Raw genomic sequence first — 57,671 nt, 5'->3', positions numbered from 1 at the left:
AGCATGCAATTGGGCGTGATGTCGGCAGGCTATGAGCCGGTCAAAACCGAATGTAACTTTATGGTCAACATGGCCCACTCCAATGCAGGCCATGGCCGAATGCCAGTACTGCTCGCCCAGAACTGGGGCGGTGACAGTTACGACGTCACTATGGGTAATGCACTGGGCCCGAACCTGCCATTTCGCTATCTGAACTTAGGCGTTCACAGTAATGGTCAGGGCCATTTAACCAAAGACAACCGTAACCATTTGCCGTTCCAGGAAAACCCCTTCACCGTGTATAAAATGGTGTTTGGCGGCGCCCAGGGCAGCAACAGTAAAACGCCCATCATGAATGCGCATATGTCGGCAGCCAACGCGATTAAAAACAGACTCGCAGGCTACGAAATACAGCGCATGAATGATCATCTGGATGCCATTGCAGACACCCAGCGACGTTTGGATGAGCTCTCTGGCGGCACCTCCTGTGGCATTGCCCCCGATGACACTGAGTTCCCATTGACCTTTGATACCTTCAGTCAGCAGGCCAGGCTGCAAGCAGACATTGCCGTAGCAGCCTTGCAATGTAACCTGACCAGCTCAGTATCACTGGCCTTTGGTAACCACCAGTCTGAGTTCCGTATTCCTGAGCTGAACTTCCAGGGACATTATCACAACGCCATCCACGGTGGCAGTAACGGCCAGCCAAACTACCCGTACTACACCGAAATGCGCAGCCACCTGGGCAGCCTGAGCGCCTATTTGATCCAAAAACTCAAAGCTGCCGGCATCTTAGACAGCACAGTGGTATTAGAAACCACCGACATGGGCCATGCAGACAAACACTCTGCCAACCCCTGCGCCTATCTGATCGCCGGCGGCGGCGCCCGCATCAACCGAGGCGTAGTCAGCGACATCGGTTCTGGCTACAACCAGCACGATGTGCTGCACACCGCAGCTAAAGCGTGTGGCGTAGACCTTGGGTTTGGTAAGGAAATTCCGGGGGTGATTGTTTAAGTGAGCATTAATTAGCAGAAAGCCTGTGACTAAGAGAGCGCTTTAGCTGGCGCTTTCTTGATCACAACTCCCCTTCTCATTTCTTAAGAAATATGCTTCAAACCTCTGAGCCTTTCATCACTTGATGTGATTACTCAAGCGAGTATCCAGCATTAAGAAAACCATTCAATTCTGGCTAACCCACGCCAATCAGCGTAGGTATTACCATAATACAATTGATATTAGATACTAGGCACAGACTGGCTAGGCTATTCAAATAGCCAATATTATTCATGGCATTAGGTTGTAGCAAGGTATAGGGGAGCAAAATTGACCTCTGATAAAAATGGACGTAAATTATGCCGATCAACACCACCAAGGACCGACACACTATGGCACGCGATGACAACAAGACCGTATTAGAAGGCCAGGCCGCAATTGACCTTTGGCTTCAAGGTAAAGAGGCTTGGAATACTTGGGTAGAAGAGAACCCAATTGCAGATGTGAGCTTTGTGGGGGCAAACTTCGCAAAGTATGGTGAAGTGTCGTTCTCAGGATACAGGTTTCCAAAAGGACGCGTTAACTTCGCTGGTGCCCACTTTGGTGACGGTCATGTTATCTTCGCTTATGTTAACTTTGGTGAGGGTGACGTTAACTTCAACGGAGCCGAATTTGGTATGGGTCACGTTAACTTCTCAAGTGCCCACTTTGGTGAGGGTCACGTTAACTTCTTAGATGCCCACTTTGGTGAGGGTCCCGTTACCTTCGCTCATGCACAGTTTGGTGAGGGTCACGTTTTCTTCTCTGATGCCCGATTTGGTGAAGGCCACGTTAACTTCTATAATACCCGATTTGGTGAGGGTCACGTTTTCTTTGATCGAGTCTACTTTGGAGAAGGTCATATTGGCTTCTCTGATACCCATTTTGGTGAGGGCAATGTTATCTTCGCTCGCGCCCACTTTGGTGAAGGCAACGTTAGCTTCACTGGTGCCCACTTTGGTGAGGGTCACGTTGGCTTCGCTGGTGCCCGATTTGGTGGAGGTGATGTCAGCTTCTTTGATACACATTTTGGTGAAGGGCACGTTGACTTCAACTCTATAAAATTATCAGGTCAATTCAATTTTTCAGATGTCGCAAGAACGGAGCAGATTAAATCCCTGTCTTTCAAGTTTGCGACTTTTGACGGCCCCGTTAGCCTAGATGGAGATAATTTCAATTGCGTACCTGACTTCACCAACACCAAACTTTCACATCAACTCAGCTTGAGCCACTTTACTGTTAAAACAAAGGTTGCAGATTACAGTAAGCTCATTCTTAAAATACTGATTGTAATTCAGAAAATTTGGTTTGGTTCTCCACTCCATTACTCTAGAACCAAGAGCACTCTTAAGCGTTCTAATAAGCTCTCAAAAAGATTTCCTTGGTTAAGCAAAACCGCTGCCGCCGACAAGAAGGACATAGATCGCATCCGACGTTTGAAAGAGCTGGCGGAGACGAACAAGCATCATAAACTCGCTTTAGATTTACATGTCGAAGAAATGAAATGTAGTAGATGGATAGAAACCCCGTGGCACCAATTACTCACTGAGTTTCTATTTCAAAAACTTGGCGATTACGGGCGGAGTATATTCAGGCCCACACTATCACTTGTCTTACTTTGGCTGACATGTGCACCAATATATGCCTATTCATCTGACAAGAAAGATATTACATACGATGCGCTGTTATTTTCTTTCTCACAGATGTTCTCCATAATACCCAGCTCAAAAGATGCTCGCTCAGAATCATCAGCTGCATTGTATGGGACTTTGGTTAATGACGAGCTGGTTGTCGACATACCTCACGCAGTGTTTGCTGTAGCAGGATTTCAATCTCTCGCATCAATAGCACTGGTCTTTCTGATTGGCCTGGCACTACGCAATAGATTTAGAATATAGGGAGCGTGCCGTTGACTGGCTTGTTATAACCCGGCTATATCGTAACCAGAGTCGAAAAACCTTTGCACCATTTTGTTTTTATACTGTGTGCTTTCTCCCCAATCAAACTCAATGTAATTCAACTCTGATCCCAGAGCTTCCTTTGGAACTAGAAACTCAATATTACGTCTTATTAGAGAAGCTATTAGATACTCATATGGGGTAGTATCTTCGTTGTAATTCACCGCAAACAGCCCCCAGCACTGATTGATTAAGGGATCTATAACTTTGTAAATGAAATTTGCTGATTCTAAGGCGCAATCTTTACCCCTAGGGTCTGCAAAGTGCTGTATGCAATTGCGCAAATTACCAAAGCTCTTAAACGACTCAAGGTTGTTAATCTTGATTCCAGTAGTAGCCCATAACCGTTCAGGTAAGTCAGAATACTGAATAGTTTTAGCTTTCTCGACTAAATGTTCAAAACTCAATGTATCGGACTTCACTTGTGTCGAGCGAGGAAGTTGTTCAAATATTAACAGAGGGTGCTCCTGCGCAATTCGAGCTTTAATTAGGATTTCAGCTGCGTGAGCAGCCTGGAGCACTGATAGCTGCGCCCATTTATCGTTTTCAAAACTATAGTAATTGGCGTGCCAGTTAGCATGAGCCAACGCACCTAACCCTAGTTCTAGCATATTTTCAGGGGCATTGTTTAATTCTGGATTCATAACTTTCCCATAGGGTTATAACGCTTGCCTAACCGGCGCGAAATAGCAGGCTAAAATTAGCGACGAAGGAACGAAAGCCTGCTATTTTGTGTCCTTTGGTTAAATCATTTGTTAGCTTGGGAGCTGAATTCTGCGAATTGCATCAGCTATGTCTCGGCGATTAACAAATTCGAACGTTTCATGATCGATGTCGACTTGATAATCCAGTGCACCACATAGCATATTGATCCTACCATAGCCTGGAGCACGAACTATGGAGTTACTCTTGCCTTGGATCTCATGTTTAGCCAGGTTCATACGGATTGAGCTAGTCATATCGTATAAAGGCTTGAGAGCACTCTCGAATGCGTCCAATTTATCAATTGCGGATGGTTCATCTCTGACCCACTCAATATGACGCCCGCGCATATATGCAGCTAAGTTGTGCTCATCTTTTTGAACCTTGGCTAACATTTGATTTAATGCACCATTGTCTTTCCACTTTCGCAATTGACGTATTCGCTGCTTCCATGTCCTCATTAACTCATACAATGCAAAGATCCACATTTGAGACTGAGCAGATGTGAACATAACCATATCTGTTGGAGTCTTTTCAATTTCGATATATGTGTTTAGCAGATCATACTCGCAATCTGTTATATACATATCAACCATTCCAATGTTCATGCCTTGCATGTTTAAGTAAGTATCATCAAACAAAGGTAATGAATGGAAAATATGATAGATTCTTGAAAAATCGATTTCTGAATGGGATTCATATTCTTCGTACATACTAGATCCTTTTCGTACAAGCTATCATCCTAATTGACGTGCTTGTTAGAGCTTTCTTCATCTGAAATACCGTTTTCAGCTCTAATTCGCTTATGCCTCAGCTTTAAAGCAACTTGCATCACAGTCATTACCAACATTACTGAAAACATTATCAAAATCATCGGAAAAATCGATTCGGCAACTTTTCCAAATAGGCTTGAAGATTCAAAACTAGTTTGCAAGAAAGACAGCATAGTCGCCAAAGCTGCAATAGTTCCCAATGTGAGAGAGAGCAATGATGTCATTTTCTCTTTGTATTCAACTCGCGCCACAAACAATTCGCGATCTTCTGATAGAGTCTCAAGTTCTGATGTTCTCTCTGGAATAAGGGTCTTTAGAGACTCGCAATAATCCTTTTTTGCAGTTGACGAAATAAAGCTAGAATCCATTATTTCTTTTATAAGTTCTTCGACAATTTCAGTTATTCCGTGTAGACGATTTGGTTCTATTTTGTATTTACGTGCAGTGGCATTCTTGAGGGCTTCAATCACTTCAACTGTGGGCAGGCTGGCCTCAGATATTTCCGGCCGAATAGCATATAGAATCTCTCGATTTGCTGAAGAAATATTAATGGCAAGTTCACGCAAATCCTTTTTGGAAAAAAGGGTTCGTGTAAGCCAAGCAACAATAAGGCCACTTAAAACTCCACCCCCGATGCCTACAACCCATCCATTGTTTAATAATTCTTCCATACTCTCCTCGTGGAGCTCTAACAGTTTATTCTACCCCATCATGTCGAAACATGAACTGACATAACGGCCTGTATTACATGGCCTCATGGTCCCACGGAGTAAAGTCAAAGTAAACAACATGTTGCGAATATCAAAGTCGCAGCCATGTGAAATTTGGACAAATTGGGGCGTAATAAAGTTATTGGACAACAGCCTAGGCACTGTCTATAAATCCAGCAGATTTTTACTTGGACCCCCTCTAAATTGGTGCGCATCAGGAAACTGCTGTGCTGTAAGTAAATAGATTCAGGCTCGCAGACGTCCAGGATGACGGTAGGGTTTGTGAGTTCGACAGCAACGAATCACCTCTGTGCCGCACGTTAGTAGATCCCGGCTCGCAGGCGTCCGGGATGACGGAGGGGTTTGTAAGTTCGACTGCAAAGGGAAACCGCTGTGCCGCACATTAGTAGCTCCCGGCTCGCAGACGCCCAGGATGACGGCAGGTTTTGTGAATTCGACAACCACTTTGCCCGGACACCCACCCCAATTTTTGGTAACTCTCCTAAAGCTGAAACCAACCCGGTACTCGCCTGTAATCACAAACTAACAAAAATTGTCCATAATAAATAAAAAGTTTGTTAGATTGCTCTAAGGCACGCAGTTACAGGCTGACGTAAAGGCACAGCCAGTGCCCGCTCGTAGCAATGCTAAACAAAGCACTTTGTGCCGTTAGCGAAAATATTAAACACTAAAGGAAGCTCTATGAAAGCGTTATTACCAGTTCTACTTGTTTTGTTCCCTGTATTGGCAAATGCGGCGGATATCAACTGTAAAGGCAAAGTCACTTGGGTAATGGATTATCCCCATCAATGTAGTGGCAACACTGCATTCAGGACAAGCGCCTCTAATGGCAAGTGGATTTGTCCGCCGTCGGACAAAGGTAACGCCATTGTTTTGGCAGCACTCGCGGCAGGTAAAAGCATAGAAGTTTACATTGATGATAAAAATGGCTCCATTAGCTGTTCGTCACTTCCTGATTATGTGAGCGCCAGATACATAATCATTAACCCCTAAATTCTGACAAGTGACAGCGGGGTTTGTGAGCTCAACTGCAACGGAAGCCACTGTGCCGCATCTTGGTAGATCCCTGCTCGCAAGCGTCCGGGATGGCGATGGAGTTTATGAGTTCTGCTACAGCGCGGGTATTGCCGTGCCGCATTTTGGAAGCTCCCTGCTCGCAAGCGTCGGGGATGGCGATGGGGCTTGTGAGGTTAGCTGCAGCGGAGTACCACTCAAGGGTTGTGGTGAATAACGATTGCTCCCCCGCCATACATTCAAAAATCAAAAGTGAGCCGTTTCAAGTAGGAGTTACATCAACTTTTAGATGAATGTCCACATAGCTTATGTGCACACTGTAGGCTTTAATTTCGGTAACTTACGCTTAATCTGCTTTCACTGAAGTGACTTTAAAACAGCTATGTTTAATAAAGCATAGCTGTTTTAAGCGCTAGACTCTATCGACAATCACTGTGATAGGCTTCTCGAGGAAAGGACATATTGAATGAGCTGTCATAAAAGTACCACTCTGCCTTACCATCATTGTGGCGAGCGAAGAAGCTATCTATGCGGTCGTCACTGTTTTCTATTAATTCAGTCACGCGCTCCAACGCTCCGCCTGAGCGGCAATTCGTATACCAAGCGTATTGAGTACCCGAACCATTTGTTAGTTTATACTTCCAATAAAGCCTGTTCTTCACTGAAATAAAATCTGTTATCTTACTCTTAGCAATCGCATTATTTACAATACCTTGAGTAATTTGATTACCATCACAATAATAATAATAACCCAAGCCTGCACTACTTAGTATGCAACCATGCTTAACAGTAAAGCTTACTCGGCCATCACTATTTGTAATACAGTTTTGCCCATTTTGATCACATACTTCTATTTCGATTGTTTGACGACCACTCACGGTGTTTGGTCCTCGAATGTCTCTGGTCGTAGTTAAACCACGTCGATATGCCCTTTTTGGTTCACCTGTCGGCTTAGTAACATATAAGTTGTATGTTGGATTTGGGTATTTACTGGAGAGGTAGTAGTTTGACCAGTCTATCGTCACGGTATCATTTAGGTCGACTTGCGACGGTGTTGCAGTAACATAATCAGATGCCAAAGAAGCTGCACTAAATAGCGGCAATACTAAGATTGTAGATAACAGCCTTGCTTTTCTTAACATAAAATATTCCTTTTTATTTAGAAGCGGTCATTATAGGGAAAAACTGTAATATGTAAATATTATTACACAATATATACAGCAACTTATGTTCATTTCACTGCTAACAGCCTTGCCTGGGAAAATATGCAACCTACCCCAAATGGGATGCCCCAGGATACAGCTGTGCCGTACGTTGGCATATCCCGGCTCGCAAGCGTCCGGGATGACCGAGGTGGATGCCGTTTTGAGAAAAAGTTCTAGTTTTGAAGTAGAAGTTCGGCCATGTCAGGTTTGACTGCCAGGTCGGAACTCATTCATACACTGTTTCGCTTTGGTTTTATTTCTACCTGATTAAAGATATACGGTGCATTTACGCACCATTACACCCCAAAACCCAATTGCTGTACTTTACTCAAAACCTGCTGATAGCGAATGTCTGTGCAGCTGCCAAACCCGGCGCGTTGTCTGAATTTGGAAGAGGTTGCCAAAGGCGAGGTCATGCCGGTTAGGAATCGAGTCAGTATTGCCAGGCTTGGCGTAACGCCAATTTGGGTCAAATGCTGTTTTAGCGCACTTAGGTCGCTTCGTAATGTGTCGTCCGAGGGAAATTCTGTCTGCTTAGACTGGGTTAATTGTGCAACCTGGCCTCGGCACGCTGAGCAGTGTCCGCATTGCTCTGGGGCATTTTCATCGTCAAAATAGCGCGCTAAGTTGTAACTCAAACACGTATTTAACTCAAAAAAGCGCAGCATGGCAGCGATGCGTTTAACCTCGGCTTGCTCCTTATCTAAAAAGTAGTCGGCAAGTTCTTTGGCCAGATTTGGCTCTGCCAGCTTGGTTTCGTCTACCTGATAAACCTGCATCATGCGCTTTGACTCAAGCTCAATGTGCCCTTGCTCATGCAAGTAGTCCAGTGCCGCTACAATTCGATTTCTGTCGTGCCCTAGTTGCACTAAGGCTTGAATATCAACGGTGCCCCACACTTTCTTAAATTGCGTATTGGCAATTACCTGCTGGATAAATTGCTGACGGTTCGCATCAAACATACTGATAACTTCTTGCTCTGTGCGTAACCACTTGAATCTAAAGTCGGCGTAAAAGGCGTATTTGGCCTCAATTACGCCTTTGAGTTCGAGCTGCACCAACAAGGTTTTCAATGCCAGCAATCGGATATTGCTGACTTTAGAGGCGCTGAGCTCCTGCATTTCCCATAACCCCTGCTGTTGCTGCGACAGAATTTCATCAATCAGTGCCTGAATGCTGGCTTGCTCTGGGGTGTCGGCGTAAACAAAGTTCTCAAGCGTCGCAACGCCATCTAAGTTAGCCAGGGTAATGCACTCAGAAAATTGCCCGTCGCGCCCTGCACGGCCTATCTCCTGACTGTAATTCTCTATCGATTTTGGCAGGTCGTAGTGCACCACAAACCGAATATCGGATTTGTCTATGCCCATACCAAAGGCAATCGTGGCAACAATCACTTGTTTGTGATTGTTCATGAAATCGTTTTGGATACTCTGACGAAGGCTGTCATCCAGCCCGGCATGATAGGCAGCGGCATTTACGCCCGCTGCCTGCAATTGCTTAGCCACCTGCTCAGCCTGTTGTTGCAGCGTGACATACACAATGCCTGCGCCAGCTTGTTGCTTTAAATAGCCAATCAGTGCCTGCACTTTTTGCTCTTCCGGATAGGCATACACACTTAAATCCAGGTTGGCGCGATAAAAGCCCGTTTGCACGATATGCTCGGGTTTTATATCAAACCGGTCCGCCATATCGCGCTTTACTTTTTTGGTCGCTGTGGCGGTGAGCAGCAGCACCAGTGGGATGTTTAACTCATTGCGATAGTCGGGTAACTTAAGATAATCGGGCCTGAAATTGTGACCCCATTCAGAGATACAGTGCGCTTCATCAACCACCAGCATAGAAACAGGCACTTGCTTGATGAATTCTCTGAAACGTTCGTTCTTAAATCGCTCAACCGAGATCATCAGCACTTTAATGCTGCCATTTCTGACATTTTGCATCACAGACTGACTTTGCTCTCGAGTTAACGTTGAATCTAAACTGGCCGCATTGATATTTTTGCTGTGTAAAAACTCCAGCTGATCTTTCATGAGCGCCAGCAGAGGCGAAATAACTAAGGTTAAATTGGGGAGCTGCAAGGCCGTCAGCTGATAACACAAAGATTTACCAGAGCCGGTTGGGAAAATTGCGAGGCTAGAGTGACCGTTAACCAGCTGTGTGACAGTTTGTTCCTGGCCAGGTCTGAATGCTGAAAAGCCAAAGCGCTGCGATAAGGTCTGGTGGATCACCGATTCGTTCATGATGCAAAATTCCGTGTTAACAACTGTCGTGTAAGATAACACAATACTGATCTCCAGTAATACCTAACCAGTTTGACGGGTTGGATAGCAACTGAGTTACGGCGGGGTTGGTAGGGTTCGCGACTAAAAGGAACCACAGTATTGCTGGCCAGTAGATCCCGGCTCGCAAGCGTCCGAGATGACAGTGGGGTGTGTATGTTCGGATGCAACGGGGCACCACTGTGCCACACGTTGGTAAATCCCAGTTCACAGACATTCAGAAGACAGGAGTGGATATCCAACTCCCTAACCTCTGTGCTCATACCTCTTAAGCATAACCTCTGTCATTAAAAAATACTCTGTGATTGACTCTTGCTCTCCATATACAATTTGCTTTTCGACCTTTGAAAACGGAAACATAATAAAATCAGGACGAATTTCAAGCGCGGGACCCCCTTCGATTATTACCCAAGTACCACCATATTTCCTTAATAGAGCCTCACCTAAATATGAACCCAAAGTATCGACCAAAGTAAGGTCCTGATTACGATTAATAAATCCATCCAACCATTTAACAGATCTTTCAGAGTAATCAAATTCAAAATCTACTAACTTTGACATGGAAGAAACAACAAGCTTTGCATTCTCTTTGAGTTTAAACTCCAATTCTGAATTCATAGCCTCAGGGACAAGCTCAACGCTACTGGTTGATTGCACACCAGACGTCTGACAGCCTAAGATAGGCAAAATTAAAATAAACAATAATAGAATCTTCGACATTTCTTATTCCAAATAATAAAAATCTAGGCACGTATACGTATTAGAATTCAACACCGCGCAAGCGCCTTACTTAACTAATGCAGTGTTAGCAAGCTTTGCCAGACCCCTCCATAAATTCAGGCTTGTAGAGCAAAGGTGCTAAGCTGCCCCTATGGTTTTTTTAATGTGCAATGCTCGCGGTTATAGAGTCGATCCATATACTCATTGATGTTCGGAAAGTCATCCAGCAACTTTTGCTCTTGTCCCCAGCACAAGGTGTATGCAAGTACGATATCTGTAACCGAGAATTGGTCGTCAACCAGGTAGTCGTGCCGGGAAAAGTGCTTTTCTAACGCTGTGGCCGCTTTTTTATACAGCATGTTATTTTGCGGGACAATTTCCCGAACGTGCTGCTCTGCTGGTAAAACAAAATCCATTGAGTTGATCTCGGTTGACTGTACAAAAGGCTCCAGCTCACTCAATGTAAAACAAACCCATTGGTTATGCAGGTTTCTCAACCAACTTGAAGGCGCTGCTATCAACTTCTTATCTGGCACTAGATCGGCTATCGCCGTGACAATGGCCGCTGACTCAAAAAGAGGCTGTCCATTGATTAATACCGCGGGTAACTTGCCCAATGGGTGAATGTTTAATAGCTCCGTAGACTTAAATATCTCTACTCCGTATTGCACAGACTCGAATGTTAGCCCTGCCTCAAGCAATGCCCAGCGTACCCGGGCAGACCTTGTCGGGCCTAGTTCAAACAATTTGATACTAATCTCTTCAACCATAATCGCTAGTTAGTTTATTTATCCGAAGTTGTAATGATTTTGCTGCTTACTACTTACGACCTTACAGCAGGGTACCTGGTAGCATATCCATAATAAAAACAAATGGCTAAGTGTTTACTACAAAGTGGTTTGTCAGGTACTTGACCAGAAGGAACTTCTGCATTGCAGGTTAGCCGCTCCCTGCTCGCAAGCGTCCGGATGACAGTGGAGTTTGTTACGTTCAGCTCAACAAAGAGCTCGGACCCTTACGAATCAATTCACTATCAATAAACGTAAAGCCGCTTTTTATCCAAGCTCTACAGTGGGCTTATGCGTAACAAGAACCATATTAAAAGCAAGCACTCACAAACAACACCTCATGTAATCTGAGCAACACAGATCATGCATACCTGCCGAACGTTATTTTTGTGTAATAGGATGTAATAAAATTTGGGAAACCTTGCTGATACACTCAAAGACTGTTGAAAAATTAATCTACCGATAATTTTACACAGCAAGGAAAGTAAACCATGAGTAAGCAAGACCCCATTGCGCAATTACAAGTTGAAATTGCGCAACTTCAATCAGCATTTGAAGATCTGAACAAACACTGTTCTGAAACCAATACCCACGGCGCCATATTACGCTGCGCCTCATGCATCCCTCAGCAGCTTAACTGCACAGACAAGCCAACTAACCCGCAACAGCCGAATTTTGTGCCAGATTTTAATGTGCCGCTCATTGCAGCCGGTGGTGGCGATCAAAACTGTGAGATCCTTGAAAAGCTCGGGCCATTGGCCGGGTTAATTGGGACCTGGGTTAGCACACGATACGGGGGATTTAATGTTATGCCGATCCCGCAAGATAATGCCCCGAATGGCTTCATCTTAAAAAATATCCCCTACTACGAGGTCATGACCTTTAGCGCGATTCAGGGCAAAGTGGCTAACCGGGCGGGTAATTACGAGCAAGATGCCTACACCATTTTTTATTCGCAACGGGTATTTTTTGCCGATGGCCCGCAAAAAGATGAGCTCGTCCATGCTGAAAATGGCAGCTGGTTACATCAGGTGATTGCACCTCAGGGGCAAGGTACCCTGAACAAGAAACCCTGGGTGCCGGATACCCCCGATCCGCTCCCGGTGCAAGCACCGGACCTGACTATTGTAAAACAAGTGTCTGTACCGCATGGAAATTCAATTTTGGCTATTGGAGGGCACGATTGCTTCAAAGGTGCGCCCAGCATTCCTGTTGCCAACGCCCTGCCCACGGCTGGCGGTGCAAGCTTTAAAGTCCCTTATGGTCCTGATATTCCTGAAAACCCCAATGTGAACCCCAACATTGTGCTGCAGGTTGCTTTAGACAGTCTTTACCAGCAAGGCATAGGCGTAATCGACACCACAGTGCTGGATGTCGATACGCAAGCCGACGGCAATATCGCCAACACGCCCTTTATGCAAACGCACTCCAATGTGCCTCGTTTCAAAACCACTATGTGGTTAGAGCGACTATCCAATGGCCAGAATATGCTGCAGTACAGTCAGGATATTACGCTGGACTTTAGTTTAATAAACGGCAAAGACCCCAGCAAACGAAGCCGTTACATGTTTCCACACATAACGGCCAACACCCTGTTTAAAGTGCAATAAGTTCCCTATTGCAATGTGATGAATGTGTCTTTTAAAGACATGCTGTTTGCCACTTATGACATGTGCGGCAAGCAACAAACCTAGGTTGTTTTTGGTACTCGATACCAAATAACACAGTAAACTTAACTTAAGGAAAGTATGATGAGCGAACAAGCTATCAAAGAACTTCAGTTACAGGTAACTGAGCTCACCTCAAAAGTCAAAGCACTAGAAGCACGCTGTAACCCGTCTGGCATTGCCGACTGTGCTGTATGTTACTACTGCACACCTTGTGCTCCATGTGCCGCACCAACAATCCTGTGTGTCCCGTGCACTACCACACTATGTGCAACCTGTGCTCCTGTTGGTACTAGCTATCAGCCGCTGGGCCCACCTACCCCCTGTGTAGCCTGCATACAATGTGAGACGACCCATAAGTGTGTAACCTGTGAGCCAGTTACTAACTGTGTCACTTGCTATCCCTGCATTGTTAATTTCTGTGCGCTCTGTCAACCGGGCCAGACTCTGCAATGTCAGCAATGTGCACCTGTCACTCAATGTGATACTTGCTACCCTTGTATTGTTAACTTCTGTCAGCAATGCGCTCCAATCACGCAATGCGTCTACTGCTATCCATGTACCGTTACCCTCTGTCAACAATGTGAGTCTGTCACTAAGTGTGATACTTGCTATCCATGTATTGTGACTTTCTGTGTTATGTGCCAGCCGGGTCAAAACGGGCAATGCCAGCTATGTGCCACCAGAAAGTGCGAAACCTGTTATCCGTGCATCGTTAACTTCTGCCAGCAGTGCCAGCCGGTTACCAAGTGTGACACCTGTTACCCATGCACTGTGAATTTCTGCGCTTTGTGTCAAACGGAACAAAAGGCACATTGCCAGCAGTGTGCACACATCACCAAATGTGATACCTGCTACCCCTGTGTGGTGAACTTCTGTGCGCAGTGTTATCAGTGTGCGTCTCAATGTGTGCAATGCGCTCAACAGTGTCTTCAATGCACTTATCATTGTGCTCAGTGCACCCAACAATGTGTGCAGTGTGCTCATCAATGTCTTCAATGCACCCACCAGTGTTTGCAGTGTACCCATCAATGCGTTCAGTGTACCCAGCAGTGTTTGCAGTGTACTTATCAATGCGTTCAGTGCACCCATCAGTGTGTGCAGGGTTACCAATGCGTAACATGCACACCATGCAGCACCGGCGGCTAGCACGCAGTTATTGACACTCCCCGCTTTGTGCGAGGAGTGTCTTAAGAAATTGGATGTTTAATTTATGAAAAAGCTAAGATTGACCCCGGCTGCGAGCATTAATCCCAACAGCAATGGTGTGTTATTAAGTTCAGATTTGGGAGACTTCCAGATTCACGGTCGCGATACCTCCGACTTTGTTGAAAAAATCCTGCCATTGCTTAAGGGAGAGCTGACACAGGCTGAAATTTGCACCCGTTTACCTGAATATGGGGATGCAAGTATTGAGGCCGTGCTGCAACTGCTCAGCCAGTATGGTTTGTTGGAAGAAGTCTCTGAACAACTTGAATTTCAACCGCCCGGTTTAGTACAAACCCGCTTTTTACGCCCCTGGCAGCAAGCAAGCCAACAACCACACAGCCAGGACCAGGTATACTCTCTTGATCCCTGCCGGGTACTCGTTATCGGCCTTGAACCCTGGGCTGTCACGCTACTGGAAGAGCTGGGTACTGCGGGTGTCGGCCATGTTCATTTATTAGATAAAGAAAATATCACCAACGACGATTTAACATGCCACCGCTTTCTCACGCCACAAGACATTGGTAAACCCAGAGCACAGGTCTTTACAGCGGCACTGCAACAGCGCAACCCCTGGATGCAGATCAGCCACTCTGAGCTCACCTGCGATAACCCCCAGTTAGGCAGCCCATCAAATGACTGGGATTTGGCCATAGTCACGTTAAGTAAAGATGCCCACTTTTGGTCGCATAAAGTCTCTGAATATGTGCATCAGCACACGATTAAAACACTTTATGGCCACCTCGACGGCCTGGAGAGCTGGATAGGTCCGGTGGTCAATTTAGATGACACCACCTCAGGCTCATGCTGGAACTGCTTAAGACTCAGAAAGCTGGGCACAGAACAACACGGTGAGCTTGCACATGAATTAGAAAAAAGCCATAAAAAGAATCGTGACGGCCGTGCCCGCAGTATGCTTACACCTATGTCTGCCATCACGGGCCAACAGCTTGCCATGGAGGCATTAAAAATCCTCTGGGGCTATAGCGAAAGCGAACTGGTATCGCGTGTCATGGTACAAAACCTGGTTACGCACCAGGCAGAAAAACATGCCATTATTCCTATTCCCTGGTGTGATGTTTGTGGTTTTGATCATAGCGATATGAATACCCACGCGTTATCCATGCATCGAGATACCCACTCTGCCACTAACCCGCTAAATCAACTCCAGGATGTTGAGCAATTTAAATCGCTATTTGAAGGCTGGGTCGATCCCCTCACAGGGATCGTCCGCCAGCTCACGGGACATGCGCCACATTTACCTGACTTCCCGATCACAGCATCTGCCGGGGTATCCTCGTTTACGGAGGGCGAATTTGACCCAAGAGCCTCAGGTCAGGTTGGCTCAGGTAAAGGATTAGATACTATTTCAGCGCATATTAGTGCCGTCGGTGAGGCTCTGGAGCGCTACTCGGCGGCCAGATACCGATTGAGTGATTGCAAATATGCCTCAATTAGCCAGTTAAACGGTGACTATGTCGATCCGGATACCTTAGTGTTGTATTCCAATAAACAATACAGCACGCCTAATTTCCCGTTTCACAAATGGCACAGAAAACAAAAAATACACTGGTGCCGCGGCAACTGGCTGGCAACCAAAGAGCCTGTATGGGTACCGGCATTGGTCAGCTATTTTAACTTTGCCTGCCCTTATAAAGAGCAGTTTAGTCAGGTGTCATCAAATGGGCTCGCGGCTGGCCAAAACAACGATGATGCTGAACTCAGAGCCTGTTATGAACTCATAGAACGCGACGCTATGATGCTCACCTGGTATGCACAGCAGCCCTGCGAACGTCTCAGTTACGAGGCACTAAACCAGGGCAAAATGCGCGTTATGATTGAAGAGTTAACTGAGCTGGGCATTGAGCTCGAATGCTACTTACTGGATGTGGGATTACACGTGCCAACGGTCGTGTGTTTAGCGCTGGGAGATGGCTATCGCACCCCCGCAGTCTCAGTGGCCCTGGCCACGCACGGAGATATCAAAGTTGCCATGCGCAAAGCATTGCTGGAACAAGGCCATGTAATGCCTTATCTGTGCCAATTGATGCGCTCTGGACAGGCAATTCCTCAGCAAATCAGTGATGTAACAAGTCTGGAAGATCACGCGGCCTATTATTTTAGTAAAAGCAAACTCGCGGCCTTTGACTTTATGCGCCGACCCATCAGCGAGGCGAAAACGCTGGAAGACTGGCCGTATGAGGTGATCACACACGTCGGCCAGCTTAAGCAACGCCTGGATACAGCTGGGGTCGAAGTCGCCATTGTGGATGTTACCTCACCAGATATGGCACTCAGCCCGTTCAGGGTTGCGCGTGCTATTGGTGTCAACATGCAACCCATTCACTTTGGTGAGCAATTTAAACGGGTAGACAACCCAAGGCTGCGCAAATTGTTGCAAGGGCGGCCGGTTAACCAAGAGCCACATCCAATTGCTTAGAAAAGGATAATATTATGAAAGTACTCGTTTGTGGTACCCACTATGGTTCCACGTATATTCGCGCTTTAACTCAGTTTCCACAAGACAGCTTCACCTGTGTGGGTGTCCTGTCAAAAGGCAGTGAACATTCTCAACAGATCGCACACCAACTGGGTGTGCCCTATTACACTGATGTCAGTGCAGTTCCGGCTGACTCTATTGATATCGCATGTGTCGCAGTATCGGGCGATGCGGGTCAAGCCATTGTCTTATCTTTGCTAAAGCAAGGCGTTTCTGTGTTGTGTGAGCACCCCGTTGATCAGGCGTTTGTACAAAAAGCACTGGCACTAGCCGAGCAGCACCAGGTGTATTTTCACGTCAACGGGCACTTTGCCGACCTCTACGCTCCTCAGGCATTTTTACAATCCATCCTGAACGCGTATCAGCAAGGGTTTGGTTGTATGCACTATGCCATGGGTGCCAATTTAAGAACGCTTTATTCAGCGCTGGATCTGTTAGGCCGTGCATTGGGTGGGTTTGAAGGACTCGAGGTCATCAAATACAACGGTGAGCCAATGGCGTTTCAGCCTGTCATGCTCAAAACCGACAGCCTTACTGTCTCTGTCTTATGCCAGAACTTTTCGTCTGCTGAAGATGACGGCAGCGCTACTTTTTTAAACCATCAGTGCTCTGCGCTATTTCCGCATGGTACTTTAACACTCAGCGAAACCACAGGCCCGTTAAGCTGGTTTCCTTCAAGCCAAAGCCTGCCGAGTGAAACATGGCGAACCTATATGCCTGTTGAGCTTGTCCCCATGGACAAACAGCAATTAATGACCCACAGAGATCAGTGTAACCTCAACGCCATTGCGGCATTGGCAGCCACAATACAAGGCGAAACACAGCCGCTATATCAGCAGCCAGATTATTTATCAGCATTAAGCGGGTTATGGCAGGCAGTATTAATGGAATTACAGCCCCAGGCCAAAGACGACTGCGCTGCATAACAGTCAATGTGCTTTCCACCGGGTATAGTTTGTACCCGCTGGAAAGACAAAAAGTGTTGTATTTTAACGTAGAACATACCCGAAAAGTATAGGTGGATATCCACACTGTATCTTCCTTGTAGTACCCTTTGTTATCAGTTTTGGGTGGGTCTCAACAAAATGGCATTCAATGTTGGCTTTACTTCGCCATTGTCAGCATTGATATGACACATCGTTTTTGTGAGGGAAAATAAAGGTCGTGCGCATTAAGGAACACTTTTACCGGCTTTCCCATTGCAAATGCGGCAAGCGCAGCAGAAACAAGGTGTGTATCACTTTTCCTTATTGCAGCAACACCTGTATTGCAATCGGCCGACTCAAAGCCGCCTTCAATTTGTAATTGGACTACATCCGGATGGCTTGACATATTTGCACCAGCAAAGGCAATCGAAGTGATTTTGCCCTCATTAGCCGCAAAAACGCTGGATGAAAGGGCACTTAAAAATAAGCCTAACACTATTTTATTTTTCATAATTTCCTCAGATATGGAGTGGTCGAACAGACTTGGCTTTGACATGTATGCAATGCGCGCTGTTCATTGTTTGATCAGTTCGCTGCCAAAATATCGTATTCTGTTAACATCCTGGTTGCTTTACTGGAGTAGCTTTTGATGAACAAGCTGTACGCGCTTTGATTCCTAACGCAACTTATTTCTGTCAGCGTTCTCTTTTACCTTTATTAGAACCAATTTATTACTATTATACAAGCACCTATGGCGCAATCAGGCGATTCATAGCAAGAGTTTTTGGTGCTTTTGGTTAACAGTTCCCGGCTCGCACGCGTCCGCGATAATGGCGCTGCATGTGATAACAGCCCTGCTTTCAACCCTTTATTTTCAATCCCAGTTTTGTGAAAAACTTCATGTAATTTGTCCATGAAACGGCCCTGACGTCGAGGATCGGTCCTTTTCTCACCTCAAAACGAAGCCAGGTGTATTTCTACCTGACAACTTTAGAGTTTAAACTCTTTTCTTCACACTTCTTGCACTTTTCACGCCTATATTTGCCGCGGTTGCTCGTACAGGGTGCGTAAATAGCGCCCTGGTTAAGGACCAGCATCACACTAAAAGGAGAGGATTTTTACTATGAAACCAAGCAATACACTGGCGCTGTTGTTGGCAGGTGCGGTAGCAACATCTTGCCTATCATTTGCAGTAAGCGCCGCAATAGAAACCGATGATGAGAAAGTCACCCGACTGGATCTGCAAGGGCAGATAGACAACTTTGCGCCATTTTCTAAAACCTTGTGGGCCGGGGCGCACAATGCCTATGCCTCACATGCCTGGAGCAAAGGTACCTATACCGACGTCAATCAATACTATTCACCCAAAAGTCTGCTTAAGCGCGGCATTCGGGTAATGGAGTTTGATATCTATCCGGAAGGCACCTTTGATTCAACCCCTATGCTGTGTCACAACTCACTGGAAAATAAGGCTATTTGCTCCAGCTTTCACGCTAAGTTGTCGGAAGGGTTAGACGACATAAAAGACTTTCTGAAAGACAACCCGGACGAGGTTGTTTTACTGAAGATCGAATCATACAAGCATAACGACCATAAAAACTGGCACAACAAAATTGGCGAACGTCTGGAAAAAGACATCGGCGACTATCTGCTGATGCCGTCGGACTGGGGCTATGCCGATAAGAGCTGCGCATCCTTGCCAGTGTCGCACCTCACCAAACGCGACATTTTGGCTGCGGGTAAGCAGCTGGTTGCCGTAGTGCAAACCCCCAGAGATCACAGCAATTTGTGCTCCTATCACAGCAGCGGTAGCTACTCCAAGTTCTGGAACACCGTGTTTATCGGCGTAGATGCCTTTGATGCCAATGGTAACCTGCAAAGCAATCAGCCATTTTGTCAAAACGGCAGCAATGAGTGTGTAAATGGCGACCAAACCGCGCATTACCTAGCCAACAATATGACAGTGATCATTGATGGCGCGACTCAGCTCAACCCGGATGGCCCGAGCTCAAGTAAAACCGGTAGCAATGTGATCAGCAAGTGGGCTAACAAAGGCGCACAAATTCTCGAACTGGCGCTGGTCGAAGCCAATAACACCAGTGCTGCCAGCGGCTATGGTGCCAATGAGGTCCAGATTGAGGACTTTATCTGGTCGTGGAAATCAAACCGACCCAATGGCTCTGGTGACTGTGCGAGTCTCGAAAGCGACGCTGCAATTGTCGACAAAGCCTGCTCCACTTATCAGTACCATGCTTGTGTGGATGACAACCGCAACTGGCAGCTGACCACCAGCAAAGGCAGCTGGGACATGGGCTTTGCGAACTGTCAGAGCCTGGGCGGCAGCTATCAGTTTGCGATGCCATTCAACGCCTATGAACATGTTCAGCTACAAAACGCCATCGGTAACAGTTCAGAGCACCATTGGGTGAACTATTACAAGGCATTCGACTCTTTCTGGTTGTCTAACTCTGCTGAATATATCGACTGGCAGTACGTGAAAAACAACGCGGTGGGCTCGACCAGTAAAGGCGACGCCTTCAACGATATTGCTTTATTAAAGCGTAAAGCTCTGGTGGGCGGCACCTTTAACCTCAGCTCAGTACGGGTTCGCTCAAACAATCGGGTGGATGGGTTTCAGGCTTGTTACGAGACCAAACAAAGCCTGTCACATGCTAGTGTGGGCACATCCGAGTTGTGTGTTACTTACGGTGGCAGCGGCGGTAGCTGGGGCAATAAACTGACCTTTGATACCAGCAAAGGCGAGCATCTGAAGAGTCTGCAGATCTGTAAAGACGATGGCAAATATGGCTACGATACCGTGTACTACCTGAAGCTGACTTCCAGCAATGGCAATTCGGTGAAAGGGGGGGCAGCCTCTGGCAGTTGTACAACCTACTCAGCCAGTGCCAGCCAGCAATTGTTTGCCTTTCATGGCACCGAGAATAAAGAACTGAATTCACTGGGTGTTTACCGTATCGCCAGTTCACAGGTCAACGGCGGCCTCTATGCAACAGGCTGGCTTGACCGCGATGACCCGGCCAGTGGTGATAACGAGCTGTTCAGCTCACACCAGTCTGCGGGCAACATTGCAGCCAGTTGCAGCACCAATGATGTTGCAGGCGTCGTTGCGCGAGTCAAAGGCAGCAAGCTGGACTCAAGCCTGAGCGGGCAAAACCTGGTCAACAACAGCTCTGGCTTTGCCTGCTGGAACTCCAGCAATGGCGGGAACAGCAGTTACACCACCTGCGAAGACTATGAAGTGAGATACTTTTTTACCAAGGCCAGTTGTTTGCCTTAAACTGAAAAGTAAATTCAACGTTTTTTTTCACTATATTAGAGCTGACTTATTCCTATTTGCCTTTTCTTTTAGTCAATATAGACAATCAGCTCTTTCATCAAAGGCTTTTGACCTTCCTACAACATTTATAGGTTTTCAAAACCAGTCAAGAGGTTACATCACATTATAAATATTAACTTTCAATGAAGTAAATCCGCGCATCATTGAAGTCCAAATGTTGTTAATTGCTGAGGATTAGATATTCTCGAAACTAACAAGCAATGCAACCTATCGACTGAGCTCAAACTCTTTCTACTGATGCAAAGAACAATAATTGAAGATCTATTGACTATTATAGCAGTGAATATTAGATTAAAAATGTGTAAATTTTAGTAACGAGGAAACCATGCCAGCAAGAATACTTTACGATGGTAGGGAAAGTTGGGACGAAACGGTCAAAGGGATGATTCGTTGGCGAGGGATTGTCTTTGGCACATTTAGCAGCATAATTATTCCAGCTTTGTTAATTTTCATCTCTACAACAGGAGCTCCGTGGTGGACAGATTCCCTAACATGGGAAACCGCTAAAGATGCAATATTCAATGGAGCTATAACCTCACTAGCAATTGGGTCAATTTGTTTCTTCGGCTTACTTTATCTAAGAAAGAGAACTATCAGATCATTAAATGTAAAATACCTATCGCATCAAGTTTCTCATAAAGTAAGAGACTGGCACACTCGATTGAACAAAAATCCAGATGATGTTTCGTTGAGTGGTGCATTAAATGATATCTGCAATACTGTACAAGAGCTATTTAAGGAACTAATACCACAAAAAGACATCCAAGTAATTACACGCATCATATCGGAAAAAGATGGAGAGCTATACTACACAACAGTGTCCAGAACAGGAGGCCTAAGCCCTTCAAGAGCAAAAACCTCTGAACCTATTTCTGCAAATTCTGGATTAGCTCGCTACCTTAGAGAGCGCTCTGGAGGAAAAGGGGCAATTATTTGTAGTGATATTGATAAATCAATCCAATTTAATATACTAACAAATACGCAAAACCACATAACTTATCCTCAAGAAATAAAAAACTTAATGGCTGTTGGACTAAATGCATGGGATGGAACAGATGAAAACATGCTAGGTATACTATTTCTAACATCTAAGAACATAAATGTATTCGGACCCAAGCACATTGATTGTTTAGGCGGGGTTGCAGATATAATTGCAGGGCTAGTATCTTCAATTATAATTAAGAAAGGCAATATAAGTGAGTGATCCTATATGAGACTATTTTCTTTTTCTAGAGCAAAGCCAGAATCTTTTATCACAAATATAGATGATATAGTACCCATTCAAAAAAATAGATCGGTGTCCCTCGAGTTTGCCAAAGCATCAACTAAAGTTATTAAGAAGGAGCAATCACGATCGTTAAGGCGTGGAAAAAAGTTATTGTACAAAAAGCCAATTGACTCTATATCCAAGAGTACAAAGTAACTTTAAAAGACAAAATCTCTGAAGTTTCCTGCTTGGCTATTCACTTTCTTGTATCGACAACGTCATGGTCGACGACAGGGTTTCCTGCGGCCCCACCTTAGCCGCACCGCCGATAATATGGAGTTGCTCGTTTAACGAGACAGAGCCATGTCCGTGACGTGGCTGAGGCAAGTCCGGCAGCGCCTGCCACTGATTGGTCTGCGGATCGTACGCCCAAACCTCATCGAAGGCTTTACCTGCCTGCCAGTTACCTTTCGGGCCAAACACCTCGCCGCCCGACACTATGATTTTGCCATCCAGAACACTGGCCGACAAACCGCCGGAAGCCACCGGCAGCGGCGCAATAGGCGTCCAGGTTTCAGCTTTTGTATCATACACTTCCGCGTAACTCAGATTAGCACCATCCTGGCCTGATGTACGTCCACCAATAACATAGATCTTATGACCAATGACTGCACTGGCAGCAGAATTTCTGACCAGGCTCGCTGATTTCAGCTTTCGCCAGTAGGAGTTGTTAATAAGCACATAGTGGGCGTCGGTATCGACATTTTTACCAGTCTCTCTAGAAACCGTTTTACCGCCAATCACATGAATATTCTTACCGACATTGGCATACACAGATTCAGCCAATGGAATAGGCAGCGACGGGCCGGTGCGCCACACTTGTAGATTACCATCCAGGCGGAATACAGAGCTTTGAATTTCCCAGGCGCTGCCTTTAGCGCCCGTAAAGCCACCGATACCATAAATGAAGTGCCGATTACTAACCATACCAAGGTGGTGACGTGGCGCAGGTAAGGACGGTGCTTTTGTCCAGAATTCTTTTGCCGGGTTAAGTAGAAAGACGTCTGTGCTTGGACCTAGCCCCGAAAAGGACGGAGAGTCAGAGGGTGTGAATCCGCCCCCAACAAAAATACGCTCATTAAATACAGCAGGATATACTTCTTGCAGTGCCATGGGTAAGTCTGGACCTGCTGTCCAGTTGTAGGCCTGGCTTGGTGTGTTGCTCTGGGTGGCCTGAAGTGAACCCGATAGCAGCAGACATAGGATACTTGCTGATAAATGTCGCATTCTTGCTCCTTAAAACTCTGTGATCTGGTTATACGTTGTTGTAATAGCACAAGATCAGATATTGTGCCGTCATCTGACGTACTGTTACCGTAAAATATTACCGACATCAACAAAAAGCCGTTGTATGCACTGCCCAAAGAGTCAGACTGTGGATTTGCGCTGACACTCAGTGAACAGGTCCCGTTTAACCAAATCAAAAATTACATAAAATTATCATATGTAATCTCACGTAATAACATTAAGCAGGTACTGCACTACATTCTCTGGCGACAATACTGTCAATTGAGGGAATGAACATGAGCAAGAAAACGCTAACGAATGAAGTGGGTGCTCCTATTCGTCAGGATAGTGCCAGCATTACTGTCGGTAAAGAGGGGCCACTTACTTTTGACAATATCCATTTATTCCAGAAGCTCTCGCATTTTTCTCGCGAGCGCACACCTGAACGGGTACTCCATGCCAGAGGCACCGGAGTTTTTGGTACCTTTAAACTAGACAACGATCAAAGCGCAATTACACACGCAAAGTTCTTAAACGGAACAGGCAAAGAAACCAAAGTCTTTGTCCGCTTTTCAACGATATTCGGTGGGATTGACTCAAGCGACTACGAGCGGGATCTACGTGGGTTTGCCGTAAAGTTTTACACCGAAGACGGTAACTACGATTTATTAATGCTGAGCTCACCAGTATTTACGGTGCGCGATCCATTAAAACTACCGGATTTTGCTCACTCAGAAAGAAAAAACCCAAAAACCAATCTACCCAGTCCGCAAAGCAAACTGGAGTTTGTCAGCAAGCAGCCACAAACCCTCTCTGCATTTACCTTTGTTAACTCTGACCGAGGCATACCTGCGTCTTATGCCAATATGAACGGCTTCAGTATTAACGCCTTTGTATTCTATAACAAAGCGGGTCAACGCTGTTTTGGTAAGTACAAATTCCAGACTCAGCAGGGAATTAAAAACCTGATCGGGACTGAAATCGCAAGCGCTGATCCCAATGGCGCACAAAAGAAAATGGTTGAAAGCATTGAAAACGGCGACTTTCCTAAATATACCGTCATGCTACAAACCATGACAGAAGCGCAAATTGAGCAGTTTGAACAGCGCTTTGGTTACAACCCATTTGATGCAACAACAACCTGGCCAGAAGATGTTTACCCGTATGAAAGAATTGGCGAATTGACGCTCAATGAAAACGTCTCAAATAACTTTGCCGAAAATGAACAGTCAGCATTTAACCCAGCCAACTTTGTGCCAGGTATAGGCTTGTCACCTGATCGCGTGTTGCAAGGGCGCATGTTCATTTATAATTTAACGCAACAACATCGGGTTGGCACGAATGTTAATCAGTTAGATGTCAACAAACCACGCTGCCCGGCAGGCTTTCACGACTATCAACGTGACGGCAATATGGCCCTAGGTGATAATCAGGGCAGTGGTCCGAACTTTTTCCCCAATGGCGATCCTAACGCCCCACAGCCAGCGCCCTCTGCGCAAGACCCTTATATCATCGCTGGAAGTGATGTAGCCGTAGATAACTACGATACAATCAATGACGACAACTATTCTGAACCCAGAAAGTTGTTTCTGGCCATGGCTGATGATGAGCAGAAGCGTCTTGCGGTAAACATCGCTGACGCATTAAAAGGTGCCAACGACGATACGATTACCGATGCGATTCTGACCGACCTGAGTAATATTGATGACAAGTATTTAAGTCTGGTTCAGCAAGCGCTGGAGTCCGACGATATTTATCGATATCTTCCTCAGGGCTCATATCGCCTCACTTCACAAAATGCCACAGTAGAATTGCAGTGTGAAGCGAGCGATGCAGATGGAGTGGTACGCGAGGTGTCGACTTCTATTGAGCACCTCATTGGCGGGCTGCGTTACGAGCATAGCCAACTATTACCGGAACCCGCAGACGAGCCTTATGATGGTTTTATTCCAACTGGCAGCTATCGTGAACACTGTACTAATATCCGTCTGATATTGACGGCAAGCTGTCAAAAGGAAGATAAAAGCTGGCAGGTGTCTAAGCTGGATATCACTAACCTGCTCTATCCATCAAGCATCGAAAATATAGACGGGGTGCTGACAATTCGCTAATTGGTCAGGTTTGAAGAAACGCCGTTAACGGGGCCGCGCTGAATGTACACATTGCGACAGTCAGCCTGGCCCTTTTTTATCTAAATCAAGCCAAAAGTTCCTTACGCACGATTTCAGCGCCGGCACTAAGTGCATTCAGTTTGCCCCGGGCAATGTCACGGGCAAGCGGTGCCATACCACAGTTGGTGCAGGGGTAGAGCTTATCGGCATCCACATATCTCAGTGCTTCTCTAAGTGTTGCTGCGACTTCCTCAGGCGTTTCTATGGTATCCGTTGCCACATCAATGGCTCCCACCATGACTTTTTTGCCTCGAACCAGGGATAATAACTCAACAGGCACCCGCGAGTTGTGGCACTCCAGCGAGATAATGTCTATGTTCGACTTTTGCAGCTTAGGAAATACTTCCTCGTACTGACGCCACTCTGAACCCAACGTTTTTTTCCAGTCAGTGTTGGCTTTAATACCGTAGCCATAGCAAATGTGTACCGCAGTTTCGCACTTAAGGCCTTCGATGGCCCGCTCCAAACAGGCAATGCCCCAGTCATTCACTTCATCAAAGAAGACATTAAAAGCCGGTTCATCAAACTGGATAATGTCGACACCGGCCGCTTCCAACTCTTTAGCTTCCTGATTCAATACCTTGGCGAACTCCCAGGCCAGCTTTTCGCGGCTCTTATAGTGAGCGTCGTATAAGGTATCCACCATGGTCATCGGACCGGGCAGTGCCCATTTGATAGGTTGATTGGTCTGCTGGCGTAAAAACCGAGCATCCTCAACAAAGACCGGCTTTTGACGACTGATCGGTCCAACCACAGTGGGTACACTGGCATCATAGCGGTCGCGAATTTTAACTGTTTTACGGTTTTCGAAATCCACACCGTCGAGGTGCTCAATAAAGGTGGTCACAAAGTGCTGACGGGTTTGCTCGCCATCGCTGACAATATCAATCCCTGCCAGTTGCTGCTCCAGCAACGACACTCGCAGTGCATCTTGTTTGCCGTCAACGAGCGCCTGATCTTCAAGTTTCCAGGGAGACCACAACACCTCAGGCTGTGCCAGCCATGAAGGTTTAGGTAAGCTACCAGCGGTGGACGTAGGTAAAAGTGTTTTCATAATATTTGCCGTTTATTCTCGTTAACTATCAGGCGTAGTTCGCCGACCACTGCTCAAGCACACTTTGGTAAGGTTTAATAAAGTGCTCATGGGCAAATTTACCCTGCTCCACCGCCAGTCTGCTGCGCTCCTCACGGTCATAAACGATTTGCGTCAGAGAATGGTCCTGGTTTTTCAGATTTGGCTGATAGCGCTGACCGGCAACCGCATTGGCGTTATAAATCTCAGGGCGATAGATCTTCTGAAACGTTTCCATGGTGCTGATAGTGCTGATCAACTCCAGGTTAGTGTAGTCATTCAACAGATCGCCAAAGAAGTAGAATGCCAGCGGGGCAACACTATTTGGCGGCATAAAGTAGCGTACTTGCAGGCCCATTTTCTTAAAGTATTGTTCGGTCAACGAGGACTCATTAGGCTCATATTCATAGCCCAGCACCGGATGGTGATTTTCAGTTCTTTGGTAGATTTTGCTGTCTGACACGCTCAGGCAGATAACCGGCAGTTTTTTAAAGTTTTGTTTATAGGCGCTTGAATTCACGAAATGTTTGAACAGTTTGCCGTGCAACTCACCAAAGCCTTCAGGAATGCTAAACTGTGACTTACCTTTGTTGTGGTCCAGCAGTACCACACTGAAATCATAGTCTCGTACATACGATGAGAAGTTATTGCCGACTATACCTTCGATGCGATCACCGGTTTTGTGATCGATGATGTTGGTTTTTAGCACTTCAATCGATGGGAAAGCCTCTTTGTTACCCGCCACGTCGATATCGACCGAGATGATTTCCAGCTCAATGGCATAGCGGTCACCGTTGGGGTTATCCCAGTTAGCCAGCGCATTGAAACGATTGTCTATCATCTTTAGTGCATTACGCAGGTTGGCCTGGCGGCTTTCCCCTCTGGCCAGGTTAGCAAAGTTAGTGGTGATCCGTGTGCTGTCTGACGGATGGTAGTTTTCATCAAAAATGATGCTTTTAACTGTAAAAGTAAACTCGTTATTCATGGCGTTCTGGTATCCAATATTCTGTGATTAACCCAAATGTACAATGTGCTCTTCCCGGTGCAGCGCATGCACTTAGCCATCGTTAAGCTAGCCTGGCGTTTGGAGCAATTACATTGTTACCCGGACAAGCACTTGAAGAAAAACGGTTTAATTTCACCTAAAACTTGAGTTGTATTCATGGTTGTTGCGAGACTCTGGCATTTTGCAGGGGGCTCATAGAAAAATGGCAACCAAAACGCCTAGAAATAAAAACATCTAGCCATCCAGATGCTTAAATTGAATTTACTTCATGTAAAACGTGAGGAATATTCAAAGCTTATCTGAAAAGCCACAGACATTATCTTGATATACTCGCTCAGAACGTGGCGAACCGGTTACCAACAGACGAACCGTCGATATGCTCGCCACCCGTCTAACCCCATATAATATAATGAGAAAAACGGAATGAGTGACTTGTTGTTATTGATAGCATGCTGCGCCTTATTAGGCAGCGGTGTTGGTTTTCTGGCCGGGCTCCTTGGCATTGGTGGAGGGCTGGTTATTGTCCCGGTCCTGAGCAGTATTTTGCTGTATTTTGCGGTCCTGCCTGCGGAGCAGGTGATAGTTGCCGCCATCGCTACCTCTTTGGCCTCTATTCTGTTTACCTCAACTTCATCAGCCATCGCCCACCATAAAAATGGCAATGTGCCCTGGGAACTTGCCCCCTGGATTATGACCGGGGTTGCGCTGGGTGCGCTGATCAGTGGTTTTTTAGCCGCCATGTTGCCCGAGCAAATCGTGCGCTGGGTCTTCGCCGTCAGTGTGGTCTTGATCGCTCTCAAAATGTTTTTTGGCAGTAACAAATCCGCTTCAGACGAGCGTAGCATGCCAAATAAAGGACTGTTAACGGGGTTTACAACCATCACAGGCGGGCTCTCAGCTATGATTGGTATCGGTGGCGGTGCACTGCTGGTGCCCCTGCTGACGTTTTTCTCTATTGATATGAAAAAAGCCATTGGCTGTGCCTCAGCCTGCGGTATCGTGATTGCTCTATTTGGTTCTGTAGGTTACATCACATCGGGCAGTGCACAGTTTGCCTTGTCAGATGGGTTTGCCGGGTTTGTGTATTTACCCGCCCTATTGGGCATCGTATGTACCTCGTGGTTTACCGCGCCGCTGGGGGCCAAGTCTGTGCAGCATTTGCCCGTTCCGACTATCAAGAAGCTATTCGCGGGCTTGCTGGTCTTGGTGGCTGGGAACATGATTGCCTTTTAGCCCAGGACAACAGGCAGCTGCTTGGCTGCCTGCAATTTTCTCACCTATTCAAATCAGAAAGGATTGATAGAACAAGGCCTGTCAGAGTATATGTAGCAAGGATTTTCGATGGTTTTGCTCGACATAGTGATAGAGTAGTCACCCGATAAATCAACATACAAAGATGCGCCTTCAATTTTTGTTGCTGATGAACTTAACCTGATGTATTGCCCAGCGGCTAAGCTCTTAAGTCTGTCCTTCACCGATACGCCCAGTTGACCAAATCTGTCGTCAGGAATCGCTTTGTCGAGTGAGAACAAAGAAGCACTCCAGCCATCGGTTTTGGTATTAAGATAACCATGGATTTTGCTGCTAATAATACCTTCAACTTTGTTATTAATGTAATTGCTGAGCAAAGGTACGCTAATACCAAAAATCCGGGAGTCGACATCAATGTTTAGATTAATCGGATTCACGTTAAGACCATAAGCCTGGCCTGTGACAAAGTCATACTTTGCCGTGACGACAATATTTTGCGCCGAAACACGCGCATATGCTTTCGCAATGAAAGACGGCACATTCTTGATGGTGTATTTTGCTTTGGCGTTAAACCCAAAACCGTTAACGTTTGCCAGGATCTCTCCATTACCATTTGCCGAGAGTTTAGTAGAGAGGTTCCCAGTCAAGTCCGTATTGGTATATCTGTGCTCTACCAAACCGGTGGCGTTGTTTCGCAGCTCCTGATCCAGCTTAGTATGCAACTCGCTCTTCAACTGGTTGCGCATCGCAACCTGTTTTGACAGAACACGGTAAACGGAATTATGTAAATCAGGCGACACCCGCACACATTTCGTTGAGTTACCCGCTTTGATCCAGACCCTTTGAACGGTCTCATATTGTACATAGCGGTCCATGTTCAGACCAATCATTAAGTCATCACATTCACCAGGCATAGATGCCTGCGCATTTGCAGCAAACAAACCACTCAATACCAAAGGTAAAACGAACTTAGTAACTTTCACACATTTCTCCTTAATTGTTTAATTGCAGTACAAGTTCACACAAACGGTACAATGTTAACGCGAAATTAACCAGTTAAATTGAGGTTACATTTAAATAATTTTTTTGTGACTGTAAAGCCAGCGGTACACTAATGGGTTTTCTGCAACTTTGCCATTGTATTTCCTTACACATGATTCAAAGCCAAACATATGAACTATTTCCATAACAATATCTTGCTCTCATTGAGGGATAAATAGATTAGGCAATCACTGCCAACATCATCTAACTTGTTTCACTAAAAAGCACATTGCAATTATTCTCATACGCGACACAGAATGAAACAACACAGTAATCATTCAAAAAGACTGACTAAACATGTTGATCAATATTGTGAATATCAAAGAGACAACTTGCACATGAGGTGACTTTGCCGGATGAGTAGCGTTTAAAGGGTAGCAAAGCAATACCTTAACGAGTTGATTGAACGGACTATCAGACATGACTCACCGCATTACCAGCTCCCTTATCTGCCAACATGTACTTCTTTGGACATTGTTTTGGCATTTAGCCATCGGTTTCATCAGGTGATATGGCAACTCAGGTATTTGTTGAGTTGCCATATATTCGCCCGACTATCAGAAATCGGGGAACAGGTTACACGCTGTATCGGCGTATATATAACAGGGGTTTTGGAATACCTTGTTACTCATACTGATGGAAAAGTCGCCGGACAGGTCAACATAGAACGACGCACCATCCATCTTTTGTACAGAAGAAGACATCTTGATGTACTTACCTGGCAGCAAGCTGGTCAGTCTGTTTTTCACAGACACGCCCAATGAACCAAATTTGTCATCCGGAATTGCCTTGTCCAGTGAGAACATAGCCTTACTCCAGCCGTTGGTCTTTGAATTCAGGTAGTCTTCAATCTTGTCGCGGATCACGCCTTCAACTCGGCTATTGATGAAATTACTCAGTACAGGAACACTGATACCAAAGATCCTGGAATCAACATCCACATCTAAATGGAGCGGATCAACTTTAAGGTCATAGGCCTCACCTTTCACAAAGTCATATTTTGCGTTAACAGAAATACGCTCAACCTTAACCGTTGCGTACGCGCTCGCAATCATTGAAGGGACATTTTTCAGGGTATATTTTGCTTTGGCGTAAAACCCGAAGCCATTCACATTGGCGAGGATCTCACCATTGTGATTGGCCGTCAGGGTTGTAGACAGGCCACCTTTTAGTTCAAAGTTGGTGTATCTGTGTCTGAGCGAGCTGTTAATGCCATTTTTCAACTCCTCATCCAGCTTAGTTCTGAGTTCCGTCTCCAACTGGTTGCGCAGTGAGCGCTGTCGGGCAAGTACATCATAAACAGGATTGTGAAGATCTGGCGACATGCGCACGCACTTTGACTGACTACCAGCACTGATCCAGAGTCTTTGTACTTCTTCTGATTCATGATAGCGGTTCATTTGAGAAGTGATCATAAAATCATCACACTCTCCGGGCGCTGATGCCTTGGCATCAGTTACATAAGAGGCAGCAAGGCTACTAACGAGTAGAGGTAAAACGAACTTAACGACTTTCACTGTCATTCTCCTTATATCATTTGTGATTTGAGTTCGAAGAAATGGTACACAGCGAAAAATCGCGCAACAATTGAAAACAGGGACAAAAAAGCTCAAGTTTCATCAAGAAACATAAAATTAGCCATATCTTGTAACAGATTTTGCTTTCTTGTCACCGCATTTAAGCTTAACCCTATGATTTATAATAATAGAAAAAGAAAATGTGAGACACTGCTGCATAGCGAAATAAATGCAGCAGCCAACCCTCAATTGTAATCTATGCCCCTTGAAATCCGTTAAAACACCGAAGCAGTAGGCTGCTTTGCTGTCAGGGTAAAGCGCTGCGTTAACCCTAGGCGCTTATATTTAGCACGCATGGCTAGCTGCTTTTCGTTGTTTTTGCCGTACAAGCCATTGTGAAATCGCAGCCCTTGCTTGTGATCAACGCCAACAAATTTGCCCATCACCACGATTTGATCAATTTCGCCCTGGTCGCCATGGTGTGCGGTTTGAGGTGACAGCATTAAACCTTCGATGTGCTTTTGGGTCTCTCCCTGGGTCATAAAAACCTGCGCCTGGATGGCTTTAAACAGCGTATTGTGAGCCTGTTTAAACTCCTCGACGGACAAATGGCCATTCTTATCGGTATCCGCCTTTGGAAAACTCAATGGGTCGATGGCCACCACCAGATAGGCACCTGACTCGTCAAAGTTCAGTGTGCCCTGCTCGGCCACCATTAAATGTGCATGGGCTGCGCTGCTGAGTGAAAGGCCAGCGGCCATCAGTAACCCTGTGATGAAATTGTGCATGCTTAAACCTCCGGTGACTACAGCTGACCTTTGACACAACGCTGAAAATACGGGTAAGTATCGGTGGCATAGTAATGATAGATCCCCTGAGGGAACTCAGGTGTTACGCCATAACGGCCATTACATTCATCCAGATCGCCACTGCCTGCAACGTATTCCCAATCCTGTGCAAACGTCCCTAAGGCGTAAACTGATGTGGCTGGCCGACTACTGCTGACGTTTTGTACCAGCTGATAACTGCCCGTCATCACCTTTAACGCCGACCCAGCGTCTTGTGCATCGCTGTAACCGTAGCGGGCATAAATGGGAAAGCCGTCAGCCGCCCAGCCAATCAGGGTCATACTGGACTCTGAACCACCACGCATCGCAATAAACCCTTCCGGCATTCCGTGATAATGATATGAACCATTAGGCTGAACATGGGCATTGTTATCATCGGTGCCAAAGTCAAAGCTCGTCTGACCAAGCGCTTCTATGTGCCAGTTGCCTGTGTTACCAACCAAGCTACAACTATTGCCCGAGTCGTCACAGGAACCCGCAGTATTCGCATCAATCTTAACGCCATTCAACACATAACCCGTTGCCCCTCTCGGCCCTCCCAGTGTTGATACCGTGTCAGTCTGTTCAGGGGTAAGGGTATAACTGATGGACACCGCCGTTTCACTGATAGTATTGGGGTTCCCCGGGTTGGGAAAAGTGCCTGTCTGATGATCAGGAATGCCGTTCGCAGTGAGTTGCCGGGTGGTGCCTGTGCAACTCCAGTCAGCATTACTGGTCATTTGCACCGACGCAGAGTCATTAAACTCATTATAAAAGTAATCACACAGTACCCCATCGGTCGACCCCGCCGTTAGCGCGGATCCTGTGTCTGTATTCAATTCGGGATCTTCTGACACTGAATTATCAGAGCCGGTGTCATTGTCACTCGTATTATCTGTCGTACTATCGCTCACTGTTACTGAGCCAGAACTGCTGCCACTGACCTCACCGCTTGGTGAACTCGACTGCGCCTGAGTACTGTTATCATCCCCAGATCCTGAGCCACCGCATGCGGACAACACCAACACTGATACCCACACTGCCAACAACGACCTTTTATGCACTGTATTCATACTAATCACTCCCACAGAGCTGAACACCTGATAGCCTTGCTGCTATCTCTGATCTCACTATATGAGTGGATTGTGCAAACACCGCGCAAAGAAAGTGCAAATACTGTGCAAGGTAAAAATACTGCACTGCCAACCAGAAGCCGATTCACCAAAGCAACAACGAGAGCCCAGAAGATGAGAAGTTGTACTTAACCCCTATATCTGAATGTTTCGCTCAGTGTCGCATATCGAGTAGTTGTTTCACCTGATATTTCCATCACTTCCTCTGAGCGTTGGCGCTACCACCTACTTAAACTCTCAATAAATGAAAAGTGACTAATCAACTAAATAGGTACTATTATGCCAAACGAAAAAATCAGATCTATCAAGCAAAATACCTGGTTACATGCCGGCGGAGGTCCCTCAGCAGGGGGCGTGTGTTATGGAATGTGTAACTATATTGAGTCCAAAGATGGCCCCTGGTTTCAGGCCAACAACTATGAAAACGCCGTAAAAAATGCCAGAGATTTCACAGCCATCACAGCAATGATGAATTTCGCAAAAAGTCAGCAAGTGCGTAATTCTCCTTTTCACATCAGTGACGGCATTGAAAATGGCGAACTGGCGTTCAATCGGTTATATCGCATGACAATATGGGTTGGAAAGACGAGTGTACCCAAGCCAAAGCGAGCAAGAAACCATGAGTTAATCGTATGTACCGGGTCAAATCACGACGAGATAGTCTATTTCGACCCTAACTTTGGTTTCTTTCACCCGAGCGAAGCAGGGAAAAACAACAGAGAAGCATTAGAGTACTGTATTGCCCGCATGTATGCCGACAATAACAGCGATGTTGATCTGTTTGGATACACAAACATTAGGGCCCTGAACAAAAAATCTCCACAGGGGTACCCAGCAGGATAAGCACCGATTCAATCAGAGCAGTTGATATTACTGTAGTACTTTAATAGCGTCATAACCAATCAGGTGAATGATAAACGGGAGCCTCATTCATGAGGCTCCCATCTTGTACACGATGAATTTAATATCGGGTTTGCAGAGCACCAGCCAGCACCGACCTTTGAGCTGGTAAAATCACACTTATCACCCCAACATAGCAAAACATGCAGTAAGACAAAATGTTAGAGTAACTTCTCCATGAACAGTAACGACTGGCCATGATATTCACCCCGATCAAACTGATTATATCCCTGCTTTTGATAAATATGGATCCCGCGGGCATTTTCACTAAACACATCCAGCCAAATACGTTTACGTCCAAGCACGTCGATGCAGTATTGTTCCATGCTGCTCATTGCATGTTGACCAATCCCACGGCCTTTTTCACTAACCACAATTCTGCGAAACTCGACACTGGAAGTACCATCCAGAGAAAGAATGATAAAGCCAACCAGAACTTGGCTCTGGTAAATAGATAAATAAATTACCTGGGCTTGTGCCATCGCGGCAAGGTGTTGCTCTGCGCTATAGGGAAGAATAAAACCTGCGGTATCACTCGCACTTTCCATCTCCACAAAACGCTCAACCTCTACAATTTTTGATTCTTTTAATTCGATCACTAGACTTGCCTTAAAATGACCCCATACCTGAGTCTCTATCTGTTTGTATATTCACGGACAGCGGGTTTAACCGCTGTCAGCTACTTTAACAGGATAAGACTCAACTGTACCAGGCGTTATGCAGACGTTTCCTGGCTGTGTGGAGACCACGAAATGCACTGTATTTGCGGCACCCAGATATACCCTTGCTTGTCGCAGCCATAGGTCATCCCCTTGGCACTAATCTGGTACAGCCCGGCAATATACAAACAAAATATGGCATCCAGTGCGTCTTCATTACTTTTAAGCGCTTGCCCGCTCAACGAGTCAATATGGGCCTCAGTCAAAATATAGGAGAACCGCTCTGGTATCTGGAGTGCCAAAACCTTTGAGGAAGCGAGCTGTGCAATTAAACTGGCCAACGCAATCTGACCAGCTTTTCGCGTGGTCACATCCCCTTTTTTATAAAGCAGCCTTTCGGGTAACTCAAAACACTCAATCATCGCAGGGTGCGGATAACACTCAATTTGCCATTGTGAGTCAGCCAAATGCCCAAACCCAAGTTCCTGTAATGCCATAGAGAGTACAACACTTGACGCATCGGGATATAAGGTGGTGTTTGAGGTATGACAAGACGCTTTTCGCGAGCCATAGTCCCTGCTAAGTTGCTTTTCACACTCCCGCTGGCCAGTCTGATTTTCAATGATCAACGGCGCATCAATCGCTATGCCAGTAAGCGAAGGTTCGTTCGCGATGAACGCCATTACATCAGTGATCCCAAACAGTGTGGACTCCAAGGCTTCCAGAGACAATACACCTCGCTCCAATTGTCCGATTGCCGCCGCGGATGGATTCTTTTCACTATGCCAGGCCAGATCGAGTCCCATCAACTTCATGATATTCTCCTTTGCACTTTGTTATTTTTATTAGCCATGTTTTACCTGTTTTACCGTACCTCGGTGGCCAGTTTTAGTAAATGTGCACTGAAGTTCAGGCCACGCCGCTTTGCATCCGTCAGGTTAACGCGAAAACTGAGATTATTGGCATCGGCTATCAGGCCTATCATGGCCCCCTGACGAAACCCTTCGCTGGTATCGGCCACCACTAACACCGGAGACTGTTCCAGATCTTCCAGCCAGTATTGGGTTTGTTGGCGGTTTTGCTGGCTTAAAAACAGAATATCGCATTGCGATACTTGCGCATTGTCGGGCAACTCAATGACTTCCGTGTCATCATCCACTTCCTGCTCGTGCAGCAAAGAATTAATGGCCTTAAAGAGATCGGGGTTTCCGACCACACAAAAGCTCAGTTTATCGGGCGGAGGCGGCGGCCATTTACTAAACTGACTAAAACGATATAAAAACGCCGCCTTAAGCTCGTTTTCACTCAGGTTCTGAGCCTTTCCCTCAGACCAGAACAATAAAAAAAATACCGCAACAAGCAGCTTAATCATTGTTCCAGCTCCAGTTAACCGACAAGTGCACCTGACGACGACGTTGCAGATAAGGCACAAACCCGTCGTCGGTAATATCGAGTATTTCTTTGTCGGTAATATTCCTGACGCCCAGAGCAACGAATAAGTCCTCCTCGTTTTGCCAGTTTACACTGACATCATGACTGGCAAAGCCCGGTAAATGACTGTCAAAGGTTCTTCTTTTACTGACGGCATAAGAATTCAAACTCAGCGTAAAGCCTGAACGACCAAGCGGTAAGCTAAAACGCACCTTACCGATAAACTCCGGCGAGTTGGCAATACCAAACCCACCTTTTAGTCGCGAGCGCTGAATAGCTGTGCTGGCGATCAGTGACATACCGTTGGCCCAGCGTTTGTCCGCGCCAAACTCAAAGCCATGACTACGAATAGGTGGCGGATTAAAGTAGATTGGCCGGAAGAAATCCTGATGGATGAGGTTGTCTATGTTGGCGTAGTACAGCGTACTAAACGACGACAGCGAATCACTCCATCGCTGTACCAGGCTGATTTCATTATAATCAATGGTTTCATTGTTTGGATTAGGCTCATTGAATACGTTGTTCGCATTTCGTTCGAGGAAGTTTGCAACTCTGAACGCCCGGCTATGGCGCAGTAACAAGTGGTGGCCTTCTGCGACACTGTATTTGGCAGTAAAACTGGGTGACCATCTGGCTGAACTAAAGTCAGAATTATCATACCTCAGCGCCCACTGAAATTTGAACTTAGGGGTAATACGCCACAAATCTTGAACATACACACCATAGCGATTTTCATTGCTTTTTTGCTCAAAATTAAACTGCGTGGGAAGGCTGGAGCGGGAGCTAAACTCCTGCCGGTGGTCTTTTTGAAAGTCTATTCCCACCATAAATTCGTGATTTTCGACCCCCAAAAACACCAGCTGACCGTCTACATTGCTCCAGCGCCCCGAATTCATTGGGCGGACAAATTCAAGCCCGCCATCAGGCAAGATAAGCGGAAAGTTACGGATCAGATCATTACCATGGGTCGAGATATGAAAATACGCCTCTATGTCATCCGAGATGGTGTCATCAAAGGTCAGCGCCACAAAATAGGCTTCATTATCGAGCGTCTCAAGCTCCGGCGTCGTATTCACCGGCGCTCCCGAGCGCAGTACACTAAACCCATCAGGGAAACTGCGTTGGCGCCGAGAAGCTGCTGCCTGAAACTGAAAACTGCCACTTTGATGGCTGAACATGGCTCTGCTGCTACTTTCTTTGTTCAAATGTTGCCAGGCCAGCAGTTCGGGCGGTGCGCCCGGTACAGGAAAGTCGATAGAGCGTAACTTAGAGCCGCTCAAAGAAAGCCAGCTATCCGCGCCGCCTTGTGAACGAAACCCGGCGGTTATCCGGCCATGCTGTGTTTCATCGTTGGTTGCAGAGAACGCGGTGTTCAGGCCACGTAGTTTGCTGCTGGTCTTAGTGACTATGTTAATTACTCCAAGCAGCGCGTTATTCCCATACAAAGCCGCAGATGCACCCGGGCTATACTCCACCCGCTCAATCAGTCCCACATCGACAAAATTTTCGTAGCCTATGAGCCCGGCATCTAATAGGTTTTCGTTCATTCTGGTGCCATCCAGCAAAAACAAAAAACGCGAATTAAAGTCCCCGGGCCGACCTATTCCCCTTGCGCCTAGGTAAATGAATGAGCTGTTATCCCGGGTCGTGATCCCAACAAACATAGCCAGAATGTCTGCCAGTGATTGCAGGTTAAACTGCCTGATGTCCTTGTCGGTGACCACATGAGTCACAGCCATGCTGTCACTGCTGGAGCGTTCAATTCTGGAACCCGCAGAAATTTGCGTATTACTGGGTAACTGATTGAGCTGCTGACTCAGTAAATCTTCCAGATCGGGCAGCGGGTCGTTTTGAGCCAGTGCGTTAGCTGAGAGCAAGTAAATGAACCCGGCGATAAGATACAGCTGCTTCATACGGGTGCCTGTTTGCTAAATACCTTAAAGTTATTTTTTCCTGCGCGCTTGGCTGCATACATAGCATCGTCGGCGCAATTGAGCAGATCCATAGGCGCGTCAGCATCCAGCGGCGTATAAGCAAGACCAATACTAATACCGATTGGCATCACAGTGTCTTTAACCATGATAGGCCGATTAATAATAGTCACTATCCGTGCGGCCAGCTTCTCGGCATTCTCCGTTGATTCAATGCTGGGCAGCAATAACGCAAATTCGTCACCGCCCAGTCGACAGAGCAGATCATCGCTGCGGATCATGGCGCTGATCCGATTTCCAACCTCAATCAGGGTTTCATCACCCGCATCATGACCATAGTTGTCGTTGACGAACTTAAAGTTATCCAGGTCAATGAACATCAGACAACTAAGCGGCCTGGGATTACATCCCTCGCAGGTTATTTCTTTGAGTAACTGATTCAGGGCAACCCGGTTTGGTAAATTGGTGAGCGGATCGGTGCGTACCATTTGTTTGAGTTGCTGACCCTGGGCCTGCTCCTGCTCCAGTTGTTGTTTCAGCTCCGCCTGAGAAATGTCCACACGCTTGAGTAACTCATTGAAGCTACGCGTTAGAATACCTATTTCATCGTCCCGGATCACATTGGCGCGCAACTGAAAATTGTGCTCACTGGACACTCGCTGAGCCAACTCCGACAAAGTGATCAGGGGCATCAGAGCCTGACGCTGCACACGTGCCAACAAAAACACAGACCCAGTGAACAAAGCGGCGATCAGTAACGCCAGCATAAGCACCAACTGCAAATACCAGTACATCATGCCGGTTAAGTCGAGCACCATGATCAGGTCACCTTCAAGTTTGCCCTTGATTGACACCGGATAATATAAGCGCATTCGCACGCCTTCGTATTCGCGCTGGGATTCAGTACCAACTTGTTGATATAAAGAAGAAGACGGCACAAAGCTGGGCTTGGCATACTCACTGAACACTTCACCTTTGGCATTGCGCAAAGACACAAACAGCACATCTTTATTGATCCCGACTAACTCAAGCTCTTTGCTGGCAGTATCAGCGTCATTAAAAACCAGCATAGGCACCACGTTATGCGCCAGCTGAGCAAGGTTAATTTCTGCGGTTTCAGCCTGACGGTCGCGAACCACAAACCACAGTAATATCGAGGTTAGCGAAAAGACCAATAGCATACTGCTTGCCATCACCGACAAGTTAAGCTGAGTTAATCTCTTCACAAGAGACATAGAAGGTAACGGCTCGCTCAAGTGCCCCCCAACAAACCAGATGACTGTATTGTCTTAATAAATATAGAAGAGAGCTGTTCAAAAAACAGTAAGTAGCAGGTAATTAGAGAAACTTATTGAGTTTATCGCAATGAAATCGACGCACGAACACGGCACCATCTCCCTGAGTCATCGCAATAACTTAGAGGCACTTGGTCACTTGATGTTCTTTCAGTAATGCGGATAAGGTTTGCTGCGATCGATAGCCCTGAGTGTAAAACACCAGTTCACCTTGATGATTAAAGATCAGTGTCATCGGAACTGGCGGGTTTGCCCCTAACGCCTGAATCAATTCACGACTGCTCAAAAAGGCGGGGAATTCATTGTGCTTTCGCTTGAGTGCGCGACGCAAATCACGGCGATTACCGTTCACTCCCATCATCACGGGCTGAACGTCAGCACAAGACTCGACCAGGTTGCTCAGTGCGACGTGCTGCTTTTCACACCAGCGACAGTTTGGCATAAAAAAGGACATCAGCACTGGCGCACCAGTAAACGGGGCCAGCGTTTGCTGCTCGCCATAGGCAGCGTCATCAAGACGCTGCATAGTCTGCGTATAAAAGTCAGTCGCCTGACTCTTAGATACCAGGCAGGTAGCCAGCAACATGACCACCCATTTAAAACTCATAGGTGAGTCCAAGGTAAGCCTGCCTGCCTCTTAGTGGGCCATGAATATATACCACATCATAACCCCCTTCAGCATCGTACATCAGCGGGCTGCCCATATCTTCAGCCTGATTATAATCAAACAGATTGCTGGCACCGGCATAGAGGCTTAGAAATTCTGAAAGCGGCTTAACCACTTTTAAATCAACCGTGACATAACTCTCAGCTGTGGTTGGTTTGGCAAACTCACCATTGGCATCGTTAAAGCCTTCATAACCATAATCTGTCAGATCTCGACTCGCCACCCAGATTGCACTGGTTATGATTTCCCAATCATTAATATGTAAGTCGGTGCTGAGCGTCGCGCGCTTTTCAATCGGTGCAATCCCAAAGGACGCTTTGAATGTTTCATCATAATGATATTGCTCAGCGATTGCGGACACAGTCAGAGTATCCGAAACCTGCCAGTTTGCCGAAATATCGACAGCGGTCACTGCGGCAATTTCTGTCAGCTGAGTAAGCACCGGCGTGCCTGAATCGGTATGGGACAAAGTGGCCAGGTGCTCTACTTTGGTATGTGCGGCTGAGGCTGTGACAGTCATCATTTCTGCCTCATAGCTGAGCGAGTAAGTAGCTGATTTTGAGCGCTCGGGTTCACTGACCTCTACCTGAAAGCCTTTGCCGGAATCCAGTATGCCGTGGTCACTTTCAAAGAAGGATAAAGGCGCACGATAACCCTGACCCAACGACAAACGTGAGGTAAAAGTGTCATTGTGGAAGTAACGCATGTCGACCCTGGGCGACAGAATGGTTTTGTCTATTTCAATGCCTGGTTTTTGCGGATCTACAAAGTCGGCCTGGATCTGATCCAGACGTAACGCAGCAGAGACTTCAATTGACTCGTTTGGTAACCAGGTATCCTGTATATAAAGTCCCGTTGTATCGTAATCAAAACTATCGGATACATAATTTGCTGCACTTTCCAGCGCAGCAGACGAAGAACGCATCTTCTCATCTCGCTTATCCGCACCAAAGGTAAGCAGATGCTGAGCATTCAGATCATAGTTAAAACGCACCGAGTAATAGTACATAGTGTCTTCAGCATAGTAATCTGTGCTTTCGTAGAACGAATCCTGAATATGGTCCACGTATGCCAAGCTTGACGTCACATTCAGACGGGATGAAATTTCGTGTAACCAGCTGAGACTGGCTTCTTCGCGCTCTGTTTTAACCCATTCTGCAGTTTCCCAGGCATTGCCGATGTAGCGATTTCTCACATCATCATTCACAAATAAGGAATCAGCTTCGCCCTGACTGACACTGGCCAAAGTGGCAGAAATACTGGTTGCCGTATCACCCAGAACCGGACCACCAAACACTTCTGATTGGGTTTGATTCAGCCGCACACGGATATTGTCTGAATAACCAATATCGTGAGAGACCATTAACGTCAGTGACTGATTGGTCAGGGCCGGGTTTTCGCTTACACCGTTGCCGTCGCCATCAAACTGGTCTTTGTTATCATACTGACCAATCAGAGTTGCACGGGTATTGCCGTCTGTACTAATGCCACTTGCCAGCGCAGAGATCAGCTTATATCCATCGCTACCCGTCGCCATATCCAGTTCAATTTTATCTTCGCTGGGCTGCGCCGTAACCAGGTTAACCGTACCACCAATGGCTTCCGGCGCAGTGAGTGATGCACCGGCACCACGGGCAATTTCAATACGCCCAATGCCGGACGCAGCCACTGAGTCCATGCCGTAAAAACCAGAAATCATAGTATGCATGGGGATGCCATCAACCAATACATTGGTGTGCTCCCCTTTAAGTCCATTGATCATGATCCGCTTTGCGCCACACATAGCACATTCATTAGACACGCGAATGCCAATGGCATTTTGGATTGCATCTGCCAGGCTGGAAGACTGGGTGTTTTTTATATACTCGTTTGAGAGTAGCTCCGTTTTGGCAATATCGTCTTTTAAGGCACCCGATTTGATCAGACGTGAGCGCACCCCTTGTACCTCAATTTTTTCTACTGACTTTTCCACCCCGGTTGCAGGCGCAGATGCAGCTGACGCAATAACCGTCAGCGTTGACAAAAGCAATGACATGTTTGTGAGATCCTAGTTCTTATCTTAGTTACAACACCCAAATGTTATAATATAACATTTCAACAATCATCAAATTGGGGTTAATTACTAAAAACGTAAGACGAAGTGAATAATTTAGTCAGATAACCGGCGCAGAACTGCCACAAAAACCGTGCACACTTAGGCTGATTTTTACCATTAAGCCCCTTGCCAAACTCTATCTCAGCCGATTTAATAACTTCAGCCCTGTTCAAAATCGCAGCGGCAAACATGGTTCATTTAAGGAGAATTGACATGTCAGAACCCACTCACATTGATCTGGTTGAGGCTTATATTCACGCCTACAACGCCTTTGATATCGCCGCTATGCTGGCACTGTTAGATGAACAGATCGTGTTTGAAAACGAATCAAATGGCGAGATCACCGCCAGCGCGCATGGTAAAGTGGCGTTTGAGCAACTCGCTATCAAAGGTGCTGCGTTATTCGAAACCCGCCAACAGACAATCATAGAATTAGCACTCGAAGAGCACGCAGCCACGGCCTACATTCAATACCAGGCAACGCTTGCAGCGGATCTGCCGAATGGCTTAAGTGCCGGAGACAGGTTCCAGCTTGAGGGTGAAACCCGGTTCCGCTTCCACAACAACAAAATAAGTTACATTAAAGACGTGAGCTGAGATACGATCAGCGAGAATAGTTTTTGAGCTCAAAAGGAGAAATTGCATGACCATTGAACACTATATGGCATTGTTTATCGCAATGTTTGTTGTCGCCATCATACCCGGACCTGCCGTATTCGCCATTACATCGGCCTCCGTTGCCAGTGGATACAAACGAGGCATATGTATGACTGCGGGCCTGCTGCTGGCCGATTATGTGTTCATTTTACTCGCAATTTCTGGTCTGGCGGTCGTTGCCGAGGTGCTGGGTGGCGCTTTTGTTATCATCAAATATCTCTGTGCCGCTTACTTGATCTGGATGGGCATCTCCTTGCTACTGTCAAAGCCCGGTGCTTCGGCCGCAGACACGGCAACACATAGCACCCAATCGGCCGTACTGAGTGGTTTTTTGCTGACGCTGAGTAACCCAAAAGCCATTGTTTTTTATGTTGCTTTGTTTCCTACCTTTGTCGCCATAGAAAGTATGACCGCTACGGACATTTTAGGGATCATGGCATGTGCAACGCTGGCATTTGGCTCAGTTAATTTGGGGTATGTTTATCTGGGCAGTCAGGCCAGAAAGCTAATATCGACACCACGACGACTCACCCTGCTCAACCGCTGTGCCGGCTCGGTATTAGCAGCATCGGGCGTGACGGTCGCTGTACGCTAACCCTATCAGCAAAGACCACACCATTATGCGTGTGGTCTGAACAAGGCTCAACTGAATATCAGAGGCTTTGTTAAATTCACGCTCAAAGCTCTATAGCCAGAATACAGCTATTTTGTGAGCCCACACTGCGCTTTTCCGGATCATGAAAAGTATCAAGGATATGAAATCCGGCTTTTCGCATCATACCTGCCGAAGCCAGGTTCTCCTCATGTCGCTCAATTAACACCACTTCAGCGCCAACTTGTCTGGCCTGCGTGATACACGCCTGTAACAGAGCTGTGGCAATGCCTTTCCCGCCATGCTGACTTGCAACCACCACATCGCCGATAAAGTACATCAATTTCTGGTGCGTGTATTTGTTGAGGTAATCCGGGCTATGTGTTGCGTCAATCAGTACCGAGCAGCCGATAATTTCGTCATCCTGTACTGCCACCACGGCACTTGCAGCCCCACGTTCGAGCAACTCAAACTCGGCATTCACCCCGTCTTCGGTGAGGTAATTCCATTCATTCTGACCATGCTGCCATAGCAGGGCTTTTAGCGTGTCGGCTTCAGTCGGCAAAGCGAGTCGATAAGTGATCATCTGGGTATTCCTTACGTTGTTATTATCTGTCAGACCTGATTTAGCCACCCTGCCAAGAACGTACCATACACTTTGTCTTTCAAAGCCGTGATGATACACGCAAGTGTAAATGCCCTTTACACTACATTCGGTCAAAGCGTGGTCATCGTTCCCGATAACTGTACCACTATTTCCTTTAAGACCGGTAATACAGAGATCACCAGGAGTCCCGCCATCGCCAGATTAAAGCGCTGACGACTGGCGGTACTGTTCAGCCAGGTTTTTAGCAGCGAGCCAAACAACAACCAGACACCAACACAAGGAAAGGACACCAATAAAAAAGTGGTAGCAATCAGCATAGTCTGAGTATCAACGCCACCACCCACAGAGGTAAAGGCAGCAATCGCGCCTGTCGCCACCACCCAGGCTTTACCATTGATCCATTGAAACAAAGCGCCTTTCAAAAATGAGAGCGGCTCTCCCTGGCTGTCCGTCTCCTGATTCTCGGCTGAACGCGCAATCAACCAGGCCAGATACAGCAAATACAGCACGCCCGCACATTTGATGATCATATGTAGCGCGGGAAACCATTCAAACAAGCGAGAAAAACCAAGCCCAACTAACAGCAGCATAAAGGCAAAACCAATGCATATACCGCTCAACAAAGGCAGACTCTTTTTTACGCCAAAGTTTACGCCAGAGGTCATGACCATAATGTTGTTAGGGCCAGGTGTAACAGAGGACGAAATCGCAAAGAGGATGATTGCGTAGAGATATTCCATATTGAGCGTTTCCTTTTTTGCTGTTTAATCCTTTTTTACAGGTCTCTGTGTAAATAGACAAGAAGCTGTGTGCAACTAAGCTTGAGTATGTTCATTTACCTAGCGCATATTCAGTGTCTAGATAAACGGGCAATATAAATTTTGTAATTCGCTAACGCTAAAATTTACGCGCGAAAAAAACTCGCCCAGAGTTTTGAGCGAGCGCTCCCCTAACTTGTTTACAGCTCAGTATGTTTACTAAACACAGTCGCAAAATGTGGCAGCACTCGCTGGCTGATGCGCTCACCAAAGCGGCTACTGTGGTCGCCTTCAAACACTTCTACCTGTACCTTGCTATTGCTGGCCCGACTCAGCTCATCAAGGCGCATACTGCCTTCTGAGATCCAACGGTATTCGTCTTTATTACCCACCTCTACATGTACAGTGTGCAACTTGCTCAGGACACTCGGGTTGGTATATAACCTGAGTAACTCACCAAACCCGCTTTGCCAGACGCCTTTCGTACTCTCAACCTCAGTATAATGAGGGCCAAACGCATCACTTTGTGTTCCTGCAAACGCACTGCCATAAGCAAGTACGAGCGCCAGATTAGAGTGATCGACCCCTTGCTGCCAAAGTTTTAGCCCCTGATAATCGGCAAATGCATTTGCCATAAATGTCGCCGGGTCGCTTGCTTTTGCCAGTTGCTGACGAAATTGCTTATAACCCGCTACCGCTTGCTCATCAGCCAGATAGGAATCTTGCATGCCCTGCTCGGAAAACAGACCTGGGCTCATTGCATAAACATGGTTGAAGTGTTGCGGATATTTGGCGGCAAAACGCAATGCGCCCGTCCCGCCCATAGAAAATCCAGCAATGGCTGTGTCTCCGGGTTGCTTGCTGGTCCGGTAGTTCTCAGCAACAAAAGGCAAGGCTTCTTTCATCACAAAGTCTTCAAAATTACCGTGTGCTTTTGAATTAACGTAGAAGCTGCCACGCAGAGGGGTATCCCCGTCTAGCATAACAACAATAAAGTCCATACTGTGCCCATTTTGTATGAATGTATCAAAGCGCTTAGCCAGGCTCTGAGCAAATCGATCGGGCCAGTTATATGCCCCCAGAAAATACAATACCGGATAATTATTTTTGCTGGTGTCATAGTCTTTAGGCAGATAGACGCTGATAGTTCGGTTGGGGTCCGTGCCGATATAACTGCCTTCAATGGCTTGCGAATAATAGGGGTGTTGTACCAACTTTGCCTGAACGGCTGCACTGACGAGGGCTGCACATGTCAGCAATGTGGTTAATAGTCTCTGCATCATCATTATTCCTTTTTATTATTTGCATCTAAGTTACCCAAAGCATATTGTTTAATCCAATATATAAATCACCTTTATTTATATCTAATGAATATAGATTGGCTCGACCTCAGAAAACTCCGCTATCTGGTCACCGTTGCTCAGGAACTCAGCTTCAGTAAAGCTGCCCGCCGACTAAACATGGCCCAGCCCCCGTTAAGTCAGCAAATCAAAAAAATTGAACAGCAACTGGGATTTACCGTTTTTGAACGCTCAACACGCCAGGTCTCATTGACACGCAGAGGCGAACGACTGATCCAACATGCCGATCAGGTGCTGGAAAGTCATTATGCGTTAATGCGTTACCTGGGGGCTGAGCAGTCAGGTGAGCTACTCCCTTTGCGCTTAGGTGCCATCGGCCTGGCAATCGATGTGTTAATTGCGCCCCGTATTGCGTTATTTCACCAACAGCATCCGGATTATCTGATTGACCTGGAAGAAGGCACCACCCAACAGCTAATCTCACAATGTCACGCCCAGTTGCTGGATGCCGCAATTATCAGACTGCATCAGCATGCCCTGTCGGATGAGCATTTGTATCTTCTGAAAAAAGAGCCCTATGTACTGGCAGTGCCGCGAGCATGGCAATTCACCACATCTGAACTGTGTCTGTCAGCACTGGCCAGGAAACCCTATATTAGCTATCCACGCGATTTACATCCTGAATTGTATGATGAAATTAATCAGGCCTTTGCCATCGCACATGTGCGTCCCAAACTGGTCCAGCAAGTCAAAACCAAATCCGCCACACTGGCTCTGGTTGCTAACCAGGTTGGCTTTGCAATCGTACCGGCGTCATTATCTGAATCAGACAGCAGGCACATTGATTTCATACCAATAAAACAAACCTTGCCCAGCGTAGATTACTACCTATATTGTCGTGACTTAGAGCGGCACCCAGGACTCAAAGCACTGCTACGTTTGCTAAAAGAAGAGCTAAACGATGTGACTCTTCCTGCGCGTTAAGCTGAAAAAAGATGATCTGGATTTAATTTAGTTAAAAATTAATATTTATTTCTTTGACATTTCATAACAAAAGTAGATAACTTGTTTCCGAAAATAAAAACACAAAGGAAATGAAAAATGATCACAAAAGTAAAAGCATTGACACTTGCAGCGGTTTTAAGCGCTGGCGCTGTTCCGGGTATGGCGTCAGCCGCAATCAATAACAATATTGGTGAGTGTGATTTCTACAGCTTATTTGAACAACACCATCGGGATGATTATGTGACCCGGGTTACCGCGTCAGTTTCTTACAAAGGCTATCAGGGCTGTGCACTGGACAGAAACAACTATGTTAAATCCGTGCTGGCAAAAACCTCTTCTCGCAGAGCTGCGTTAGAGGCAGACATCCGCCAAAAAATTTATCAGAGTGTCGACTCTAACCTAAATGGCAGCTTTGACCTTGACTATGTAAACACCAACCTCAATGGTCCTTTGGTGTTTGAACTGCGTGAATCAGGCGGTCGTATCTTAGCAAAAGTGGGTGGTATCGGTATTAGCTCTACGGCAAAAATAACCTTAAAAAATACCCCATCTTTTATTTTTAAAGCGTATGGCAGGATCAATTCCCCAGAAATCTGGGCAACCGCAGACTACAATGCCTTCAGTGGTGAAGTGAGTAATATCAGAGTGAACCCGGTGAACCTGAACATTGACTTTGAAACACGCTTTTTGGGGATCAGCATCCCAGGCCTGTCAAACCTGATAGACAACTTTGTTGAGTCCAAGCTATCGAGCATGGCATATGCCGCCATTAACAGTGATAAGTTAAGCGGTTCTCGCACTATTTTCTCTCTGGATAAAGCGATCCCGAGCGGTGAGTTTTTCTACGGTGGAGAAGATTTGGGCGTCAAAGCAAAAGATGCCATTCGCCATATCATCAGTGGTCAGTCCGTCCGTATCTCAGTCTCTGGTAATTCACTGGGCTATACCACGCATTCAGCGTCTTTAAACGTCAAGCTCTCTGACACGCTGGAAATACAATTAGATAGTCAACGCAGAAAGAACCCGCTGGGCCCTGATAGCTGCCCTATTAGCTGCCTGTAATCGAGACATTTAACAATGACAGTGAGGCACCTCTATCAGTGCCTCATATCTCAATACTCAACGCGTGCTTACTTGATCACCCACTTTAGGTAAGGCGCGTTTATCAAGTAGCTTAAAATCTCGCAAATCGATCAGGGCACTAAACACCTGCTCCTGTCGGCTGTACACTATCAATAAGTTACCCTCCTTGTTTACAGCCTGTGTTATCAGCTCGCTGTAACCGCTGATGATTTCGGTGTAGCCGGAGCCATCAAGACGACTCAAAGCAAAAATGAGTTCATCATTATAATCCAGTAGCTGATCCGCATTGGTGTCTTCATTGATAAGCTCGTAGAAAATCGCCTGATTTTGCTCATTAAGCCGATCATCTTCTTGCTCCAGGGTATCAAAGCGATAGATAAGCTGATCCACTGAGTCGAACAGCCAGCGAGATTCATTGGTACTGGCGTTGACCAAAATGGCATTTTTCATACGCGACTCTCGATAACTGCTAAACATTTGGTGCGGCCCGCTATTGCGCTTAAACCCCTCTATCGCAGAGAGATCTGACGCGTCGACTGTCAGCTTTTCAGATTCCAATGGGATTAAAAAGTAATCGTAATCTCCCAGCTGTACTGGATAACCCAGATCCCAGTTCTCTTCCTGGTCTTTATCCTCAGCCAGGTTCAACGTTACGTTTGGCTCACTGCGCTCCCTGAGTAAGTCTTTGCCGACTTCATAAACAAAGAGTGCGCCCAAAAACAATGCTGTGAGCAAAATGATCAGGCCGTTAATCCGCCAAATCCAGGAAAAGAAAGTCTGTGATTTCATAGTGACACAGGGTCCTTTGTATTGTGATAATTTCCCTACTATGCCTTTATTTCGGGCACAAAAAAAGGCGCTGTTCACAACGCCTTCTCATCATGGATGTTATGCCTAAGAGGTTATGGGCTCAGCGCCAATTGGCTGTGCCTTCACTTCCTGCGCATACACACGTTTCGTTGCGGCCATACAAATGGCCGCCAATAGCAGCAGCATAGTATCAACCAGCAAAACATCCCGCAGTGCAGCACCGTCGAGCAGACTCGACGTACTGTAGAACAAGGTCCAGTCGCTGATAGCCGTCATTGCAAACAGCGCAGCAGACGCACTCAGCAACGCCTTACAAAACAGCTTTTGATTACTCATAAGCTGTGACACCACAATACTGATAACCCAGATAAGATAGAAACTTCGTTCAATCAACTCAGCCCGCCCCAGAAACTCAACCGGCAGCGCTCGTGCCAGTGCGAACCCTGCCGCAGTAGCCGCCACAACGCCAATAAAGCTCCCTGAGGTTAAACGCCTTACAAAGTTGAGGCTACGCTGGCTCTGATTTCGTTGTTTAGCGCGTTTGGCAATCCACATCAGGTTACCTGTGATGATCACATAGGCAGTCGCCAGACCAAACAAGAAAAACGCCAGGCGCATACCATAGCCAGCAAAATCACCGAAATGCAGGCTGGCAATGGTCGACAATCCGCCACGCACGGCATTGTCATAGTTGTCCATAGTCAGATAGATTTGCTCCTGACTACTCATCAGATAGCGTACTTCGCGCCACAAAGAGAAGTCTTCGTTACTGGTCGCTGCAAACACCAAAATCGCATTCTCATCACCAAAGTGCTCAATGCTGATCCTTTGTATAGTGACATCGCCCATAGTAGCCATAGCTCGACGATACATGTCATCGACGCCTGTCATGGCCATACGCTTATCGACTTCTTCCAGGTGAGGCTGATCGAACCCGGCCGCATCCAGCAAGGCTTCCTGATTGCCCTGATACAAAATCACCGCGTAGGAGATCTGGTAAATAATCACCAGATTAAATACCAGGCCTGTAAATGCATACATAAGATGCATCGGCAAGCCCATAGTACCTATCAGGTTATGTGCATCAAGCCACTTATCTTTATTGCCCTCTTTTCGATACTGAAAGAACTTGCTGAACAGTTTGCGCCAGTGGATCACAATGCCACTCAGGATCGCCACAAAAAAGAACAGGGTAACCAGGCCAACAAAATATAAGCCTGCGCGTCCCAGCCCCAGGTCATAGTGCATTTTGTACAGGAAGTGCGCATAGTTATGCGTATCGCTGCTGGCTACAATTTCTCCTGTAATAGCGTCCAGTAACAAGGCCTGATGAAGATGGTCTTCACCTGTGATCGGATCTGGCTGATCCAGCTCGCTCTCAAATCGGGCCTCAATAAACGGGTTGTGCTGGTCAGGGGCATACATAAACATGCCACCATGCATATCCACCTGATAATTTTTCTCGATGGTGGCTATGGCTTTATCAAACGCCGGATGCTCAGTGTTATGCGCAGCATCAACCAACAAAGGAGTGCGCTCCCAGCTGGTGATATTGTCCTTAAACAAAGTAATAGCACCGGCAAAAAACACCACAAACAAGACGGTAGAAATGATCAGACCGACCCAGGCGTGCGCATTGGTCAGTGATTTAAGGGTTTGATTATTCATTGTCTGATTTACCTCAGCACCATCAGGGCAGTATTAAGTAAAACGGATGGCACCAGCGCCAACATCAAGGCCCTGAAAGACTTCCAGGCCGAAGGAAATGAATAGGCCCATACCAGCGCCGCTGCCCAAATGGGAAACGCCAGAATAAGGCCAATTAAGAGGCGGGTTCCCTCTGAAAACGGCAACAGTAAATTCAGGTTAAGCACCACAGAGATGGATAAGAACAGGCCAATGAACAAACCCGATAGTGTTTTAGGCCACATAGCTTGCTCCCCCAAAAAGCAGGCTAAACAAACACACGCCTCCCGTAATCGACAAGGTGCGCCCTCTGGAATAACCCGAGCTAATCGTCACCGTAAACAAACTCAGCATAAACACCACCAGCGCCGCCAACATCGACGAAACCCAAGGGTAATCAAAGCTAAAAGTTACAATACCAAGTAAAAATAAAGACATAGCGCCAAACCCTGCCAAAGGTTTGGGTAATGCACGCGTGATGATAATTTGTCGCTGGCTGCCGAGGTACAAACTCAGTGCGGCCAGCCAAAGCGGGATAATTGCAATAAAACTCATATTTATACTAATCGTTATCATTTGCAATTATGGTACGGTTTTAAAACCAGACATTCAACTACAAAGCACAAAATATAGTCGCTCGAGCGCGCAGATTATCCCTATTCGGTCATTATCTGTATGCCCCAGTCAAGGCTAATCAGATTCATTAAAGTTTTGTTTCTTTAAACAATTTCCGCTTGCAACCCCTGTCGCTTTGGGATTAGATGAATTCAGGGCTGCAAGAACAGGGTCCTCACTAGCCGATACATAAAGTATTGCTGCATATCCACGCACTCTGACGAAATAACCACAAACAGAACAAGGAAAGGACAATGCATATTGAACTAAAGCAAGCTTGCGATACCGACAAACCCTATCTGTTAAACCTACGTCTGCAAACTATGGTGGAACATCTGGAACGGGAAGGGGTTTTCCTCAGTGACGAGGCGCATCTGTGCCGGCTTGAGGAAGACTATGCTCACTCTCATTTGCTGATCATTGATCAGGTGAGGGTCGGAACCCTCAAATTCCGACTGCGAGACAAGCAAGTGGAGGTGATGCAGTTACAAATTGATCCGCAATATCAAAAGCAAGGGCTGGGACGCAACACACTCAGGCACATGTTTGAACAATATCCCGAGAACCCGTTTTTCCTGACTGTGCTCAAACACAACCCGGCCCGTCATTTGTATTTCTCACTGGGCTTTAAAACTTATGATGAAGACGAATTTGAATACCATATGCGCCGACCAGCACAGTGCACGCTTACTGCTTAGTTTGCACAGAACCGGATAACAGGCGCTGAAAATGTAAATCTATCAACCCGTCAATCGCCGCCTGATTGCGCACAATAGCCAGGTTGAATTGCTGCAATTGTTGCTCACTGAACAGGCCTGGCCGGATCATATAATGCGCGGGGTTTTTATGTACGGTCAAACGGCTTGCCCTCACATGCGCCTTGTAGGGATCACGGTTAATTAAATAAATACCGGTGAACAAATCTTCCACCGCATAGTCGACACGCTTTTTGACCAACAAGTCAAAACGCTCTGTGGCCAGGTTAATGTCCACCACACAATCCGGGCACTGCTGAACTATGCGTGAAAAGGCATCACCATAGACACTGCCGCGATTCACGGCCACGATAGACTTGGTCAAAAAGCTTAAGGTAGGCGCAAATGCACTTTGCGGACTCAAAGGGTTATCAACGTGGCGAAACAACTGCATCACCTCATCCCGATACGGCAAGCTGAACTCCGAAAACCGGCGTCGTTCCTGGGTAAAGCTGGCTGCAAAAATCACATCGACTTTACCTTTTTTAAATTCTTCAAAAGCCCGGCTGGATGAAGGGAATGATACATAGCGCCAACATAAATTGGCACTTTTCAGGACCAGCTCGAGGATCTCAATATCCAGTCCGTGATATTGCTCATCTACCCGATAGGAATAGGGTGGCCAGTTGTCGCTGGCACTGACTGTAACAGTTTGCGCACAGATCTGTGCCGCTGTACTAAATGCACTTAAGCATAGCAGGCTGACAAATATGAATGTTAAGTAGTCTCGACCTAATTGCACTTTTACCCTACCTACTGAAACAGGTACCTAAGCTTATAACATATCAGGCACTTTTTCCGCCAGTTGCCGGAGTAAAATAGTCTGTCACTCACAACAATTCTGGTCAAAGCACCTCGCTATCAATCCGGATAAACTGTCCAGCCAAAGCTCGCTGACAAGGTCGGCATCACTGTTTAACTCAACGACCAGACCAACATCTTGATCGCGAACAAAACGAACCTGTAACCAGTGATAACGCTGTTCAAAAGCAAATACCTGCTCGTCTGTCAGCCAATCCTGTCCGCTCAGACCAAACCTTGGCTGAGCAAACAACTGCTGCTCCGGCAAATCACCCAGATCTGCAAAAGCAACCGACACTCTGGGTGCCCGGGTTTGCACCAGCGTTTTAAATGCCTCATCCGTGCTAAACATACTTAGCCAGCCATAACTGTGCCCACCCACCGGGTATCTGGTTAGATCCGCTTGCGTCAGTGCCAATTGTGAATCTGGTTCCTCACCCGCATGCAGCAGCAACGGCGCACTGTGAGCAAACCAGCCCACTGCCTGCCCCACTTCCACCGAGATCCCGCTGCCATTGCCTGTGAAAGGCTGTCTGCCATTGTTTTCCAGTGCGACAGCAACGGCACTGTCACCGCTACATTGATAGTAACTGTGTGCCAAGGCAGCAAACAACACCACTTGTAGTGATGTGCCCTCACGGGCTAAGCGCGGTAATAACAAAGCTAGCTGCTGTGGGGTGGCTAATTGTACCAGGCTATAGATAGGCTTGTTGTTATGAAGCTTTACGAGTTTACGCTCCGCTTCCTGACAAAATGCACCAAGTGTGTTCAACGCTTCCCGCCAGTAGCTGAGATCGGCATTAAAATGGCCCGCCATGACCGCATTGTGACATTGCCGCTGCCAATGCAATAGCGCCCAGTCTCGCTGTCTGTCGAAGTGTTTGGGGGCGTTCAGCAGGCTTTCGAGGTCGCTACTGAGTACTTGTAAGCTGATATCATCCACCAATAAGTGGCTGATCCCTACCGCGACTATATGCCCATAGCGACTTCGATAACTAGCAATGGTCACCAATTGCTCTGATAATGAAGACTCAGCCAAATAAGCTTTAAATGCCGCACGGGCTTGCTGTTTAAAATCATCAAAGCTCGATACCGTGAGCTCAGCACTCAGATGTAAAGCCCCTTTACTCACACGCTGCGTCATGTTTACTGGGTCAAAGCGCAGCCTTAAAGCCGGGTATTTCAGCAGTAATATACGCACAACCTGATGGACTTTTTCACAGCTCAGCTGTTGTTGAGTGAACAACATAGTACATACCTGCCAGCGCTCAATCCCATCGATATGGATCATGGCCAGCTTATTAGGCAGAGCAAAGTTAAGCAACGCTGGTTCAAAACGTAATGAGGTGCGAGCCGAGGAAGACGTTAACCGGGCCAGAGGTACATCGCTGAGCAACTGGCTTAACGATACTGACCAGCCATGTTGTCTGGCACGGGTTTGTAACGTCAGCGCTTTCAGTGAGTCACCTCCCTGTGCTTTGTAGCCCTTGTTACTATTTAGATAAGCCAAGGGCACATTCAGACTCTGTGCGACTAACTCTGGCAAGGTCGCCACCTGTTCGCGTTGCTCTAATCTAAGTTCAGCAACGCGCTTTAAAGCTGGCTTATCAATTTTACCAATCGCGGTGGTTGGCAGCTGCGTATAATAAAAAAACTGTGCTGGCAACATATAGGCAGGTAATGCCTCGCTTAGCATTTTGCGCAGCGCGGTCGTATCTGCATCATTGAGGTCGCCCGCTATAAAAGCGATCAGCTGAGTGTCAACACATAATACCGCCGAACTGCGGATGCCCGGATACTGATCCAGCACGGCTTCAATGCCTTCTAACTCAATCCGATGGCCAAGCAGGTTAACCTGATTGTCCAGCCGCCCAAGATAGGTGATCAGCCCCTGCTCATCCCGGCACACTAGATCGCCACTGCGATAGAATCGCTGCGTCTTGCCAAGGCGCGCCATAGAAATAAACTGCAGTGCTGTTTTTTGCGGCTCTGCCAGATATTCCAGGGCCACCCCCTCACCACCGATCAGCAACTCACCTTGTTTTGCCGGTCTGCCCTGTTCGTCCACAATCAGCAAAATACTACCCGCCGAAGGCCTACCAATGGGCACCCGGCTACGCTTTAAATCTGCCCGGGTTACCTGATGTAAGCAGGAGGTCACTGTGGCTTCGGATGGGCCATATTCGTTATATAACGCAATGTGTTCAAACAAATTAAGCCTGTCCCATTGACGCACTATGTTGTGACTGAACTCTTCACCGCCGAGGATCACCGTACTCAGGTGCATGCTCGACAGCCAGTCACGGGCTTTGGGATCTGCCAAAAAGTTCGCCATCAAGCTGGGGGGCACATCAATATGGGTGATTGCCTGCGAGATGCAGACTTTTGCAAACTCGGCTGGATCAAGCACCGAACCTTGTGTAAAACACACACAAGCTCCGACTGACAGAAACATCAATAATTGCTGCAAAAAGGCGTCTGTTGAGCTGGATAAAATACATAAGGCACGATTGCCCGGTGTCAGCTGGTATTGTTGCCGAGCAGCCTGGATCTGCTGAGCCAGGCTGTGGCGTGAAATCGCGATGCCTTTTGGCTTGCCTGTGCTGCCAGAGGTATACACATGATAAGCAACGCGCCTAGCCTCATCCTGATTGTCTGTCGATACGTCACAAGCCGCCAATACATCATCGGCCAAAGCACAACCCAGCTCGACTCTACAACCTGTAACACCCAAACAAGGATCGTTCTGACTATAAAGTACAACGCGCGCCTGGCTGCGGGCCAACATATGCTGTTTGCGCGTAGCGGGAAAATGCACGTCCAGACAGACAAAAGGACAGCCAAGCAACAACGCGCTGATTATCCCCACAGCACTTAAGCGCGGATCATCGCCATACACAGCGACACACTCATCAGACTGAATTCCCAAGTCGCGCAGCTGCTTAACACATCCCATCACTTGCCCGCGCAGTTCGCCATAATTGCAGGTCCAATTATCGCCCTGAAGTGCCACAGCCTGAATGGGCTGATTAAGAATATTAGTGACCATGTCGGCAACAGTGGCTGATTTCATGCCGACTCCCTGTGGGCTGCCAGCCCGGTAAAGCCATTGACACCGACCAGCATATTGCTCCAATGTATCAGCTCCTGACCTTCCATCCAGGGCTCATCATTATCAAAGGTGTATTTACGGGTAAACGCCAGCCCAGGCCGGCTCTGTTCAACCAACTCGTCATGAAAGGTGGCCACCAGCAGAGCGACCTGGGCATTTGAGCACACTTGCTCAAGCGTCGTTTTTAATTTCAGCGTGTTTGCCAGGATCTCATCCGGGGTTTCAAACTGCCAGTCGGCATTTTCTTCCATTGCCACACTTAAAAAAAACAGCACACTGTCAAGTTCAGCCAGTTCAGAAAAGAAGCGATTGCAAATGCCATCAAACTTCTCACGAAAAACTGGATACTCGTGCACCAGATCATGATTTTCTATCGCAAAGTCATGGGCAGAAAGGTATCCCGCTGAGCGATCAGCGTACTTTCGGTACTCTTTGCAATCAGGTTCATAAGGCTCAAGGTTCTCCAGTAAGAGTACCTCTTTGCACCGCGTTTGCAGTGCCTTATCGAGATCGGCGACAGAACGCCCACCGATCCAGTCAAATGGTCCGCGTCGACAGCCCAGCTCTAGCTGGCGGGTCAAATGACGGGGCCGGCAATCCATACCCAGACTGTGTACTCGGCTATACTGACCCGCAATAAACGGGTTGCCGGTTTGGGCTACAAAGTAACTGCTCATGCGCATGCTCCTTTACCTTGTAGTTTGTTCAGACAGACTCGTCCTATCACCCGCCACCAGGTTGGCACTTCCAGCAGCACGCGTGCAAATGGGATCAGACACAACTTCAGCTTATGGTGGGGGATGGTACGAAATTCATCGCTGGCTTTGCTGTACAGCCAAAAGGTTTCAACAAAGCCCAGTGCCGTCCACGCCAGAACCAGGGCCATGCCGACAGTACTGCTGATAAGAAATGCCATCAGCAATATCAGCGGCATTAATAAAAAAATGCTCACTGAAATCATATCGATCCGATGGCGCAGTCCTAATACGGTTTTCTCTGCCATCTGGTTGCGATAAAACGCCGCTTTATGCAACGCGACCTCTACAAACCCCTGCGACCAGCGCCGACGTTGATGCAGTAAAGCAGCGAAGGTTTGCGGCGGCTGTGTCAGCGCCTCAATCTGAGGTGCATAAAATACCGTATAGCCCAGCTCCAGACCCAGCAAACACGTTTCTCTGTCTTCACCGCTGCGCAGCCCGCTGTGCCGGGACAACAGATCCTCTATGACTGGCCGCTTATACAAGCAGCCCGCACCCGGCATAATAGGCACACTGCCCTCATTCTTACTGAATTGATAACTCGCTCGCTCCAGCGCATATTCCAGCATCTGAAACTGCACCGCGGGCGTGTTACCGGCTGTGGGGCGCATACTGAAATAGCAACCCATTGCAGTGGCGTCCGTCGCTAACTTATTATGTATATCAGGCAGGTTATCCAGACCCTGAAGCTCAGTATCAAAGTCGGTGAAAATGATGTACTGATGAGACAAAGCTTGGATCACAGTGTAAAGCGCCCCAATCTTTTGACCATTTGGCGTCACCCGGCTGAGGCTAAGATG

General features: G+C 46.8%; 50 protein-coding genes (2 of these 50 running past the window's edge). 16 read left to right on the top strand and 34 right to left on the bottom strand.

Annotated elements, in window-relative coordinates; translation table 11 throughout:
* Together MHN31_RS07665 and MHN31_RS07660 are read left to right on the top strand one after the other, a co-directional pair.
* Nucleotides 1-996 carry the 3' portion of a DUF1552 domain-containing protein gene (locus MHN31_RS07665; RefSeq protein WP_049864554.1) on the top strand. 231 nt of this gene lie to the left of the window's left edge, so 996 of the gene's 1,227 nt are visible here — the last part of the coding sequence; its start codon lies off the left edge, out of view; its stop codon occupies nt 994-996.
* A 371-nt stretch (nt 997-1,367) separates the two neighbouring features.
* A complete protein-coding gene (locus MHN31_RS07660; protein ID WP_239443956.1) occupies nt 1,368-2,912 on the top strand; it encodes a hypothetical protein in 1,545 nt (514 codons plus the stop codon).
* Nucleotides 2,913-2,935: 23 nt separating this feature from the next.
* Here MHN31_RS07660 and MHN31_RS07655 read toward each other — a convergent pair whose 3' ends face one another.
* The 3 genes from MHN31_RS07655 to MHN31_RS07645 form a co-directional block, all read right to left on the bottom strand.
* Nucleotides 2,936-3,616: a hypothetical protein gene (locus tag MHN31_RS07655; RefSeq protein ID WP_239443955.1), complete on the bottom strand. Its 681-nt coding sequence runs from the start codon at nt 3,614-3,616 to the stop codon at nt 2,936-2,938.
* A gap of 111 nt (nt 3,617-3,727) precedes the next feature.
* The gene (locus tag MHN31_RS07650; protein ID WP_239443954.1) at nt 3,728-4,387 is read right to left on the bottom strand and encodes a hypothetical protein; all 660 of its coding nucleotides are present in this window, start codon (nt 4,385-4,387) and stop codon (nt 3,728-3,730) included.
* A gap of 29 nt (nt 4,388-4,416) precedes the next feature.
* Nucleotides 4,417-5,118 carry a hypothetical protein gene (locus MHN31_RS07645; RefSeq protein ID WP_239443953.1) on the bottom strand — a complete coding sequence of 234 codons (702 nt, stop codon included), beginning with the start codon at nt 5,116-5,118 and terminating at the stop codon, nt 4,417-4,419.
* Nucleotides 5,119-5,859: 741 nt separating this feature from the next.
* On the opposite strand from MHN31_RS07645, the gene MHN31_RS07640 reads away from it, so the two are divergent.
* Nucleotides 5,860-6,171, top strand: a complete 312-nt coding sequence (locus MHN31_RS07640; protein ID WP_239443952.1) for a hypothetical protein — start codon at nt 5,860-5,862, stop codon at nt 6,169-6,171.
* A gap of 440 nt (nt 6,172-6,611) precedes the next feature.
* Here the strand turns inward: MHN31_RS07640 and MHN31_RS07635 are convergent, their stop codons facing one another.
* From MHN31_RS07635 to MHN31_RS07620, 4 genes are all read right to left on the bottom strand, one after another.
* The gene (locus MHN31_RS07635) at nt 6,612-7,334 is read right to left on the bottom strand and encodes a hypothetical protein (protein ID WP_239443951.1); all 723 of its coding nucleotides are present in this window, start codon (nt 7,332-7,334) and stop codon (nt 6,612-6,614) included.
* A gap of 359 nt (nt 7,335-7,693) precedes the next feature.
* On the bottom strand, nt 7,694-9,637 hold the full coding sequence (locus tag MHN31_RS07630; RefSeq protein ID WP_239443950.1) for a RecQ family ATP-dependent DNA helicase: 1,944 nt from the start codon (nt 9,635-9,637) through the stop codon (nt 7,694-7,696).
* Nucleotides 9,638-9,922: 285 nt separating this feature from the next.
* On the bottom strand, nt 9,923-10,396 hold the full coding sequence (locus MHN31_RS07625) for a hypothetical protein (RefSeq protein ID WP_239443949.1): 474 nt from the start codon (nt 10,394-10,396) through the stop codon (nt 9,923-9,925).
* 149 nt (nt 10,397-10,545) lie between these two features.
* Nucleotides 10,546-11,166 (bottom strand): glutathione S-transferase family protein, encoded by a 621-nt coding sequence (locus tag MHN31_RS07620; protein WP_239443948.1) that lies wholly within the window; start codon nt 11,164-11,166, stop codon nt 10,546-10,548.
* Nucleotides 11,167-11,675: 509 nt separating this feature from the next.
* Between MHN31_RS07620 and MHN31_RS07615 the strand changes: the two genes are divergently transcribed.
* A complete protein-coding gene (locus MHN31_RS07615) occupies nt 11,676-12,794 on the top strand; it encodes a heme-binding protein (protein WP_125560546.1) in 1,119 nt (372 codons plus the stop codon).
* A gap of 729 nt (nt 12,795-13,523) precedes the next feature.
* Here the strand turns inward: MHN31_RS07615 and MHN31_RS07610 are convergent.
* Complete coding sequence (locus MHN31_RS07610) at nt 13,524-13,943, bottom strand: hypothetical protein (protein WP_239443947.1); 420 nt, start codon at nt 13,941-13,943, stop codon at nt 13,524-13,526.
* Between the two features lie 121 nt (nt 13,944-14,064).
* Here MHN31_RS07610 and MHN31_RS07605 point away from each other — a divergent pair, with 121 nt between their 5' ends.
* Together MHN31_RS07605 and MHN31_RS07600 are read left to right on the top strand one after the other, a co-directional pair.
* Nucleotides 14,065-16,497, top strand: a complete 2,433-nt coding sequence (locus MHN31_RS07605; RefSeq protein WP_239443946.1) for a TOMM precursor leader peptide-binding protein — start codon at nt 14,065-14,067, stop codon at nt 16,495-16,497.
* Between the two features lie 14 nt (nt 16,498-16,511).
* Nucleotides 16,512-17,483: a Gfo/Idh/MocA family oxidoreductase gene (locus MHN31_RS07600; RefSeq protein WP_239443945.1), complete on the top strand. Its 972-nt coding sequence runs from the start codon at nt 16,512-16,514 to the stop codon at nt 17,481-17,483.
* A 178-nt stretch (nt 17,484-17,661) separates the two neighbouring features.
* Here MHN31_RS07600 and MHN31_RS07595 read toward each other — a convergent pair whose 3' ends face one another.
* Complete coding sequence (locus tag MHN31_RS07595; RefSeq protein WP_125560538.1) at nt 17,662-17,994, bottom strand: hypothetical protein; 333 nt, start codon at nt 17,992-17,994, stop codon at nt 17,662-17,664.
* A 612-nt stretch (nt 17,995-18,606) separates the two neighbouring features.
* Between MHN31_RS07595 and MHN31_RS07590 the strand changes: the two genes are divergently transcribed.
* Together MHN31_RS07590 and MHN31_RS07585 are read left to right on the top strand one after the other, a co-directional pair.
* On the top strand, nt 18,607-20,781 hold the full coding sequence (locus MHN31_RS07590; RefSeq protein ID WP_239443944.1) for a phosphatidylinositol-specific phospholipase C domain-containing protein: 2,175 nt from the start codon (nt 18,607-18,609) through the stop codon (nt 20,779-20,781).
* Nucleotides 20,782-21,166: 385 nt separating this feature from the next.
* Nucleotides 21,167-22,045 carry a hypothetical protein gene (locus MHN31_RS07585; RefSeq protein WP_239443943.1) on the top strand — a complete coding sequence of 293 codons (879 nt, stop codon included), beginning with the start codon at nt 21,167-21,169 and terminating at the stop codon, nt 22,043-22,045.
* Nucleotides 22,046-22,300: 255 nt separating this feature from the next.
* Here the strand turns inward: MHN31_RS07585 and MHN31_RS07580 are convergent, their stop codons facing one another.
* The gene (locus MHN31_RS07580) at nt 22,301-23,335 is read right to left on the bottom strand and encodes a kelch repeat-containing protein (RefSeq protein ID WP_239443942.1); all 1,035 of its coding nucleotides are present in this window, start codon (nt 23,333-23,335) and stop codon (nt 22,301-22,303) included.
* Nucleotides 23,336-23,631: 296 nt separating this feature from the next.
* Here MHN31_RS07580 and MHN31_RS07575 point away from each other — a divergent pair, with 296 nt between their 5' ends.
* A complete protein-coding gene (locus MHN31_RS07575; protein WP_239443941.1) occupies nt 23,632-25,446 on the top strand; it encodes a catalase in 1,815 nt (604 codons plus the stop codon).
* Nucleotides 25,447-25,531: 85 nt separating this feature from the next.
* Here the strand turns inward: MHN31_RS07575 and MHN31_RS07570 are convergent, their stop codons facing one another.
* Both MHN31_RS07570 and MHN31_RS07565 read right to left on the bottom strand, forming a co-directional pair.
* Nucleotides 25,532-26,560 carry a methionine synthase gene (locus MHN31_RS07570; RefSeq protein ID WP_194867805.1) on the bottom strand — a complete coding sequence of 343 codons (1,029 nt, stop codon included), beginning with the start codon at nt 26,558-26,560 and terminating at the stop codon, nt 25,532-25,534.
* A 28-nt stretch (nt 26,561-26,588) separates the two neighbouring features.
* A complete protein-coding gene (locus MHN31_RS07565) occupies nt 26,589-27,563 on the bottom strand; it encodes a DUF1852 domain-containing protein (protein WP_239443940.1) in 975 nt (324 codons plus the stop codon).
* Nucleotides 27,564-28,007: 444 nt separating this feature from the next.
* On the opposite strand from MHN31_RS07565, the gene MHN31_RS07560 reads away from it, so the two are divergent.
* On the top strand, nt 28,008-28,817 hold the full coding sequence (locus MHN31_RS07560) for a sulfite exporter TauE/SafE family protein (RefSeq protein ID WP_125560524.1): 810 nt from the start codon (nt 28,008-28,010) through the stop codon (nt 28,815-28,817).
* Between the two features lie 53 nt (nt 28,818-28,870).
* Here the strand turns inward: MHN31_RS07560 and MHN31_RS07555 are convergent, their stop codons facing one another.
* The 4 genes from MHN31_RS07555 to MHN31_RS07540 all read right to left on the bottom strand — a co-directional run bounded on the left by MHN31_RS07555 (nt 28,871) and on the right by MHN31_RS07540 (nt 33,293).
* Nucleotides 28,871-29,818: a hypothetical protein gene (locus MHN31_RS07555; RefSeq protein WP_125560522.1), complete on the bottom strand. Its 948-nt coding sequence runs from the start codon at nt 29,816-29,818 to the stop codon at nt 28,871-28,873.
* A gap of 615 nt (nt 29,819-30,433) precedes the next feature.
* Nucleotides 30,434-31,393 (bottom strand): hypothetical protein, encoded by a 960-nt coding sequence (locus MHN31_RS07550; RefSeq protein ID WP_125560520.1) that lies wholly within the window; start codon nt 31,391-31,393, stop codon nt 30,434-30,436.
* A 275-nt stretch (nt 31,394-31,668) separates the two neighbouring features.
* Nucleotides 31,669-32,181 (bottom strand): hypothetical protein, encoded by a 513-nt coding sequence (locus MHN31_RS07545; protein ID WP_239443939.1) that lies wholly within the window; start codon nt 32,179-32,181, stop codon nt 31,669-31,671.
* A 17-nt stretch (nt 32,182-32,198) separates the two neighbouring features.
* Nucleotides 32,199-33,293: a YHYH protein gene (locus MHN31_RS07540; RefSeq protein WP_239443938.1), complete on the bottom strand. Its 1,095-nt coding sequence runs from the start codon at nt 33,291-33,293 to the stop codon at nt 32,199-32,201.
* A gap of 339 nt (nt 33,294-33,632) precedes the next feature.
* Between MHN31_RS07540 and MHN31_RS07535 the strand changes: the two genes are divergently transcribed.
* On the top strand, nt 33,633-34,196 hold the full coding sequence (locus MHN31_RS07535) for a hypothetical protein (RefSeq protein ID WP_239443937.1): 564 nt from the start codon (nt 33,633-33,635) through the stop codon (nt 34,194-34,196).
* Nucleotides 34,197-34,414: 218 nt separating this feature from the next.
* Here the strand turns inward: MHN31_RS07535 and MHN31_RS07530 are convergent, their stop codons facing one another.
* From MHN31_RS07530 to MHN31_RS07500, 7 genes are all read right to left on the bottom strand, one after another.
* Nucleotides 34,415-34,852 (bottom strand): GNAT family N-acetyltransferase, encoded by a 438-nt coding sequence (locus MHN31_RS07530; protein ID WP_239443936.1) that lies wholly within the window; start codon nt 34,850-34,852, stop codon nt 34,415-34,417.
* Nucleotides 34,853-34,968: 116 nt separating this feature from the next.
* The gene (locus MHN31_RS07525) at nt 34,969-35,727 is read right to left on the bottom strand and encodes a DUF429 domain-containing protein (protein WP_125560510.1); all 759 of its coding nucleotides are present in this window, start codon (nt 35,725-35,727) and stop codon (nt 34,969-34,971) included.
* 50 nt (nt 35,728-35,777) lie between these two features.
* Nucleotides 35,778-36,284, bottom strand: a complete 507-nt coding sequence (locus tag MHN31_RS07520) for a YfiR family protein (protein WP_125560508.1) — start codon at nt 36,282-36,284, stop codon at nt 35,778-35,780.
* On the bottom strand, nt 36,277-38,256 hold the full coding sequence (locus tag MHN31_RS07515; protein WP_239443935.1) for a TonB-dependent receptor: 1,980 nt from the start codon (nt 38,254-38,256) through the stop codon (nt 36,277-36,279). The genes MHN31_RS07520 and MHN31_RS07515 overlap by 8 nt, the downstream gene beginning before the upstream one ends.
* A complete protein-coding gene (locus MHN31_RS07510; protein WP_125560504.1) occupies nt 38,253-39,530 on the bottom strand; it encodes a sensor domain-containing diguanylate cyclase in 1,278 nt (425 codons plus the stop codon). The genes MHN31_RS07515 and MHN31_RS07510 overlap by 4 nt, the downstream gene beginning before the upstream one ends.
* Before the next feature lie 160 nt (nt 39,531-39,690).
* Nucleotides 39,691-40,176 carry a redoxin family protein gene (locus MHN31_RS07505; RefSeq protein WP_239443934.1) on the bottom strand — a complete coding sequence of 162 codons (486 nt, stop codon included), beginning with the start codon at nt 40,174-40,176 and terminating at the stop codon, nt 39,691-39,693.
* A complete protein-coding gene (locus MHN31_RS07500; RefSeq protein WP_239443933.1) occupies nt 40,166-42,271 on the bottom strand; it encodes a TonB-dependent receptor in 2,106 nt (701 codons plus the stop codon). Before MHN31_RS07500 ends, MHN31_RS07505 begins: the two co-directional genes overlap by 11 nt.
* Nucleotides 42,272-42,544: 273 nt before the next feature.
* Here MHN31_RS07500 and MHN31_RS07495 point away from each other — a divergent pair, with 273 nt between their 5' ends.
* Together MHN31_RS07495 and MHN31_RS07490 are read left to right on the top strand one after the other, a co-directional pair.
* Complete coding sequence (locus MHN31_RS07495; RefSeq protein WP_239443932.1) at nt 42,545-42,928, top strand: nuclear transport factor 2 family protein; 384 nt, start codon at nt 42,545-42,547, stop codon at nt 42,926-42,928.
* Nucleotides 42,929-42,974: 46 nt separating this feature from the next.
* The gene (locus tag MHN31_RS07490) at nt 42,975-43,583 is read left to right on the top strand and encodes a LysE family translocator (protein ID WP_125560496.1); all 609 of its coding nucleotides are present in this window, start codon (nt 42,975-42,977) and stop codon (nt 43,581-43,583) included.
* A gap of 82 nt (nt 43,584-43,665) precedes the next feature.
* On the opposite strand, the gene MHN31_RS07485 is transcribed toward MHN31_RS07490, so the two are convergent.
* The 3 genes from MHN31_RS07485 to MHN31_RS07475 form a co-directional block, all read right to left on the bottom strand.
* Nucleotides 43,666-44,166 carry a GNAT family N-acetyltransferase gene (locus MHN31_RS07485; protein WP_239443931.1) on the bottom strand — a complete coding sequence of 167 codons (501 nt, stop codon included), beginning with the start codon at nt 44,164-44,166 and terminating at the stop codon, nt 43,666-43,668.
* A gap of 131 nt (nt 44,167-44,297) precedes the next feature.
* Nucleotides 44,298-44,927, bottom strand: a complete 630-nt coding sequence (locus MHN31_RS07480; protein WP_125560492.1) for a LysE family translocator — start codon at nt 44,925-44,927, stop codon at nt 44,298-44,300.
* 218 nt (nt 44,928-45,145) lie between these two features.
* On the bottom strand, nt 45,146-46,228 hold the full coding sequence (locus MHN31_RS07475; protein WP_239443930.1) for an alpha/beta hydrolase-fold protein: 1,083 nt from the start codon (nt 46,226-46,228) through the stop codon (nt 45,146-45,148).
* Nucleotides 46,229-46,312: 84 nt separating this feature from the next.
* On the opposite strand from MHN31_RS07475, the gene MHN31_RS07470 reads away from it, so the two are divergent.
* Both MHN31_RS07470 and MHN31_RS07465 read left to right on the top strand, forming a co-directional pair.
* The gene (locus tag MHN31_RS07470; RefSeq protein WP_239443929.1) at nt 46,313-47,230 is read left to right on the top strand and encodes a LysR substrate-binding domain-containing protein; all 918 of its coding nucleotides are present in this window, start codon (nt 46,313-46,315) and stop codon (nt 47,228-47,230) included.
* Nucleotides 47,231-47,347: 117 nt separating this feature from the next.
* Nucleotides 47,348-48,313: a hypothetical protein gene (locus tag MHN31_RS07465; RefSeq protein WP_239443928.1), complete on the top strand. Its 966-nt coding sequence runs from the start codon at nt 47,348-47,350 to the stop codon at nt 48,311-48,313.
* A 57-nt stretch (nt 48,314-48,370) separates the two neighbouring features.
* On the opposite strand, the gene MHN31_RS07460 is transcribed toward MHN31_RS07465, so the two are convergent.
* The 4 genes from MHN31_RS07460 to MHN31_RS07445 all read right to left on the bottom strand — a co-directional run bounded on the left by MHN31_RS07460 (nt 48,371) and on the right by MHN31_RS07445 (nt 51,385).
* Nucleotides 48,371-49,123 (bottom strand): hypothetical protein, encoded by a 753-nt coding sequence (locus MHN31_RS07460; protein WP_239443927.1) that lies wholly within the window; start codon nt 49,121-49,123, stop codon nt 48,371-48,373.
* A 105-nt stretch (nt 49,124-49,228) separates the two neighbouring features.
* Nucleotides 49,229-50,812 (bottom strand): PepSY-associated TM helix domain-containing protein, encoded by a 1,584-nt coding sequence (locus tag MHN31_RS07455; protein WP_194867784.1) that lies wholly within the window; start codon nt 50,810-50,812, stop codon nt 49,229-49,231.
* A gap of 8 nt (nt 50,813-50,820) precedes the next feature.
* On the bottom strand, nt 50,821-51,075 hold the full coding sequence (locus tag MHN31_RS07450) for a hypothetical protein (RefSeq protein WP_010384346.1): 255 nt from the start codon (nt 51,073-51,075) through the stop codon (nt 50,821-50,823).
* Nucleotides 51,065-51,385, bottom strand: a complete 321-nt coding sequence (locus MHN31_RS07445) for a hypothetical protein (RefSeq protein ID WP_125560476.1) — start codon at nt 51,383-51,385, stop codon at nt 51,065-51,067. The genes MHN31_RS07450 and MHN31_RS07445 overlap by 11 nt, the downstream gene beginning before the upstream one ends.
* Before the next feature lie 314 nt (nt 51,386-51,699).
* Between MHN31_RS07445 and MHN31_RS07440 the strand changes: the two genes are divergently transcribed.
* Nucleotides 51,700-52,143: a GNAT family N-acetyltransferase gene (locus MHN31_RS07440; protein ID WP_125560474.1), complete on the top strand. Its 444-nt coding sequence runs from the start codon at nt 51,700-51,702 to the stop codon at nt 52,141-52,143.
* Here MHN31_RS07440 and MHN31_RS07435 read toward each other — a convergent pair.
* The 4 genes from MHN31_RS07435 to MHN31_RS07420 all read right to left on the bottom strand — a co-directional run.
* The gene (locus MHN31_RS07435; RefSeq protein WP_239443926.1) at nt 52,133-52,942 is read right to left on the bottom strand and encodes a transporter substrate-binding domain-containing protein; all 810 of its coding nucleotides are present in this window, start codon (nt 52,940-52,942) and stop codon (nt 52,133-52,135) included. The two genes, MHN31_RS07440 and MHN31_RS07435, sit on opposite strands and share 11 nt — an antisense overlap.
* An 84-nt stretch (nt 52,943-53,026) precedes the next feature.
* Nucleotides 53,027-56,074, bottom strand: a complete 3,048-nt coding sequence (locus MHN31_RS07430; RefSeq protein WP_239443925.1) for an amino acid adenylation domain-containing protein — start codon at nt 56,072-56,074, stop codon at nt 53,027-53,029.
* Nucleotides 56,071-56,790 carry a DUF1796 family putative cysteine peptidase gene (locus tag MHN31_RS07425; RefSeq protein ID WP_239443924.1) on the bottom strand — a complete coding sequence of 240 codons (720 nt, stop codon included), beginning with the start codon at nt 56,788-56,790 and terminating at the stop codon, nt 56,071-56,073. The genes MHN31_RS07430 and MHN31_RS07425 overlap by 4 nt, the downstream gene beginning before the upstream one ends.
* A protein-coding gene (locus tag MHN31_RS07420) for a glycosyltransferase family 2 protein (protein WP_239443923.1) crosses the window boundary here: on the bottom strand, nt 56,787-57,671 show its 3' portion. The gene runs 219 nt beyond the window's last position; 885 of the gene's 1,104 nt are visible here — the last part of the coding sequence; its start codon lies off the right edge, out of view; its stop codon occupies nt 56,787-56,789. Before MHN31_RS07420 ends, MHN31_RS07425 begins: the two co-directional genes overlap by 4 nt.

Origin of the sequence: Pseudoalteromonas sp. McH1-42 (assembly GCF_022347845.1) — a bacterium.
GTDB classification, from domain to species: domain Bacteria; phylum Pseudomonadota; class Gammaproteobacteria; order Enterobacterales; family Alteromonadaceae; genus Pseudoalteromonas; species Pseudoalteromonas rubra_D.
Note: the sequence above shows the minus strand (reverse complement) of the source record. Positions and strands in the feature narration are given on the sequence as shown.

Bases quoted from the DNA above. Each gene is read 5' to 3' on its own strand.
- MHN31_RS07560 (WP_125560524.1), top strand. From the start codon at position 28,008: ATGAGTGACTTGTTGTTATTGATAGCATGCTGCGCCTTATTAGGCAGC.
- MHN31_RS07595 (WP_125560538.1), bottom strand. From the start codon at position 17,994: ATGAAAAATAAAATAGTGTTAGGCTTATTTTTAAGTGCCCTTTCATCC.
- MHN31_RS07460 (WP_239443927.1), bottom strand. From the start codon at position 49,123: ATGAAATCACAGACTTTCTTTTCCTGGATTTGGCGGATTAACGGCCTG.
- MHN31_RS07650 (WP_239443954.1), bottom strand. From the start codon at position 4,387: ATGTACGAAGAATATGAATCCCATTCAGAAATCGATTTTTCAAGAATC.
- MHN31_RS07615 (WP_125560546.1), top strand. From the start codon at position 11,676: ATGAGTAAGCAAGACCCCATTGCGCAATTACAAGTTGAAATTGCGCAA.
- MHN31_RS07455 (WP_194867784.1), bottom strand. From the start codon at position 50,812: ATGAATAATCAAACCCTTAAATCACTGACCAATGCGCACGCCTGGGTC.
- MHN31_RS07590 (WP_239443944.1), top strand. From the start codon at position 18,607: ATGAAACCAAGCAATACACTGGCGCTGTTGTTGGCAGGTGCGGTAGCA.
- MHN31_RS07515 (WP_239443935.1), bottom strand. From the start codon at position 38,256: ATGAAGCAGCTGTATCTTATCGCCGGGTTCATTTACTTGCTCTCAGCT.
- MHN31_RS07565 (WP_239443940.1), bottom strand. From the start codon at position 27,563: ATGAATAACGAGTTTACTTTTACAGTTAAAAGCATCATTTTTGATGAA.
- MHN31_RS07640 (WP_239443952.1), top strand. From the start codon at position 5,860: ATGAAAGCGTTATTACCAGTTCTACTTGTTTTGTTCCCTGTATTGGCA.
- MHN31_RS07600 (WP_239443945.1), top strand. From the start codon at position 16,512: ATGAAAGTACTCGTTTGTGGTACCCACTATGGTTCCACGTATATTCGC.
- MHN31_RS07620 (WP_239443948.1), bottom strand. From the start codon at position 11,166: ATGGTTGAAGAGATTAGTATCAAATTGTTTGAACTAGGCCCGACAAGG.
- MHN31_RS07660 (WP_239443956.1), top strand. From the start codon at position 1,368: ATGGCACGCGATGACAACAAGACCGTATTAGAAGGCCAGGCCGCAATT.
- MHN31_RS07495 (WP_239443932.1), top strand. From the start codon at position 42,545: ATGTCAGAACCCACTCACATTGATCTGGTTGAGGCTTATATTCACGCC.
- MHN31_RS07425 (WP_239443924.1), bottom strand. From the start codon at position 56,790: ATGAGCAGTTACTTTGTAGCCCAAACCGGCAACCCGTTTATTGCGGGT.
- MHN31_RS07485 (WP_239443931.1), bottom strand. From the start codon at position 44,166: ATGATCACTTATCGACTCGCTTTGCCGACTGAAGCCGACACGCTAAAA.
- MHN31_RS07605 (WP_239443946.1), top strand. From the start codon at position 14,065: ATGAAAAAGCTAAGATTGACCCCGGCTGCGAGCATTAATCCCAACAGC.
- MHN31_RS07480 (WP_125560492.1), bottom strand. From the start codon at position 44,927: ATGGAATATCTCTACGCAATCATCCTCTTTGCGATTTCGTCCTCTGTT.
- MHN31_RS07655 (WP_239443955.1), bottom strand. From the start codon at position 3,616: ATGAATCCAGAATTAAACAATGCCCCTGAAAATATGCTAGAACTAGGG.
- MHN31_RS07470 (WP_239443929.1), top strand. From the start codon at position 46,313: ATGAATATAGATTGGCTCGACCTCAGAAAACTCCGCTATCTGGTCACC.
- MHN31_RS07475 (WP_239443930.1), bottom strand. From the start codon at position 46,228: ATGATGCAGAGACTATTAACCACATTGCTGACATGTGCAGCCCTCGTC.
- MHN31_RS07490 (WP_125560496.1), top strand. From the start codon at position 42,975: ATGACCATTGAACACTATATGGCATTGTTTATCGCAATGTTTGTTGTC.
- MHN31_RS07500 (WP_239443933.1), bottom strand. From the start codon at position 42,271: ATGTCATTGCTTTTGTCAACGCTGACGGTTATTGCGTCAGCTGCATCT.
- MHN31_RS07535 (WP_239443937.1), top strand. From the start codon at position 33,633: ATGCCAAACGAAAAAATCAGATCTATCAAGCAAAATACCTGGTTACAT.
- MHN31_RS07570 (WP_194867805.1), bottom strand. From the start codon at position 26,560: ATGAAAACACTTTTACCTACGTCCACCGCTGGTAGCTTACCTAAACCT.
- MHN31_RS07545 (WP_239443939.1), bottom strand. From the start codon at position 32,181: ATGCACAATTTCATCACAGGGTTACTGATGGCCGCTGGCCTTTCACTC.
- MHN31_RS07585 (WP_239443943.1), top strand. From the start codon at position 21,167: ATGCCAGCAAGAATACTTTACGATGGTAGGGAAAGTTGGGACGAAACG.
- MHN31_RS07580 (WP_239443942.1), bottom strand. From the start codon at position 23,335: ATGCGACATTTATCAGCAAGTATCCTATGTCTGCTGCTATCGGGTTCA.
- MHN31_RS07630 (WP_239443950.1), bottom strand. From the start codon at position 9,637: ATGAACGAATCGGTGATCCACCAGACCTTATCGCAGCGCTTTGGCTTT.
- MHN31_RS07635 (WP_239443951.1), bottom strand. From the start codon at position 7,334: ATGTTAAGAAAAGCAAGGCTGTTATCTACAATCTTAGTATTGCCGCTA.
- MHN31_RS07525 (WP_125560510.1), bottom strand. From the start codon at position 35,727: ATGAAGTTGATGGGACTCGATCTGGCCTGGCATAGTGAAAAGAATCCA.
- MHN31_RS07445 (WP_125560476.1), bottom strand. From the start codon at position 51,385: ATGAGTTTTATTGCAATTATCCCGCTTTGGCTGGCCGCACTGAGTTTG.
- MHN31_RS07450 (WP_010384346.1), bottom strand. From the start codon at position 51,075: ATGTGGCCTAAAACACTATCGGGTTTGTTCATTGGCCTGTTCTTATCC.
- MHN31_RS07645 (WP_239443953.1), bottom strand. From the start codon at position 5,118: ATGGAAGAATTATTAAACAATGGATGGGTTGTAGGCATCGGGGGTGGA.
- MHN31_RS07520 (WP_125560508.1), bottom strand. From the start codon at position 36,284: ATGATTAAGCTGCTTGTTGCGGTATTTTTTTTATTGTTCTGGTCTGAG.
- MHN31_RS07430 (WP_239443925.1), bottom strand. From the start codon at position 56,074: ATGAAATCAGCCACTGTTGCCGACATGGTCACTAATATTCTTAATCAG.
- MHN31_RS07505 (WP_239443934.1), bottom strand. From the start codon at position 40,176: ATGAGTTTTAAATGGGTGGTCATGTTGCTGGCTACCTGCCTGGTATCT.
- MHN31_RS07610 (WP_239443947.1), bottom strand. From the start codon at position 13,943: ATGGGTGCACTGAACGCATTGATAAGTACACTGCAAACACTGCTGGGT.
- MHN31_RS07440 (WP_125560474.1), top strand. From the start codon at position 51,700: ATGCATATTGAACTAAAGCAAGCTTGCGATACCGACAAACCCTATCTG.
- MHN31_RS07575 (WP_239443941.1), top strand. From the start codon at position 23,632: ATGAGCAAGAAAACGCTAACGAATGAAGTGGGTGCTCCTATTCGTCAG.
- MHN31_RS07625 (WP_239443949.1), bottom strand. From the start codon at position 10,396: ATGTCGAAGATTCTATTATTGTTTATTTTAATTTTGCCTATCTTAGGC.
- MHN31_RS07540 (WP_239443938.1), bottom strand. From the start codon at position 33,293: ATGAATACAGTGCATAAAAGGTCGTTGTTGGCAGTGTGGGTATCAGTG.
- MHN31_RS07465 (WP_239443928.1), top strand. From the start codon at position 47,348: ATGATCACAAAAGTAAAAGCATTGACACTTGCAGCGGTTTTAAGCGCT.